The organism is Azospirillum sp. BE72 (genome assembly GCF_031455875.1).
In the GTDB taxonomy this organism is placed as follows: Bacteria; Pseudomonadota; Alphaproteobacteria; order Azospirillales; family Azospirillaceae; genus Azospirillum.
This window is the reverse complement of record NZ_JAVDTO010000017.1, coordinates 1-57,671: the sequence shown is the minus strand read 5'-3', so window position 1 is coordinate 57,671 and position 57,671 is coordinate 1. Positions and strand designations below refer to the sequence as shown.

The following is a 57,671-nucleotide window of genomic DNA, read 5'->3' as shown; positions in this document are numbered from 1 at the left end:
TGCTGGCCCTTTGCAACCAACCCCAAGCTAACGAGTTTCGCCAGCACGCTGTTCGCCGTCGATCGGTTGATCTTGAGCTTGGTTGCGATCGTCGTCTGCGACGGCCAGGACAGTCCGGTGCGGTCCGCATGGATGGACAGGACCGTCAGGACACCAAGCTCAAGAACCCCAACATCAGGATGGTCGAGGTAACGTGCGGGCACAAGCCCCACCCTCTGCTTGGAAGCGTGTTCCATGCAGTTGCTCCAATTTTATAAAAGTGCGGCAATAGACCATCGTTCCCAAAGTCTCTAAACTTGGGTGGATGGCATCGCCGAGCTTCGAGTTCTGTCTGATACGAAAGGCCCCGCATGGGAGCCCGGCATTACACTGTGACGTTCATGGCGACTTCTTCCTTTCGGACTAAACGGCAATGCTACGATTCACACAGATCGACGTGAGACGGATCCGCCATTATGGCCTCCAATCCGTCACCGTGACGTTGAAGGGGGCATAACGGCTGAGTGCGGCTCGCCATGATGCTCCACGGTCCGTCACCGTGACGCCGCGTGGAGCGTGATGGCGGGAATCTGGCCCCACCAGTATGCTCCACACCGCGTCACCCCCAGCGACTCACACGGAATCGCGGCTGCTGTCCGAGTGGGAGCGAGTAATCCCGCCATTATACCCCATGCTACGTCACCCAGGGCCAGGAGCCACCCGCTCGCTTCCGGAGCCCCGATTGTGGGCGGGGAGCGGGCGCTAGCCTCAGATCCGCATCGTGGTGACGCATAAGAGGCTATGATGGCGGCGCGCCGGACAATCCTGCCTCACGCGACGCCGGGGTGACGAAGTGGGGGCCATAATGGCGGCACGTTCGGCCGCCGTGCGGCAGATCGCGATGTGAATGACTGATTGGAGGCCATAGCGGCGCAGCGGACCAATCCTGGACTTCTCGGCTCCTTCTGGGGCCGTTGCCGCCTTCGGGCGGAGCAGTAGCCAGACACTGCGCGCCGGTTCGGCAAGCCCAACTCTTCCTAAAACCTCCATCACGGTGGCTGGAGAACCCAGCCCGCAACATATTAGGCACCGTTTTGCAAGCGCCGCGACACCCGAGAAAGACGTCGATTTTCGGTGTTTTTACCCCGTATCGCTTAGCGTGTGTCGTGTGTATCGTCTCGGCCACGAAATTCAGCTTTAGAAAGCCGAGCGACGTTCCAATGGAACGTGGTCTACACTGAGGAGGTTTGCTGGGGTCAGGCAGATCGAAGCGCCAACCTGAGGGATGGCAGTAAGGACCGGTGATCAGTCACTAAGCCATCATGGCCTCCAACACGTCACCATGACGTCGTCGGGTCTATAATGGCGTGGCGCCATTGCTGGATATACCTTCATAGCCTTCAACACGTCACTGTGACAAAGCGGAGGCTATGTTGGCGCGACTCACGTCCGCCATCATGACCCCCATTACGTCACTGTGACGTGCTGGGGGCTATCGTGGCGCGTCTGTCTGCGTTCAGCATGGCCAGCATAGCCTCTATCTCGTCACCGCTGGACTGGTGATCGTGGCTGCGCGCCATTATGGCCTCCATTGCGTCACCGTGACATGCTTGGGGCTGTGTTGGCGTCGGCCATTCCACCGGGAAAGCCTCCAACGCGTCACCGTGACGCAACGGAGGCCATGATGGCGTTCCGGAGCATGTTTCACTGGAGCCGCAAGGCCCTTGCCGCCCTCGCACCGTGTGGGCGGCCATTATAGCATCCGCTGTGTCACGGTGACGTGTTGGAGGCTATGAAGGCAGCGCTTGTGCCGCCATTATGCCCCCCGCTGCGTCACCTCGACTTTGTTAGCCCCTGTAAGCCCGTTGCCATCATAGCCTCCGTCGCGTCACTATGGTCCAACCGGCACAATCGAGACATGAAGGCCTATGGAGAGGGGAACCAAGCGTGTGACGCCGGCCGCGGATGCCGAGGACACTTCGGCTGAGCTACGCGTCCAGCAGGCGGCACCAGCGGTCAACGGCCCGAGGCGGAGTCCTCTCGCTGTGTCCAACTGGATGCACGGCGATCCCAGCTTCCTGAAGGTCCGCGAGCTGATCGAGGTCCTGGACCCGGATTTGTCGGTTGTGGATCGAAAGCTCCTCGATGCCATGTTGGCCCACGCTTCCGATACGGTGTTGAGCGACGCTGCGACGGGAGAAGCGGCTCCTGGTACCCGCGTCTATTCGGCGTTGGCTACCGACGTTAAGCGGGCGATGGGATGGGAAAGCCACAAGAGCAACAGCCGAATTCTGGCCGCAGCGAAGAACTTGCAAAGCTCGGTCATCACCATCGGGTATTTCGCTCCGGGAGATAACACCCTTCGGCACAGGAACATCAGCTTGATCACGCTCTCGGAGGTTCCGGAGAGCCATGGTGTCATCTACTGGCGCTTCAGCCCTGAGGTCGAAAAGCTCCTGTCGATGAAGGGGGAGCGGTTCCTTGTTCAGCTCAAGGTGCTTGCGAAACTGACGTCGGGTTACAGCCACCGTCTCTATCAGCTTCTGTGCGCCAACACTGACCGCGAGACCCTGTCTTGGACCGTTCCTGCTGGAGATCTAAGGCAGGTATTGAATGCTGCCGCCGAGAGCTACGACAAATGGGCCGCCTTCGAACGTCGGGTGTTGAAGGTTGCCGTGGATGAAATCAACCAACACGCTGCGTTCAACATCCGGTACGAGTTGGTTTTGCAGGAGCGAACCAAGAAGCGCACGCACATCCGCTTCATTTTCGAAGGCCCGGCTTCCGCATTGCCGCCAGCTGAAACCGGTCCGCTCTTGGAGGAGCCTACAGGCCAGCTTGTGTTTGATCTGCCAGGGGCCACTGAAACGAGCATGCCTCCCCCTTCGGCATTTGCTGGGAAGCTAGGGATTCGGGTGCGGAGCCGATATCGGGAGGAGTTCCCTGGAGCACCGATTGATGACCTGATCGACCTGTGGGCCACCTGGTGCGTCAGGCATCGAATAAAGGCGGAACGACCGCCAAGGGTGTTCGAACGATGGCTGAACAGCCTGTTCGGAGATCTCGTATTGGAGGCCCGGGAGGGCGACGCCTCTGTGTGGTCAACAGCGTTCAGTCGGGACCTGGACCAACCGGTGTATCGTGTCATGTTCGCGCTGGGCGGGATGGTTGCTAGGCAACGCCAGCTTTGGCTGGCCCTTGCCAGAAGCAAGTATGCGGACAAGTACCCACGCACGGCGATGCCGGCGGTGTCGCTGGACTGTGTGGACTTCCACCTCTGGGTTCCACTCATCAAGAACGAGTTTATGAAAGCGAATCCGGTTTGAGCTGACACCGTTTCGCAGGCTGAACTCCCCTAACCTGATCGGGCACCAGGGAGGCCGGCCAGCTGGCTCTCCCCAGTAGGCGGCGCGCCTATTTAGCCTTTGCCCTTCGTCGAGGCCGAACGCTCCGCCGCCGGCAGGAAGTCGTTGCGCAGCGCCGCGCATCCATTGTGGCGCTTCTCTTCCAGAGTGTTCATGGGCGGCCCGGCTGTGTTGTGGATCACGGTCCACTCATCCGCGGTCAGGCGTTGACCGGAGCAGAACTTCGCCCATGCGGAGCGATGCGTGTCGATCGACCGGCTGGCCGGCGGCACCATGCCTGAGCGGCCCGCTGAGAGCTTAATCGGCTTGGACGAAGGCGCCGGCAGTTGTTCACGCTGGATTGCGGTCTTGGCGCCACTCGCCTCGGTGTTGACCGCGTTCAACCGAGCCAGGACACTCTTGATGTCCAGGTCGGACCCAGCGGCGCCTGTGCCACTGCTCAAGTTGGCCCCGAGCGGAGCCACCGTGTAGGCCGCGTCCATCGCAATGACGTGCTCGTAACCCTCACCCCTGACCGCCGCGCCCCCCCGGCGTGCGCCGACCCATCCGACGCGAGCCTCGTAACGGGGGGGCGTGGTTTCGGCCACCTGATGCGCGGTCGCCATCACCAACGGGGCCTGGGCGGTCGTTTCCGCACAACCTGCGAGCACAGTTCCTGCAAGCAGGACGGATGCGTAGATGGTTAGGCGCAAAGGAACCTCTCAGTATTGAATCGCCTTGGGAGCGCCCCGGAGAGTAGCGGGGATCGGCATCTGCGCGCGCCGCCGAAAGGCGACGATTTTCAGCGTCTTTCGGTGGCGAGAAACCAAGATCGACTTTGGTACAGAGATCCCCATGAAGAAGTTAATTTCAGACCTCTCTGACAAAGCGCGTCGCTGGGCCTTCCCCGGCTACTACGCCAATGCGCCGCTCGCGTCGAAGCCGGAAATTGACGTCGACGAGGAAGTGCCGCGCTATCCTCCCTACGAGAAGGGGCTCCCAGTCTACAGCACCGAGCGCCTCATGCGCCGGCAGCCGGAAATGCTCATCAAGATCCGGCAGACGTTTTCATTTCCGGATGAGGACTACAACCGGATCATCCTGCCGGTAATCGAGCGCTTCGCCTCGTATATTCACCTTCTGCCATCCTCGGAGCACCATCATCACAAAGGGGCTGGTGGTGCGTTCCGGCATGGGCTTGAGGTGGCGTTCTCCGCAGGCCGCTCCAGCGGCGCACACATTTTCATGCCGGAGGGCACCCCCCTCGAACGCAAGCGCGTAGAAATCCGCTGGCAGGCTGCGATCTTCTTTGCCGGCCTCCTCCATGACGTCGGCAAGCCGGTCACGGATGTCGAGGTGGTCAATGCCGATGGCTCGCTCATGTGGAGCCCTTACTCGGAGACGATCAGCGAGTGGGCCAATAAGCATGGCGTTGAACGCTACTTCCTGCGTTGGAAGCGCAACCGGGGTAATGAACACCGCATCCTGGGGGGCTCCATTGCCCAAAGTCTGATTCCCAAGCATGTGGTTCACTGGCTTAACGAAGGGGGCTCTGACATAAACCAGACTCTGAACCTTTATCTATCGGGGTCGGAAAAGCTCAAGCACCTCCTCGTCGATCTTGTCACCAAGGCGGACTCCGCCAGTGTTGAGCGCGACCTCGTCGCCACCGGCCATGGGAAGATCCGCGATCCGGGGTTCGGCGTTCCCGTCGAGCAATTTGTGCTCGATGCCATGCGGCGCCTTCTAGCCGACGGCACATGGAAGATCAACGAACCGGGGGCGCGGGTCTGGGTGGTTTCCGATGGCGTGACGGACGGCGTGTTCGTGGTCTGGAAGAAGGCGGTCGAAGACATCATCGAGCTGCTGCAAACCGACCGCATCCAGGGAATTCCGAGAAATCCTGATACGCTTGCAGACGTAATGGTCGAGCGTGATCTGGCGGTGTCCAAGAAGCTTGGAAACCAGGTGTACCGGTACTGGCCGGTTTGTCCGGACGCGCTGACCAACAACGGCAACCCGGTGAGGCTGCTGATGCTGCGCCTCCAAGCGCCCTCGCTGCTATTCTCCGAGCCTCCACCCTACGTTGGCGCGCAGATTGACCCGGCGCCAGCACCTCCGCAACCGTCGGGTTCGACAGGATCGTCCACGAGCTCGCCTGCGGCGGCGTTGCCAGCCGCGGCCGTGCAGACGCAAGGTCAGGTTTCGCCGGCTGCACCCAAGGCCCCGCCGGCTGCTGGCGTCCACTGCGGCTCATGCGGTGTTGTGCACCCTAACCCCGTTTCAGCCGGCGCGGCATGGACCTGTGCCGACTGTGGGGCCGTCCACAACGCGCTGGCCGCGCCAGCCGCTTCAGCCGCCCAGGCAGCGGTGCCCGCGGCTTCCGTGATCCAACCGGTCCAAGGACCTGTGGCGTCGAACAGCACGGTGAGCAAACCCATTGTGCAGGCACCAGGCGGGAAGGCTAACGTCCCTGGCGTGACGGTCAGCAAGCCAGTGGTAGGTGCGCCCCCCAAAAGCACGCCCAAAGTGACAACCGGCAAGGCACCACTCCAGCCCGGTACTCGCAGGTCACCTCAGGACGATGGTTTCTGGCACACGACCGGGGATGAAGAAGCCTCACTTAAACCGAGATCCGGTGCAGCGGATGCCGTGAGCAATGCCGAGCCTCCTCCACCTGCTAAGCCCCCCGCGACGAGTTCCAAAACCGCGGCCGTCGCGCCCACAGCGCGAAGCGAACTGTTCGGCAAGGGCAAAGCTGGTCGGCTCCTGGTCGCGATGGCCGAGGATATCGCCGGCGGACGCGCGAATTGGGGCGAAAGCCTCGCGCAGGTCGACGAGCACCTTATGGCGAAGATGCCGGAGGGGTTTGTCCCTTACCTGCGATTTGAGCTAACGGATGGCGAGCCTGATGCCCAACCTGTCGAACTGGCGAGCCTGCTCAGGGACGCGGGATGGATCGTCAAAGACCATCCGGACGCCGTGACATCGATCAGAGTGATCGCCGGCATCAAAGGCGTCGTGATCCGGAAGGACATTGCTGCACTGGTGGAAGCGGTCGCCGGCGATGGGAGCCGTCCTGAGATTGAGCAACAGCCTGCACCGGCGACTCAACCCTCACAGCAAGGCAGCAGCGTGGATAAGAGCGCTCTGCGTCCGATGCAGACGACGGGGGGACCGGCAAACAACAATCGCGGCGGTTTCGTAGGCGCGGGAACCCGAAAAGACACTACTACACTGGTGGAGGCCATTGCCGGCGATGGAAGCCGTTCTGTGATTGAGCCACAGCCTGAATCGGCGGCTCTATCGTCGCTGCACGGCAGCAAGGACGAACAGAACGCTCCGCGTCCAATGCAGACGACGCGCGGATCGCCGGACATAGAAGCCGGCAGCAAACCCGGCGTCGAGCGAAGCCAAGATAAGCCGCCGCTCTTTCACAAGGCAGAACAAAAAAAAGGGTACACGCAGAGTATCGAAGACAAGCGCACGCTAATAGCAAAGGAGTTCCTCGCGTGGTGCCGGTCAAGCCCGTGCCCTGATTTGGTAACAGATCACGGTGATTGGCGAATAGTGCCGGCGCATGTGCTTGAGGCCGCTGCTAAAAAGCGGCAGATCGGAGTTGGCAATTTCCGACCCGCTTTCGAAAGCCTCGCGGGAGTGCAGCGCACCGACAATGACTACATGATTACAACTCAGGAGCCGAGGGGTGGTTGAGACCTATGAAATGCCGTGGCGCCCAAACTTCGAATTGGCCGCAGCTGCGGGATGGGGTGCGAGTGCATCCCTGTGCCTGACCATTGGCGCTGCTTCTGGTCTTCCACTCTCGCCCTTTGCCTGGATGGCGGCACTCGGCGGGGGCATGGGCGTGCACCGTGCTTACCAGGCGTGGCGCCATCACCAAAGGAAGGCCCGTCTTGCTGGAAAGCGTCTCAAGTTCGCGTCGATCAAGGAACTGCAGGCGCACATGAAACCCGGAGCCATCTGGCTGGGAAACGGTTTCGAATGGGATCAGCCGCACACGCAGTTGTGCTACGAGATCCTGAAGCGCGACAAATCGAAGATCTTGCCGAAGGTCGAGCAGATGGGGGCCCCGTGGATCCACGGCGTCTCCATGTCCGAGGAAGACCTGCAGCTTCCGATCAACGATACGAAGGGACACCTGCTGGTCGTTGGAACGACAGGCTCGGGCAAGACCCGGCTGTTCGACTTGCTCGTCACACAAGCCATTTTGCGCGGTGAATCGGTCATCATCATCGACCCAAAGGGCGATCGGGAACTGCGCGAGAACGCGCAGCGGGCCTGCGCGGCGTTGGGAAAGCCGGAGAAATTCGTCTGGTTCCATCCGGGCTTTCCGGAAAAGAGCGCCCGCATCGACCCGATGAAGAACTTCTCGCGCGCTACAGAACTGGCGAGCCGCATCGCCAACCTGCTGCCCGGCGAGGGGCCGGCGGACCCCTTCAAGTCCTACGCTCAAATGGCGCTCAACAATGTCGTCCAGGGGTTGGTGCTTACCGGGCGCCAGCCGAACCTGGTCAATATACGGTCCCATCTGGAAGGTGGGCTGGACGATCTGGTCATCAGATCTGTTTCGATCTGGTGCGAGAAGCAGATCGAGATGTGGGAAGATGAGGCAAAGCCATTTCTGAGCAACGCAAAGGGAAAGGACGGCAAAGCGCTGGCGTTGATCCGGTATTATCGCGAGAAGGTACACCACCGAGCGCCGAATACAGACCTAGAAGGTCTGCTCAGTATGTTCGAACACGACAGGACCCATTTCGGGAAAATGATTGCCTCTCTTTTGCCTCTTCTTGGGCAGCTTACATCCGGGCACATGGGCGGTTTGCTTTCGCCAAACCGCAACAATGACTTTGATGAGCGACCGATTGTGGATATGGCGAGCGTCATCAATCTGGGACAAGTCTGCTACATCGGCTTGGACAGCTTGACCGACGCGATGGTGGGCTCGGCAATCGGGTCGATCTTGCTCGCCGACCTCGCTAGTGTCGCCGGCGACCGCTACAACTATGGTGTCAACAACACGCCGGTGAACATCTTCGTCGATGAAGCGGCCGAGGTGGTCAACGACCCGCTCATCCAGATCTTGAACAAAGGCCGCGGCGCCGAACTCCGGCTGCTTATCGCCACGCAGACCTTCGCTGATTTCGTGACACGGCTGGGCTCCGAACCCAAGGCCCGCCAGGTGCTCGGCAATGTCAACAACTTGATCTCCCTGCGCGTGACCGACAACGAAACGCAGACCTACATCACCGACGGTCTGCCAACCGTCCGGGTGAAATACGTCATGACCACGCAAGGGTCCTCGATCGGCACCGGCGGTCACGAGACCATGCAGTTTGGCGGCAACGCCGGCGAACGCCTTATGGAGGAGGAAGCGGAGTTGTTCACCCCGGCCCTGCTGGGTCAGCTCCCGAACTTGGAGTTCGTCGCCAAAGTCTCAGGCGGACGCCTGCTCAAGGGCCGCCTGCCGATTCTCAAGGAGTAGCTGGCGCGATGATTGCCATGGAAAGCGCCATGACGATCGGGCTGACATGCCCGTCATCCGATGATCCATGCGAGATGCTTCGGACCTTCCGCGCTGACCGCAAGCGCATCATGGCCGTCATTCGGCGGCTCGAGATGGATTGGCCTTGCAGCGCGGAGATACAGCGGCGGATGGCCGAGTACATCACGGACGCCTTTACGGCGCCCCCGCTCAAGCGGGGCGGCGCGCCACTTCCGTTGCTGCACCGTGCTCTGGACAGGGCCTATGATGCCTACGACGCGGCCATGCTTCAGCGCGATGACCTGCGCCTTCTCGCCTTCACCGACGCCGCATTTTCAGAAGTTGGGCGGGTGCTCGCCGGGATTACTGTGACGGACAGCGGCGACCGGACGTGGGCTCCTGGTCGGGGGGCTCCGATGCTGCTCTGGCTAGGCGCAGCCCACCGGGACGTGGCGCGCTACACCCTACGCTCCGGCGACCGCACCCAAACGGCGGCACAGATCACCGCGGCCGTTGCTGACTTCGCCCTGACGGCGACGCACCGCGACATCCTCAAGGAGGCCAGCCATGGCGGCTGAATCACAGAACACCACCTGGGCACGCTGGCTGCTCTGGCTTATCCTGGGCGAGTTCGTGATGATCGCCGTGCTGACACCGATGCTGGGACGGGACGCCCTGGACTGGCTAACGCGTGTGGAGCGTCAGTGGTCCCTCGCCGAACTCGGCCTCAACGCGACGCTGTGGATCGAGAAGAGCGGCTTCGGTGCCTATGCGACTATCTTCCGTGACACCGGGGTCGAGCGAAATGTCTACGAGTTCTTCCTGCCGACGCAGGACAAGATCGTGGAGAGCCGCGGCCTGGAAGCGCTTGGGGCGAACCTCTACTTTCCGATGATCAAGGCCGGGTTGGATGCTGTGTTCGGATCGCTGCAGCGGCTGTTCGTCCGGCTTGCGGCCGTGGTGCTATGGCTCCCCGTGGTGCCGCTGTTCCTAGTTCCGGCGGTCCTAGACGGCATGATGAGCTGGCGGCGCAAACAGTACACGTTCGATTACCCCTCGCCGCTGGTGCACGGCTATGCGGCGGCGACCGCAAAGTGGCTGCTGGTCGGCTTGCCCATGGCGCTCCTCCTACCGGTGCCGATCCCGCCCCTGCTGGCGCCGTTCTTCTTCATCGCCGTAAGTCTATTGCTGATGTTGGTGGCGTCCCACACGATGAAGCGCATCTGACCGCCCCCGACCTTTGCATCTGGCGCGATGGGTTGAGCGGCTGGGCCGGAGCTTGTCTCCGGCCCTTTGTCATTGGCGGAGCCGCCGGTCCTCGTCGGAGATGGACGAGGTAAGAACGCGCCCTTGCGGAGCACGTCCGATTGGTCCGCGCAACCGAGAAAGGCAGCGTTTTCCAGCGTCTTTCAACGGCGCGAAGCCGCGCCGAAAACGGGCATAAATGCGCCAGACGTGCAAGGGGATTGGCACATGGGTCCGGTACAGCTTCCGAGACAAATCGACGAACCACCAACGGTTCTCCTGTGGAACACCGATGAGCTTGCGCCCATCGTGCTCCTCCACGTCATCGGTATTTTCACTGGAAACGTGCTGATCATGACGGCGCTCGGCTTTGCCGCCTCGTCTCTCTACAAGAGATTTCGCGACGGGCACCCGGACGGTTACTTGCAGCACCTGCTCTATTGGATCGGGTTGATGCCCACGAGCGCGCGCACTATCCGCAATCCGTTCGCCGATCACTACAAGCCTTGAGCCGGGACACGCACAGATGCATTTGAAGGATTTTCTGGCGTCCTGGCAGGGGGCCAGAGCTGAGAACAGGTTCCAGAGGGCAGCTAACCTCGGCCTTCTCGGCGTCGCCCTCCTGCTGGCCATCAACGCCATCGCCAAAGACAAGACGGTGGTGATCGCCCCGCCGGAACTGACCAAGGCCGTCGAGGTTTCGCGATCGTCCGCCAATCAGGACTATCTGGAGGCTTGGTCGTGGTCGACGTCCATGCTGCTCGGCAACATCACGCCAGCGAATGCGGATTTCGTGCGCAAGGGTCTGGAGCCCCTACTGGCTCCGGACATCTTCCACGGAGTTATGAAGTCTGTGGAAAGCACCATCGACGAAATCAAACACAACCGGATCACCGCACGCTTCGATCCGCGCAAAATCATCTATGAGCGGGAGACGAGCAAGTATTTCGTCACCGGATATCGCGTCGTAACGGGGCCTTCTGCCGATGAGAAGCGTGAGGAGGCAACCTACGAGTACACGTGGACCGTACGGAACTTCCGGCCACAGATCACCTCGGTTACGAACTACGCGGGAGCCGCGCAGACCTCCGCAGAGAGGGAGCGCCGGCAGCAAATTCAGGAGCGTGCCCAGCGGATCGAAGATCTGAAGGCTCGCAAGAACCAGGAGAACAAGCCGTGAAGCGGGTCCAGCCCATTATCCTGGCCAGCGTGAGCGCCTTCGCCGTTCTCGTCGGACACCAGATCGCACAGGCGCAAACTCCGGAGCTTCCGGTGGCGCCGTTGAGTGAGATTGAGGCCGCCTACGATAGTTCCAAGGCCGCCGCTCCGGCCTCCGAGTTGGACACCCTGCAGAAGGCTATCCAGGAGGAGATTGACGCGCGCGGTGGGAAGCCCAACGTAACGCTGCCTTCTCAAGCTTCCAAGGGTGCTGCACCGGCAACGCCGGTCGCCACGACCCCGCCGCGCTCGGCATCTCCGACCACTCCCGCCACGACGCAGGCAGTGGTTCGGTCCGGCACCGCGGCGGCTCCGAAGGTTGAAAGCGCAGTGGAGCTTCCGGCCGTGCCTTCCAGTGTCGTTGCTCCAAGCGCGGCTCCACCGCCCGAGGATCTGGCTGCGATGACCCAGCCGGCCGTTATCACCATCCGCCCTGGCACCACGGAGCTGTTGGCAGTGGCGGAGGGGCACGCGAACCGCATCGTAACGCCGTTTGCCGAACCGGCGGTCATGACGACAAGCGATGCCAAGTTCAAGGTTTCCGGAAACGTCGTCTACGTGTCCACCACTTCGCCTGCGACGATCTTCATCACGCCGAAGGGAGATGAGTCCGTGGCGATTCCGCTCGCCCTCGTGCCCCGGCGCGTTCCCCCGCGCGAAATCCAGCTGCAGCTGCCTCGCGGTGGTGTCTGGAATGCCTCGTTTGCCGCCGGCGGGGTTGGCGCGGCCGGCGCAGCCGTGGCTGGCAACAAGAAGGCGCAGCATTGGGAGGAGAGTCAGCCGTACGTCGAAACGATCCGGTCGATCATGCGTGAGATTGCACTCGGCACCGTGCCCAGCGGCTATCAAATGCGCGACATGGAGCGTGGCGAACAGACCGTCGGGTGTACCGGGCCGGCCGGTGTCACGTTCCAGTTTGGTGGCGGTCAGGTGATGGAAGGGTCACACCTGCAGGTCGTCATCGGCGTTGTCTCCAACCAGTCAGGATCGTCCGTCGAACTGGCCGAGCCCTGGTGTGCCGGACCGAACGTCGCAGCGGTCGCATATTGGCCGAACAACGTTCTCGCCGCCGGTCAGTCCACTGAGGTTTTCGTGATCCGTCGCCCAGCACTGCCGTCGGACACCGACGCGCGTCGGCCGTCGCTGCTGACACGAGCGGGAGCGGTCCGGTGAGCGTACTGAATATCACTGAGCACTGGCGGAACGCGAATCCGACGCTCCGTCGGGTGGTAACCGTCGGTGCGATCGCGACGTGCTTGATCACGCTTGTCGCGATTTTCCAGCCGGGCGATCGAGTCCGCGCGTCGCGCAAGGACCCGAACGCGATCCAGGAAAATGTGCTGCTCGATAAGAACACGCGGCAGGTGTCTCTCGACAGCATGGCCGCGCGGATCGAGAACCTCGAAACCAACTTGGCGAAGAAGGAACAGAAGATCGAGCGCCTGGAGGAGGACCTGAAACGCAAGCAGCGCGAACCGGCGCAGTCCAGCGATCCGGATCGGTCTGCGTCGGATATGCAGCTTCAGGAATTGCAGAAGCGTGTCGGCGACCTTCAGCAAAAGCTCGCGGATCAGGAGAAAGGCGCGGTGCCGGCGCAGGGCGGCCGCTCGCCTATCGGCCGTGCGCCTACCGAGATGGCGCAGCGTCCGGGGCCGACGCCCGCAGCTCTTCGCCCGCCTACCGCACCGCCGAGCTCGGCAGAGATGTACGAAAAGAGCGGCCAGCCTTCAGGGCAGGGGCAAGCTGACGGTGCCAAGGTCGAGCGTACCAACGCCGCCGCATCCGGGTCACAGGCTGCCGGCGACATCCGGGTGGTGGTTGAGGAGGTGCCAGAGACCCCGGTGGACGAGATCCAGGAGGAAACTGCGCAGAACTATCTCCCGTCCGGCTCCATTTTCTCCGGCACCCTCATCACCGGCATGGATGCCCCCACGGGAAACAGTGCCCGGAAGGAGCCGTTTCCCGCCCTCCTGCGCATTAAGCATGACGCCATCCTGCCGAACCGCTGGAAGGCGGACGTGAAGGAGTGCTTCCTGCTCGCTGCGGGCTTCGGTGATCTGTCCTCTGAGCGCGCGTATTTGCGCGGAGAGACGATCAGCTGCGTCACTAAGCAAGGGAAGGTGCTCGAAGCAAATTTCCCGGCCTATGCCGTTGGCGAAGACGGTAAGGCAGGCATCCGCGGGCGCTTGGTGAGCAAGCAGGGACAGGTGATCGGCCGCGCGCTGATGGCTGGCTTTCTTGATGGTGTGAGCAAAGCGTTCGATGTGAAGCCGGTCCCGGTCCTGGCAACCAGCAACACGGGCAAGTCGCAGTATGCTGACGTGTTTGCGGGTGAGCAATCGCTGCGGTCCGCTGCTTTCGGCGGCGCATCGTCCGCGCTCGACAAGATCGCTCAGTTCTATCTCGACATGGCGTCCAACATCTTTCCCATCATCGAGGTGGATGCAGGCCGCAAGATCGACCTCATCGCAACTCGTGGCATCAGCTTGACCTTCAAGAAGAAGGGGAAGGAGCAGGCGCTCCAGGACATGCGGTTGCCGGGCCAAGGGCAACAAGGCTCCGGCGCCGCGGGAGGAACTTCCGGGCTCCTGGGGTCGATGTTCGGGTTTGGTGGCAACGGTGCCGGCGGTATGGCCGGTAATGGGCCACGTTGATGTTTGAGAAAGACGTTGAAAGTCGTTGTCTTTCGGCGGCGCGAGAAAAATCAGAACGCGGCAAACTGCCCCCGAAACAAGGTTGCGAGAAATGAGCCTAAATTCCTCGAAGGTTATCGCCTGCCTGGCGCCGCTCCTCCTTGGCGCGTGCTCCAACCTCGGGATCGGGGCTGGCGATTACAGCTGCTCGGGAATGCCGCAAGGTGTCTCCTGCAAGAGCGCCCGGGAGGTCTATGAGCTGACAAATACCCGCGATGCGGTGAACGGCTTGACGTTAAGCCAGGAGGCCCAGCGCAACACGGAAAGCGCGGCGGAGACCGGGTTGGTCCAAACCATGCGGAAAGCGGCAGCGTCCGACCCGTCGGCACTCGGCGGCTCTCCGGTTGGCTACGGCGCGACGCCCGTGGCTTACACCGACGATGGCCGTGTGCCGATCCGCACACCCGCTGTCGTCATGCGTGTTTGGATTGCCCCGTATCAGGACAACAAGGGTGATCTGCATATGCCGGGCCTCGTCTTTAGCGAGGTCGAGCCGCGCAAGTGGCAGGTCGGTCTGCCCGACGCGGCGTCCGGTTCCCCGTCGGCCTTCCGGCCCCTTGAAGCGACTGCTCCCAAGGCGAAGCCGCCGGCCCACGATAGCGCCCCGGTCCGGCCGGCAAAAGCTGCGGACAAGTCGGAGCACGTTTCCTCAATCCCCGTAAAGCAAGGGAAGTAGCAAGACCATGAAGCACCGCATTCACCCCAACACGCAGGTCGCGCTGGCGCTCGCGCTGATCGTCGCCTTTACCGCGGGCGATGTGTTCGCTGGCACAGGCGGCACGGCGTTCGACGACATCTGGCTGACGCTGACCGATTGGACCCAAGGAACGCTCGGCCGCATCATCGCCGGCTCCATGGTCGTCGTCGGCTTGGTCGGCGGCGTCGCTCGCCAGAGCCTGATGCCGCTGGGCCTCGGAGTTGGCTCGGGCATGGGTCTTTACAACACCCCCACCGTGATCGATTCGATCATGACCGGTACTTTGCCCGTGCAAGTCTCGGAAGTGGTCGCGACCACTCCGGTGCTGCCCATCTAGGACATCTGCACGGACGGGTGGACAGGCAACAAGGGCGCTTCCACACCGGAGGCGCCCTTTTACTATGTCCGCTCGGAGCCCCACAGTAGCAGGCGGACACTCACGCGACGCGCGGAGGCACCGCCAATAGACGATGGTTTTGAGTGCCTTTCAGCGGCGCGAAGAAAGGCTGCGTTGTGGAACTCTCCAGGCTGCGCGTAACCGCCCTCGGATGGCGGCCTCGCGCCGTGCTGGAGGGGGTTATGAGAAAAGTCACCGCGGCGCTGCTGCTCTCGATCATCGCCATGCCGCTCGCCGCGTGGGCGCAGAGTGGCCCATTGCTCGAGCTGCGGGTGAAGAATGCCGGGGAGGCCACGGGGCTGGAAGGAGCAACGTATCCAAGCGTTGTCAGCCCCGCCGCGCCGCGGCCGGACGCGGTGGTGAGCGGCGCCGCCGTCACCATCACGGACTTTCGTGATTTGGTGCTCTCGGTCAATGGTGCGCCGGCGGCGGTGACCAGTGTCACCCTGCAGAATGGTGGGGGCAGCGCCGGACGGGCCGAGGCGCTCGGTCTCTACATGGACAAGCCGCTCGCCGCCACGATCAGCGCCGGGGCGGAACACTTCACGATCACGGGCGACAATTGCTCCGCCGCCCTGCTGGGGCCACCGGGTGACGCGGGAAGCACCTGCCAGGTGACCGTGCAGCCGCGCGCCAGCTGGTTCGGCCCATTGTCCGGGACACTGCGCCTGAGCACCGGCGGCTACACGATGGACGTGCCGCTGTCGGGCACGGCGCGGCATTTCGATCTGCCCAACCTGACGATCACGTCCATCGCGGGCGCACCCACATCGTTGAACGTCGCCGGGCAGACCGAAGGGGAATGGCGCGTGTCCGCCTCAGCCACCTTTCGGGTCACCAACACGTCGACCGAGGAGGCCACGGACATGCTCGTGGCTTTGTTCGGTGGAGACAATCCAGGCAGCTTCGAGTTCGTCAGCAACGCGTGCTCGGGGCAATCCCTGGGGATAGGCGCGTCCTGCGATATCACGGTCCGAGCACGCGCCGATCGCAATGGCAGCTACGCCGGCATGCTCCTGCTCGCGAACCACAACCAGCCCAGTGTTGCGCTCGCAGGGACAGCTACGGGCTTCTTGCCGGTGGCGTGGAAGACCGCCGTATGGGGGGCGTGTGACAACGCCTGCGGCACATCCAGCCGGTCACGGTCGGTATGGTGTGAGCGCTCTGATGGCGTGACCGTTGCCGACAGCTTCTGCGGGGCCGGGAAGCCGCAAACGGTGGAAGCATGCGCCAGCTACGCCACCTGCACCTACGCTTGGCAGGTGGGCGATTGGGGAGGTTGCTCCGCGTCGTGCGGTGGCGGATGGCGCAGCCGGTCGGTCTGGTGTCGCCGATCAAATGGCGAGCAAGTGGATGGGAGCTATTGTGGGTCTGCACCGGCGTCGAGCGAGCAGTGTAATACGCATGCCTGCCCAAGGATCGCGATGCAATTCCCCTCCTCCGTTCCGGCGCCCGAAGGATGTGGCCAGTTCCGCATCGAGTTTATCAACGTCACTCCATACGCTGGCCGGCAGACGTTTGAGGGGAACTGTGCCATTGCCGGCGATCACGACTGGCCCGGCGGCTACGCATTTGGAAACTATGACCGCTGGGTCTGCGATGATGGCAACAACATGCGCCGTGGTTGTGTCGGTCGCTATTGCTCGTGGGCTCGTGGGCCGAATGGTGAGGACATTCAATCCTGTGCGACCGTTGACTTCCGCTACTAAGGCGAGTTGTGCCCGGCCGTGGCGGCATTGCCTATCGCAAGGCCTGTCTTCCGGGGTTCGTAACCTCCGCTTACGCTAAGAGCGGCGACACCGCCGAAAGACGATGGTTTTAGGTGCCTTTCAGCGGCGCGAAAAATGGCTGCGTTGTGGAACTCTCCAGGCTGCGCGTAGCCGCCGTCGGCAGGCAGGTTCGGGCTGTGCTGGAGAGGGTCTATGAGAAAAGTCACCGCGGCCCTGCTGCTCTCGATCATCGCCATGCCGCTCGCTTCCTGGGCGCAGAGTGGCCCATCGCTTGAGCTGCGGGTGAAGAATGCAGGGGAGGCCACGGGGCCGGAGGGCGCGACGTATCCGAGCGTTGTCAGCCCCGCCGCGCCGCGGCCGGACGCGGTGGTAAGCGGCGGCGCTGTCACCATCACGGACTTTCGTGATCTGGTGCTCTCGGTCGATGGTGCGCCGGCGGCGGCGACAGGCGTGATGCTGCAGAATGGCGGGCGCAGCGCCGGGCGGGCCGAGGCGTTGGGTCTCTACATGGACAAGCCGCTCGCCGCCACGATCAGCGCCGGGGCGGAACACTTCACGATCACAGGCGACAACTGCTCCGGCGCCCTGCTCGGGCCGCCGGGCGATGCGGGAAGCACCTGCCAGGTGACAGTGCAGCCGCGCGCCAGCTGGTTCGGCCCATTGTCCGGGACACTGCGCCTGAGCACCGGCGGCTACACGATGGACGTGCCGCTGTCGGGCACGGCGCGGCATTTCGATCTGCCCAACCTGACGATCACGTCCATCGCGGGCGCACCCACATCGTTGAACGTCGCCGGGCAGACCCAAGGGGAATGGCGCGTGTCGACCCCGGCCACGTTCCGGATCACCAACACGTCCACCGAAGAGTCCACGGACATGCTCGTGGCTTTGTTCGGTGGAGACAATCCAGGCAGCTTCGAGTTCGTCAGCAACGCGTGCTCGGGACAGTCTCTTGGGGCAGGCGCGTCCTGCGATGTCACGGTCCGAGCACGCGCCGATCGCAATGGCAGCTATGCCGGCACGCTCCTGCTCGCGAACCACAACCAGCCCAGTGTTGCGCTCGCAGGGACAGCTACGGGCTTTCTGCCCGTTGCCTGGAAGACCGCTGCATGGGGAGCCTGTGAAAACGCCTGCGGCACGTCCAGCCGCTCACGGTCGGTATGGTGTGAGCGCTCTGATGGCGTAGCCGTTGCCGACAGCTTCTGCGGCTCCGGGAAACCGCAAACGGTGGAAGCATGCACCAGCTACGCCACCTGCACCTACGCTTGGCGGAGCGGCAACTGGGGAGCCTGTGCCAATGCCTGCGGAGGCTCCAGCCAGAGCCGCTCGGTCTGGTGTGAGCGCTCAGACGGAACCTCGGTCGATGGCAGCAACTGCGGCTCGGCCAGCCGGCCAAACGACTCTCAGAGCTGCACCAACTATTCAGGCTGCTCGTACTCCTGGGTGGCGGACGGCTGGGGCGGTTGCTCTGCCTCGTGCGGCGGCGGCAGCCAGTCGCGCTCGGTTTGGTGCCGACGCTCCGACGGTGCGTCGGTCGATGGCGGCAACTGCGGCTGGGGCAGCCGGCCAAACGACTCTCAGAGCTGCAACACGCATGGGTGTTGTGTTGGAAATATGGGCCAGGCCTGCGCCCGGTATTGGTGCCAGTCCACCTATGGAGACTCCTGCGGTAATTGGATCGCCACGCCGTCTACGTGCGAGCAGTACCGCGGCGGATGGATAACGTCCTGCTCTGAAGGGAACAGCATCTGCTGTGGCGTTAATGATGGTCGGATCCAGTGCAATGGCAGCTGCCAATAAGCGCTGCCTAGCGGTGAACTCGCACACCGTCTACTGGGGGGACTGCGCCAACACCTGCGGCGCCCTCGACAGGCTGGCATCAACAACCTGCGCCGCGGCTGTGTCGGCTGCAACTGCTCTTGGGGTCGTGGGCCGAATGGCAAGGAGATTCGAAGCTGTGCAATCGTTGACTTCCGCGAACAGGGGGAACTGGCCTCAGTCCTGGCGACGGTGCATATCGCGGGCACGGTCTTGCGGCGCTCCTCTCCATGAACACGCCAACCGGCTGAGGTCCACAGCCCTCGCCGTTGTGACGACTATCGGCGCTGTTCTGCTGATCACCAGCGGCGTTGCAATGGCTGAGAGTTATGGCGGCACAGCGCCTCACATCGAGCATCGTGCGGGCGATGCCGCGTCGTTCAAAGTAATCGGACCGGGAACCAATGTAACTGGTGATCCTGTGATCTTGACCCTCGCCAACCGCGCCGAGGGCTACAAGATCATCACCGATAATCCTCTCCCGTCTTCCTGGGTGGGTGATTACAAGCTTTCTGCGACGACGAGAGATGGGAATGGGGCGTCGGCCACCCGGGAGTGGACGATCACATACGCGCCAGCCACCGTTCCCGTCGTGACAGCGGCCGCCAACGAAATCTGGATCCCAGGGGTTCAACACAGCTTCCGTAACGGCGCTCGTCTAAATCCGCTGACCACAGACGCCTGGAAACTCCCAAATGGGGTCACGCTTGGCGGCACGCACGAGATGCGCGTTTCAATGCACAAGGACTCAAATGTCTCGCTGGTGATTGCCGGCGTGAGGATAAATCCCGGCGATGTGGGTGTGCCGATCGGCTCCTATGATTTTTCCACCGCGTCGGGAAAGCTCTCGTTGCCTATGATGGCGGCGGACGACGGGCGGGAAGGGCAGGCTCGGCTCTGGATCACCACTGTCGCTCCGAACAGCCCTGGCGTTGATCTCCGGGTGAACACCTGGGTGCCGCATGTTGCCATGAAGGCTGAGTCCTGGTCCGTGCGTCAGGCATTTGACATGGCGAAGCTCAAGGTCGAGCCGGTCGCTGGAAACCGATGCGAACTGACGTCCAGCCGTTCGACCGCGCGATCCAGTGACGCACTGGCCGCGCCGAAGTGTCTCGTTGAGTGGGAACCACTGCCGACGGACCTCAAGCCCGTAACCGCGCTGACGCCCATGGCAGAGGGACGCATGTGGGTCCACGGAGCGTACGACGTCGGCTACAAGATCAGCTTGGTCGATCCCAACGATGTGCAGGTGCGCGTAGCGTCGGGTACGGCGACGCTCACTGTTACGCCCATCGGCAATCTTCTCGCCTACCAGCCGCAGCGTTCGTCAGATCGCGCCTACCGGCTGGTCCAGCCCTTGGACGTGATGTTGAAGCAGTCAGCGGGACCGGCCTGCGACACGTATTGGAGTTATGAGGGGGCAGAGTATCGGTCCTCCGATGCGGTGGTGCGCTGTGCACTGACATGGACGGCGTTGCCCAACACGCTGTCCCAGGATCAGTATTGGGTGCGCCCCTACTTGAAGGGGGCACTGGAGCAGGCCGGCACTCAGGAGGTGCGGCGGAAGGTCGATGTCATCACCCCGCTGGGCTCCAAGATCCCGGCTGGAGAAGGATCGTTTGCGTATAACGTGATTGAGCCCCCGGTGCCGGCAATCACGGAGGACATGCTGACCGTTCTAAAAGACGGTCTCTACGCGGTCTCGCGTGACGGCGGCTACGCCGGCAACTCCGTGATCAAAGGAGCTAACGCAGTCTACCGTGTCTCGGTCGTGCGCGGAGGCGAGGTGATCGAGGATGGTGAGTTCGATGCCTCCCCCTGGGGAGAGACGAGGGAGATACAGCGGCGCCTGAACGCGGTAGAGGCGGAGCTGTGGAGCCGCACACCCTGGACCGTGAAGGCCCGCTACTCCCAGATGCCCGATAACAAGTCCGAGCGTACGTTCGAACTGCTCGCTGTTCCTAATGCCAACATCAAGCCCGTCGTTACGGTGCCGACAACGTTCATGTTGGACACCCAGGACCTGCCGGTCGCGGTGGGCATTCGGGACGTCTACAAACAGGAGGCGGGCTACAATGCCGAGACGATGGGCGTGTGGGAGGTCCGCCTCGTCAAGTACATCGATTATCAGACGACCGAGCCGCTGACCGAATTCGTCTCGGCGGACAACGGCGACGTTTCGTTCACGCTGCCGGAGGGCACCTTCGACACCGGCTACGTCCGCCTCACGGCTGAGGCGCGCGTCAAGTCGCCGGTTCCGGAATACTCGCGCACCGAATTTGCGATCCGGCCGCTGAACCTCACCGTCGTCAAGGGCGGTGCGATCGGCGCCGGCCTGACGGCACGCCGGATCACCGGTGAAGCACCGCTCACTTCCATCTTTAGTCTTGCCCTCGATCACCGCCTGGATGCTACTGCCCTGGGCACCGTGACCTGGCAGGTGAGCGCTGATGGTGGATCGACGTGGAGCGTTGTTCCCCCAATGCGGAACAACAAAATGCGCCTGTCGTACACGTTCCCGAAAGGTGAGTACGATGTGCGTGCGGTCCTCCAGAACAAGTTCTCCGGTGCGGAACACACGACAGACCCGATCCATGTCATCGCTTACGACGTGCCGCAGGGCAAGTTGGACGGCCCCGAGCACGTTTTCCTCGGCGGCAATGGTCATTACAAGCTGCTGCTCACGCACAAGGGCGAGCCGGTAACCGACGAGCAAGTCTCGGTCGAGTGGTCGCTGGATGCCGGGAAATCCTTCACCCCCGGCAAGCTGGAATTCAACGTCACCCGCAACGAGCCGGAGCGCATGGTTCTGGTCGCCCGCGCCCGTATGCTGGACGCGCCTGCCGACGACCCGTTTGCGTGGCGTGAACTGCGGCGGCGCGTCAACTTCGTGCCGGTTCGTCCGCCGATGATCCGCATCGTTGGCCCGGCGCGTGTCGAGTACCCGCAGACCGGCACGTTCCGCGGCGTGATGGGCCTGCCCTACCGGAACATGGATGTGGAACTGCGTGGGTGGTGGACACTTCCCGACGGGACTCGTGTCGATGGGCCGCTGCTGACCTGGGGGCCTACGTCGGAGAACCTGGCAGCTGACACGGTGACGCTCACCTACCACGCTGAGATTGTCGGATTCGACGGTACCTTGGGCAGCGAAGACAAGCGCGTGCGTGTCTGGGAGTACGTCTGGCCGGAGTTCAGCCTGGAGCCGACCAGAAGCTCACAGTATGCGCCGGCGGATGTGACGGTGCGCCTGCGCCAGATCGGACGGCCGATGCAGCTGGACAACCCGACTTACAGCTGGACGCTACCGCCGGCCGCCACATTGCTCGAAGACGCCAACCAGACGATGCGAGTTGTCCGAACCGAGACGCCGGGGGCCTATCCGTTCTCTGCGTCCGTTTCCGACGCTCGCGGCAATTCGTCGACGGTGACCACGACGGTGAACATGCTTGCCGCTCCGAACTACAACATGACGCTCGCAGTGTCTCCGTCCAACCCATACTACAGAGCCCCTCTGGACCTAACGTTGAAGCCATCGATTACGGGGGGCCATCCAAGTGACCGGATCACATCGCTCGCCTACTATCTGAACGGCGCGCCGACCGGGCCTGCCGGGTCCTATTCGAAGATGAGCCTGGGCGAGGGTACGCACACGGTGGAGGCGCGAGCGAAGACGCTGATGGGATGGAGCTTTGGGGCCACGCAGACCGTCACCGTAGTGGCCAACACACCGCCTCGCTGCACCGCCACCATGCGGGAGTGGACGAGTGGCTGGATTTACTATGCCGATTGCCGCGACGACGACGGACGCATCGTAGGGTACCGCTGGACGCTCGATGGCGAGCCGGTTTCCTTCAACTCCAACCGGATCTCGGTATCAAAGCTGTCTCGCAGCGATACCCCGCTTGTGACGCTGAGGGGGGTTGATGACTCCGGAGCGGAATCACCGGAGGTGACTGCTGGGGCCGAGGTCGAACCGCCGGAAGTCCCGCCGACAACTCCTTAGCTCCCCCCAAGCGGTAAGGATGCGAGGCAAAGCTCCGGCTTAGGACGCCAGGCTTTTCCGCCTCTCGCGCAATCATCTGCGCATGTTGTCAAGGATGGTCACGCCGTCGAAAGACGCTGGTTTTAGACGTCTTTCGACGGCGCGAAGAAACAGCCGAAATGAGTAGCCTCCAAGCCAGAAGTTTCCTGCACTTGGAGGACTACCGTGCGCTTCGCACTCGGACTTTCGGTCGCATTTCTGGCCCTGTCCTGCAGCTTGGGACCGGCCTCGGCCGAGACCGAGGCCCAGCTCAATCGCAACGCCCTGACGGCCGGAATCACGGCAATGGAAAAGCTCCCCTCCGGCGGCTTTACCGCCGTTGAGGGCGAGGGCTTTCCTGGGATGGCGTTCATCTCCGACAATGGCCGCTATGTGGTGCGCGGAGAGCTTTACGACACTTGGACTGGAAAGCGGGTGAGCAGCCTGGCCGACCTCCGCGACAACGCGAGCCGCGTCCAGCTCTCCAAGCTGGGTGTGACGCCGGCTGAGTTGGGCGCATTCCGCTACGGCTCCGGTGCGAAGGAAGTGACGATCTTCGTCGACCCCAAGTGCCCCTACTGCCACGGCGTTTTGCAGCAAATGCCCGCGCTGGCAGGCAAGTACACGTTCCAGGTCATCGTCGTCCCCGTTCTCGGCCAGGAAAGCGAGCGGCTGACGCGCATGGTGTCCTGCGCGACCGACCCTGCTGCGGCGCTTGCGGCGCTGATGGCCGGTCCGATACGCGACAGCCTGCCGCAGAACGAAAACTGCAACCTGCTGCCCATCCAGAAGCGACTGGTGACGGCGCAGCTTGTCGGTGTGAAGGGTGTTCCCTTCATGATCGCGCCGGACGGCCGCACCAAGGGTGGGCTTCCCCAGGACCTCGACAGCTGGCTGGAGGGCCGCATCTAATGCCCCTGAACCAACGCTACAAGGCCGATCGGTGCGGCGAGCTGCTGATGCCGCTCGCCTACGAGCCTGATAGCGAGATCTTCTACTGCGCAGACCAGACCATCGGCTTTGGGTTCATGTGCCGACCGCTCACCTCTGGTGATCCTAAGGCGGCCGAACGCCTCAACGTGATGCTAAAGGATGCGTGGCCGACGGACACCATCCTCCAGTTCATTCTGCTCGGTTCGCAGAACATTCAACCGCCCCTGTTCCACATGCGCCAACTCCGGGCCGGGCAGGAAGACCCGCTGCTGCTGGAGACGGTCGAGCAACGCGCGAAGTTCCTGACGGCCGGCGTCAATGACCCTGTGGAGAAGCGCAGCGGGCTGCGTGTTCGTGACATCCAGCTTCTCGTCACGGTCAAACTCCCGCTGTCCGGCCATGAACCCACCCAGGCCGAGCTGGACCGGGCCAGCGAGCAGAAGGTGACGGTGCAGAAGAGCCTTGAGTCGGTGGGCCTCTCGCCGATCCCCCTTACGTCGCAAGCATGGCTGGACGTGATGGTGCCGCTCATCAACCAGGGCAAGGATGCCTCCTGGCGCCTGGATGGGACGAGCGAAATCGAAACCGACAAGCTGCTGCGGGATCAGGTGTTCGACTATCAGACCGACCTGAAGGTGAGCGCGAAAGGGCTGTCGCTGGGCGAAACCCGCGTCCGCACGCTGTCGATCAAGCGCTTTCCGCAGCGCATCTATTTCGGGCAGGCAGCCAACTTCATCGGTGACATGTGGGAGGGGATTCGTGGCATTCGCGTTCCCTTCATGATCAGCGCCAGCCTTCATTATCCGGACCCGCAGAAAGCCAAGGCGGGCCTTTCAACGAAGCGTCAATGGGCGACCAATCAAGCCATTGGCCGCATGCGCATCTTCGTGCCGAAGCTGGCGCACAGGAAGGACGATTTTGACGTCCTGTTCGAGGCGCTGGACGACGGTGACCGGACCTGCCGCCTCAGCCTGTCCATGACCCTGTTTGCTGACGATGACGATGCCGCCACAGGCGCTGTGTCGAGCGCTCAGGCCTATTGGGGCGAGATGGGCTACAACCTGCTGCCCGACAAGTTCTTCTGCCTCCCGATCTTTCTGAACGCTCTGCCGTTCGGTGCGGAGAAGAAGGCAATCAAAGAGCTGTTCCGCTACAAAACCATGGCCACGCGTCAGGCCGTTCCGCTTTTGCCGGTGTTCGGTGATTGGCGAGGCACGGGCACGCCGGTTCTCAATCTCATCAGCCGCAACGGCCAGCTGATGTCACTGTCCTTGTACGACAGCACATCGAACTACAACACGACCATTGCGGCGCAGAGTGGCTCCGGTAAGTCGTTTCTGACTAACGAGCTAATCTCGTCAACGCTATCGATGGGCGGGCGCGTATGGGTGATTGACGTTGGCCGATCCTATGAGAAATTGTGCGAACTGCTTGATGGTGACTTCATACACTTCGGCAAAGGCACCTCAATCTGCTTGAATCCTTTCGAGCTGATTCAAGCGATCGAAGATGGCGAGGACTTCGAGGATCAGGAGGATGTTCTCGTTGGTCTTCTCGCCGCAATGGCTGCTCCGACCGAAGGCCTCAGTGATCTGCAGACCCAGGAAATGAAACGGGCGCTGCACGAAACATGGGAGGCTAAAGGGAACCAGATGGTCGTGGATGACATGATCGAGTGGTTCCTGCGAGAAGGAGAGGCACGCGAAGACAATCGCATCAGCGATCTCGGGCATCAGCTTTACAGCTTCTCTAGAAGCGGACAGTACGGAAAATACTTCAACGGTAAGAACAACGTCGCGTTCAACAACCGGTTTACCGTGCTGGAACTCGAAGAGTTGAAGGGGCGCAAGCACCTCCAGCAGGTCGTCCTTCTGCAGCTGATTTACCAGATCCAGCAGGAAATGTACCTCGGCGAACGCGACCGTCCGAAGCTCGTGATTATCGACGAGGCATGGGACCTGCTTATGCAGGGTGACGTTGCCAAGTTCATTGAGCATGGCTACCGGCGTTTCCGGAAATACGGCGGCGCGGCCGTGACCATCACGCAAGGTGTCGGCGACCTCTACGCAGCGCCGACCGGTCGGGCAATCGTCGAGAACAGCGCGAACATGTACCTGCTGGGTCAGAAGCCCGAAGCGATCGACGCGCTGAAGAAGGAGAGCCGGTTGCCGCTCACCGAGGGCGGTTATGAGCTGCTGAAAACCGTCCACACAGTCCCGGGCGAGTACTCGGAGATCTTTGCCATCACGTCGTACGGCTGCGGCATTGGGCGGCTCATCGTCGATCCGTTCCGCCAGCTGATCTACTCGACAAAGGCCGAGGAGGTGAACGCCATTAAGCGCCTGAGCGCGCAGGGTGTTTCGGTTCGGGATGCAGTTTACATGCTCATCGAGGAGAGAAATGGTGCAAACCGCCGTTCCGCCGCCTGACGCACAGGCTGCCTCCAGCACCGGACCTGACGGTGTGCCCTCTCCGGCTCCAGCGGCGCGCCAGAATGCGGGCCGCAAGCCGGACATTCTCGACGGCATGCTCCGCTTCGTGCTCACCGTGGTGGTGAGTGTCGGTGTCGCCTACCTCGGGATGGGGCATCGGGTGGCACTGCTGGAAGCGGAGATCGCAGCCCGTCCTCCCGTCATCGTCGTCGACTTCACGAAAATGGCAGCGGCGCTGCAGGGGCAACCGAACGACGTCATCGAGACAGCGATGGGTCGCGTCCGCGGTGATATTCGCCGGCTTCAGGAGGGTGGTTACATCGTTCTGGATGGCCAGTCGGTGCTTGCCGCCCCGGACGAGGCCATGATGATGCCAGCCGGCGCCAAGCCGGTGTCGCAGCCGGCACTGCAGCCCGGCAGCCAGGAGAAGAGGGAGTGACAGGCGCCGCCGCACGCCAGCGGGAGCCGTGGGGGCGCTTCGCCCTGAAAGCAGGAGCGCTGCTGGCGGCGCTCTACGCCGCCGGCGCCTATGTTACTGACCGCTATCGCATCGGGATCGACCCGCAAATCTCCCGGTGCCTGCCGGATACGCGGGTGGTGCTCATCGATCGCTGGGATCGGAGTGTGGAGCGTGGGCAGCTCGTCGCTTTCGCGGCGAGTGGGCTCGCGCCCTACTTCAAGAACGGCACCACGATGGTGAAGGTGATCGACGGTGTGTCCGGTGATCGCATCGCCGTCAATGAGGCTGCGGTAACTGTCAACGGAGCCAGGGTGGGCGAGGGGCTGGCCCTTGCCCGCACGCTCGGCCGGCCCGCAGGCGACTTCGTGCGCGACCTGGTGGTGTCGCCTGGATCGATTTGGGTGATGGGGCGGACCATCGACTCCTACGACAGCCGGTACTGGGGTGAATTACCAGCCGCTCAGATCATTGGACGAGCGTACCGCCTCTTCTGACTCGCTGCACAAACAGGTCCCTTATGCTCGCGTTTCTTCGGCGTCTTACCACAACGGCGGAGCCAGTGTTCGAAGGGCCTCTCGCCAGCGCTCCAAACCGGCCAAACACTGCTCTCCCCGCCGATCCGCCGGCGGACGCGCAGTATCGACCACACGGCTGTTCGGTGACGGTGTGTGTCCGTCCGATGACCAGCGCTGCCGTCGCTGACGACATCGCCGCCTGCTTGCCGGCGCCAGATGGCCTTCTGCTGCTCTTGGCCGATGGCGCTGGGCCTCGTGGGTGCCGCGCTCCCCGCGTCCTGTTTAGGGCGGTCCAAAGGGCGCTGGAAGCCATGGAGAGACCTCCGTCCGGAAATGATCTTGCTGCAATCCTTGTTGACGCTGACGCGGTCCTGCGCGGGTCGGATGCTGGCACCACGACAGCCATTCTCGGGTACTTGGGCGGCGGGCGGCTGACCTTTGTGAGGGTAGGGGACTCGGAAACGTGGTCGAGAGATGAGTACGGCCCGGTTGAGATTTCAGGGGGCGAGCGGAACCAGAGGGTAGGCGCCGGGATCACCGTTCCCGCTCCCACCGTGATTGGTGCGATCACCAATCCTATTGTGATCGGCTCGGATGGGCTCTGGCGCTACCTGTGGCCGGAGAACGCTTTGGCGCTCCTGAAGCTGTCACAGGGCCGGAGCCCTGCAGCTGCGCTCGCATCTGCGGTTCAGAGCCGATGGGGCCAGTTTACCGACGATCTGTCGGTGATCGTCATCCTGCCAACATCATGGCGGGAACCTCCGAAAGGCGACGATTTCCAGCGTCTTTCAGCGGCGCGGATAGATCGCGGATAGCGGTAGTCTTGAGGGCCTTGGACGGGAACCCTTTCCCGATGCTCTCGAGAATCCGATGCTCGCAAAAACCATGACCTTGCTTGGCTTTGCCTTCACACTGGTCGGCTCCTTTGTCGTTGCCGCCATGGTCGTGGCTGGCCTGTTTTTTTGGGCCGACCTGATCTGGACGGGAACAGAGAGCACCGAATTTCCAATCGCCTTTGGGGCTGCGGCGCCGCCCGCCATCGTCGCCGTGATCGCCGCGGTTGGAGTTCTGGTTTATCTGGGACTGAGCGGCAGCACGCCTGCCAGCTTGCGCAAGTAGTGACCTGCTGGTGCCGCCGCCCCGCCTGACCGCGGCGGCCGTTTCAACATCCCCTCACATTTAGGACCGTCCATGCGCAGTTTCGCCCTGTTGCTCCTCGGCGCGACCATCCTGGCCACGCCAGCAGTCGCGAGCGACGATGAGATCCGAGCTATTGTGGAGCGGGCGCAGCGTATCAAGCAGCAGGCAGTCACCCAGCCACCACCGGCGTGGCTCTATGGCAAGGAAGCCGCCGAGCGACAGATGTCCATGCCTGACACTGGGCCTGTCGCGGGCCAACCTCCGCGTGACGAGGGGGTGCGGGTGAAAATCCTGGCATCCTGGGCGCTGGGAGACGCAGCGCTCAAGGAACTTTTCCAAAGCGTCGCCGGCCGCGACGACGTGCAGGTGGTCTTCAGGGGCGTTCTGCCAGGTGAGACATTTGGCCAGGGCGTCCGCCGGCTTCACGCAATGCTGCGGGACATGGACCCGCTGCCGAACGTGATCATCGATCCAACGGTCTTTCGTGAACTGTCCGTTACGGCGGCACCGGTGGTCGCGTACACGGAGGGTGCGAATGTGCTCGCCCATGCCACCGGCCTTAGCTCTCCGGAGTTCATCGTCGACAAGGTGAGGGCGGGCGCGACTGGTGATCTTGGCGTTCTCGGCCCCACAGTTGAGGTCGTAGAGCCCGATCTGATCGAGGTGTTGCAGGTGAAAGCCAAGGACTTCGATCTTGAGGGCTACAAGCGCCGAGCCCGAGATGAGTTCTGGAGCAAGGCCCGGTTCGACGAGCTGCCGGAGGCAACGGAACGGCGGGTGCGCTCTATAGATCCGACCGTCGTGGTCACCAAGCCAATCACCGATGCTCAGGGGCGCGTCCTCGTCGAAGCGGGACGCCGGATCAACCCGCTCGATAAGCTGCCCTTCACACAGCGGCTGGTCGTCTTCGACGCCCGCTCTCCTGGCCAAGTGGCAATAGCTGCCAAGCTCGCTGCCGAGGTGCAGGGCAGGCGGCGCGTCACGTTGGTCATGACGGCCATGGACCGGGAAGGTAGCTGGGAGGGCCTCGACAAGCTGGAGCAGCGTGTTGATAGCCCAGTCTATCTGCTGACCCCCGACATCAAATCCCGCTTCAGGTTAGAGCGCGTGCCGGCGCTGATCGAGTCCGATGGGCGCGCCTTCGTCGTCACCGAAATTCCTCCAGAGAAGGACAAGCCCTGATGCGCCGCCTTTTCGCCGCCGCCGCTCTGGCCCTTGGCCTCGTCGCAAGCCCCATGTCGTCTGCTTTAGCTGACCCGGCCTGCCAAAACTCTGAACTGTTCTCGGGAAAGCTCCTCACCGACATTTGCTGGAGCTGCATTTTCCCCATCAAGGTCTCAGGCATCCCCCTGGGCGGGGGAAACAGCCGAGTGCCGGAAGGGGCCACCAAAAAGGCGCTGTGCCTGTGCAACGACCGCGCGGGGCTGCCGAAGCCGGGCATGACCATTTCCATGTGGCAGCCGGCGCGAATTGTGGAGCTGGTGCGCAAGCCTGGATGCTCAATGGCGCTCGGGGGAATTACGCTGCCGATCTCCCGGCGCATGCAGGGCACAAAGGGCAACTCGGAACTCGACTATGGAGACAGTGCCTTCTATCACTATCACACATACGCGTTTCCGTTGCTCATCATGCTCGACCTGTTCGTCGACAACAATTGCGTCAGCGACGGTTTCTTCGACTTTGACCTCATGATGATTTCCGAGCTGGACCCGACCTGGAATAACTCGGAGTTGGCATTCTTCACGCAGCCCGAGGCCGCAGCCGTCGCCGATCCCATCACGCAGTCTGCGTGTGTGGCGGACGCTGCCGCCGCAACGGCTGGGCGGCCGATTACGAAGATGTTCTGGTGCGCTGGCGCCTGGAGCACATCAATCTATCCCTTCTCGGGATGGGACGAGGCACTGGGCTCCTTGGCGGAAAACACCAACCTCTTGGCCGCGCGGTCCATTGCGGCGGCTCATCGCCGCGGGCTCTCCTGGCGGACCATGGGGGATGACGCGCTGTGCGCCGGCCGTATCGATCCTATGTTCCCCAAGTCGCAGTATAGGTGGAGTATGTTCTTCCCGCTGCCAGAAGCAAGAAGTGATCATGTCACTGGGGAGTCCGATTGGCGTTGGGGGATGGGAAAACAGATCCCCGCCGTCGGTGAAGATACTATGTTTATTCTGTGGCGTTGGGTCGATTGTTGCTCATCGTTCATGTAAACTGCTGTTGAATTGCAGAACGGCGCGACACCGCTTTGTTACATGAAACGCGTTAGTTGCGACGCTCTTGCGTCCGCCGGGTGGGTGCAAAGCACCGCTGAGGTGACGCCCTCTAGCAGAATGCCATGAGGGGTTCCTGGACCCGAGAGAATGGCTTGACAGCGAGGGGGCGAAAGACGCGGAAAACACGCGTCTTTCAGCGGCGCGCAGGACGTTTGCGATAGGCGATAACTGGAGGCGGAAAACTCTGTGGCGTTTCGCCGCGTCCGCCTCGTTCTTCGTCCGCGTGAGACCCCCATGAAACTGCTACGCACGTCTTGGCTCGCCCAGCCGATCGCGGCCATTGTCGTCTCGGCGCTGGTGACAGTGCAGACTGGCGCGATCGCCCTGGCCGCAGATCCCATCGCCACCGGCGCCGCCGCCGGCCGGGCAGTAGGTGGTTCCATCCCGAACGTGAATGACCTCTTCTCGGCTCAACAGGATGGTCAGGTCACTCTGTGGCCGAACTCGTCGAAGCCGCTCTCGCTCTCCTCTGGCGATATGTTCCCTGGTTCGAACGGCCAGAACGCCGACACCACCCAGGCGCTCTACGGCAACGACAGCGCCATGATCAACGCTGGCACGGATGCTCACAAGCGCCTGAAGACCGAGGGCAGCCGCACTGGCGACGCGTATCGAACCTTGGTGGGATCGTCCAACGTGACGAGGCCGAACCTCGACAACGATCCGCTCTGGGCTAAGTCCGATTTCACCTGGAACAACCTACCTGCTGATTTCGCCGACTGCTCGACAGATACAACCTTTAGCAAAGGGTCTTATTCAGTCCATGTGCCGGCGTACAAGACCTGCGAGAGGATTCAAGACACAACCAAGAAGTGCTCCATTATCCATGATTACCGTGTAGGTGTCCTTGAGCACACCGGTGGACCGGCCAATTTAGCTAGTTGCGGTCCCGGGTGTGTAGATATGTGGATTGGCACAGTCGGGGATAATTACTTATCCGGCAACTGTACAATCTTCGAAGAGTTTATTGAGGTGGATGTATTCAACCCTGATGCGGTGATTAGCGCTACGCTTGAGCACGCTAAGTGGGATGACTACATGCAAGTTTATCTTAGAAATACTAAGGTATGGCAAGGTCCAGACTGGCGCTTCGCTCCAGAGACGGAAGGGCCGTGTGAACTGCGTACAGAGTGGCAGGCTACGCCAAATCTCGATGTTACCTCGTTCTTCAAAGTGAGCGGGAAGCTAGAGATGCGCACGCGCGTGTCTGTAGGCGTCAAGGGAGAAGGTTACGCTAGAATTCGCATTGTCTATGACCCTGCAAAGATCCTTGCGAAGAGCGAGTATTATCCACCTGAATGCAAGACGGCGCTTCAAGGGGTGTCCGATGGCTTCTGTTCCGGGACTGTGACATGCACTGACATGCCCGTGACTGACGCTTCAGGGTGCGCAACTATAAACGGCATTCGCCTGTGCCCGACCGATTTCGCGAACTCGCCGATGCCTGCCGGAACGTCTCCGCTGTGCCGCCGCGCCTCAGTAGATGCCCAATGCAACTTTTACAAAGGACAGATGGATTGCTGGACCGACGCACAGGGGCAGCAGCAATGCCCGAAGACCAACGGGGAGAACCTCGAATCTTGTGCAGCGTTCGAGTCAAATCCGTCATGCGGTTTCATTAAGTCGAGCTGCCTTGAAGGGGCTTTGGGCGCCTCTGGGGTCTGCTATGTGCGTGAGGAGCAATGGGACTGCGGAAGCTCGGCGACAGTGCCGACCGTTACCCGCAACACGACGACGAGCTGCCCTGGACCTATCCGGTGCATGGGCACAGAGTGCGTGAACCCCCAGGCGGAACTGAGCAACGACTTTGCCCGTGCGGCAGCCACCTTGTCGGCTGCCCGCTTCATGGCAATGGATGCCGAATGCAAAGAAGACTCTAATGAGGAAAACAGAAGCTGCACGATATTTAAAGGAAAGGCCCAGACATGTAAGAAGGCGGTAGGCGGCATTGTCGATTGCTGCAAGGAAACCTCTACAGTATCTCTAGGCGATTATATCTCGTTGATTCTGGCGGTCGGCAAGCTAGACAGTGCTGTGTCCGCTTTGGACAAAAGCAATGCGCTGCGCGGTGCCTACGAGACGCTCACCGGGCCGATTGATAGCGCCTGGACTGAGATCAACAAGCCATTCGTTCAGGGCTGGGAGAACATATGGGGCGGAACGGAGAGCGTCGCATCGGACGCTGCGTCGAAGACGCTCATCGGTTCCATCCAACAGACCCTGTTGAACAAGGTGGGCGACTGGACTGCTCAGGTGTTCGGTGACGCGGCAGCCAACAGCCTCTTTTCGGTCGCAGAAACCGGAGGGTCAGCGTTCATTGGTGGGACTGCGCAGGGTCCTCTGCAGTTGGGCGGCGGCCAAGCGATTATCGGGTCGGTGCTCGGCTGGATCATGATTGCCTATACCGTCTACCAGATCGTGATGATCCTGATTCAGATTATCTGGGCATGCGAGAAGGAAGAGTTCGAGCTTAACGCGCAGAAGCAACTTAAGAACTGCCACCAAGTTGGCAGCTACTGCAACAGCAAGGTGCTGGGCGTCTGTATCGAGAAGAGGGAATCCTACTGCTGCTTCAACTCGCCGCTATCCCGGATCATCCAGGAACAGGCACGACCGCAGCTCGGCCTGTCCTGGGGCACTCCCAAGGAGCCAGACTGCCGCGGGATCACGACCGACGAAATCCAGCGGATCGACTGGTCGCAGATCAATCTTGACGAGTGGCTGGGGCTGCTGGCTCAAACTGGACACCTGCCCTCGGAATCGAGTGTGAACATTGACAACCTCACTGGTGCCGGGAGCAACTTCAATGTCGGAACTCGGGTGAACACCACCCAGCGCGCAACGGAACGAGTCGGTGGCATCGACGTCGACAAGGCACGCAAAGACGCAACAACCGAACTGAAAGCCAAGCCCTTGCCTGGAAACTAACCAGCTAGCGAGACCGCACAAACGTGTGGTCCGCCACACTGTGGGGCGCCGGCTTAGCGACCCCGCCCGAAGGGGGCAGCCAAAGCTAAGGAGCGGTAACGCTGCGCCTTGGTGACGTTGCCTCGGCACAACGCGTAACCATGGTTGCTAAAGATGATAGTGGCCGCTGGGCATGGTGAGCATGTGCCGACTGCGCGGCGGCTGAAGGAGGAGGGCCGGAGGGCCGGCAGGCAAGGGCGCAAGCCTGCGTGCTTTCCTGCGTGGAAAGGCGTCGGCCGGTCCCTCCGCCTGTTCACGGCCGTAGGTGCTGGCCGAGCCAGCCGGCACCGCCTAATGCTGCCTCAATGTGCCTTGTGGTGAACCGCGTCGTCTGAGCAACTACATGGCTCCCTCAACCGTCCAGACAACTAGCCGCCATACCGCAACGGCATTGTCCATGGCCGCACGTCCGAGCGGCCCGCGGTCCCATCAGAGAATTTAGCAACAACCTCGGATCTTCGGTCCCGCTCGTTCGTAACTGCCGAATGCGGGTCGGCAGACCAACATTCTTGCTAAAATAACAGATATCTGTTATCGGTCGTTAAGAGATATCTATTAATGCCTTTTAAGATATCTCATCAACTGGATGAAAGAGATATCGCCTTGACGAAATCAGACATATCCCCGAAAAGGCGGGGCATGGCCCGCCCCAAGAAGTACGTCGAGGACATGGTTGCCCGTTTCGCCGAAGGGACCTTCGAGCGGATCAAAAGCGTCCTCACAACTGGTGAGGATCGCGCTGACTTTGTGCGGGATGCTGTCGAAAAAGAACTGCGGCGCCGAGAGCGAAAGGGCCCCGCGCGAACTCCCGGCGCGGCCGACGCTTAGCCACCCACTGCCGCTTATCCTGCTGGCGGGGTGGACATCAGCTAGTGACTGAGACTGTGCGAGCGGCGGCCGTCCTTGCTCTTTAGAAGACGCCGCTCATCCCGATTTATCAGCCTGTCCGCAGGATGTCGTGCCCAGAAACCAGAAAGGCGTGGCCCGAAGACCACGCCTTCCCAAGGTGCATCATAAGAAGTGTGTTCCCCAACACACTGCCCTGCGAGAGGGCACCGGAACCTTATTGTGGCCCGGCCGTACGCGCAAGATCCAACTGTCTCAGAAGCCACGCCGCTTGGGTTTTGCCTTTCGCCGTCCACGCCGAACGGTGGGCCTGAGCATGAGCTAACGCCATGTCGCCGTAGCGCCATGAAAAGAGGGAGCCAACTGATCGGCTCCCTCTTCTCCGGTCGTCAGGTGGTAAGGGGGCAATCACTCGGCCGGCGCTGCCGCGATCTTCGCGGCAGAGACCACACCGGCGCCGGTCGGTTCTGTCGCCGCCACCGCTGCCATGGCGACGGCCACCGGAGCGGGACCCGATGCCACATCATCTTCGGATTGAGGGGCAGGTGCTTGGCCCTTGGAGGCGCGCTTTGTCTTGTTGCCACCTGCGTCGGTGTCCGACACCGTGGCCGTCTCCGTGTCGCCGACGACCTTGCTGACCTCCTCGCCCTTGTTCTTGCGAACGGCCGCGGCGCGAGCGCGACGCTCCAGAGCGATGACGTTGTTGCCGAGCCTCACCAGGCGACGCTGCCATTCCCACGTTGCCGTTGCTTTTTGCTTGCCATCCATGAGGCCGGCGAACCACAGGCCGTCGACCACCCGGATGAGCTTATCGTAGCCTTCCAGCAGGAGCACGAAGCGCATTGCTTGGGGCGAGCTGACCTCAAGGGGCTTGGAGATCGGCTTCGAGTACTCGGGCTCGAAATCGACCATATTCGACGACCGGACCTGTTCAAGCTGAGCGAGGGTAGCCCGGAGCGCTTCCTCCTCGACCTTCAGATGGTTGTTGATGATCTCGGAAACCGCTTCGGCTTCCTTGGAATCGCCGATGATGCGCAGCACGACCTCGGTGATGTACATCGAGGACATGGTGGTCGCGAGGATCCGGGATTCCACCTGCTGCGCCTGATGGGTCTTCAGCGCGAGTGTCTTGTGCAGGACCGGCGTGGAGTAATCGGCGTGGGTCCGCGGCGCGCGGGTGGACAAGCGGCCCTTCCCTGGCTGCCGGCGGGTACCGGCGGAACGCTGTGAAGCCTTTTCGTTCTGCGCGTCCTTCGAATTCCGGGCCGGACGGGACTGGGGCGACGCAACCGACTGTGCCGGCTGCTGGTCGGCGTTTTCCATGGTGATGAATACTCCGGGGAGTGGTGGACCTGTGCTCCACAGCCTAATCAACCAGAGGGCTATTCCGCGCCTTTGAAAGACGCGCAAAATCGGCGTCTTTCTGGCCTATCGCCGCCAGTGTCGGCACGGTACATTGGCTCCACTTAGCGCCGCTTGCTTGATGCAGCGATGCCAAAGTGCCCGGCTTCAGCTGGGGACCTAGTTGGGGTCCTAAAACAACCAGCATGTAGCTCGCCGGTTTGCCGCCGAGCGTGTTCCCACCAAGAGGGAGGCTTCTCCCTCCCCGCGTGGGGTCGGGACGCGCCTCCTTCATCCTCATGGAATGAGGGCGCATCATGTCCCTAAACCTCTGTGCTTTTGAGGGCGTCCAGTCCTCCGAGCTCAAACTTAGCCTGGCAGCCGACGTTTACGCCGGCTACCGAGCGGGTCGCTATCCATGGCGCACTGCCCACTCCGCTCTTCGGCGGCTGGCCGTGCCTTCGGATGCGATCAACACGGGGCTGCACACCGAAACCGTTCATGCGGTACCGGCGGTGATCCGCCCTTATCTCGAAGCCTGACCTTCCCCAACCAGCACGGACAAGTCTCCACCCTGGGCAAGGGAGGAGTTCCGTGCATCGCAACCTAAATAGGATGAGGTGCATCATGAACATCTGGCATTTCAATGGTCGTTTGGGCCGCGACGCCGAACTGCGCACTACGCAGGGCGGCGAAAAAGTCCTCAGCTTTGCCGTCGCCAATGATATTGGCTACGGAGAGAACAAGACGACACAGTGGGTCGACTGCTCGATCTGGGGGACCCGAGCTGAAAAACTCGCCACCCTCCTCAAGAAGGGCAGGGAAGTGTCCATTGCCGGCGAAGTCACGCTTCGTGAATTCGAGCGTCGCGACGGCAGCAAGGACAAGGCCCTCACAGTTCGCGTGAGCGAACTCGATCTGCACGGCGGTCAGAGTCAGGGTCGGCAATCCGACAACGGCGCTGGCAACGGTCGTAGCAACGGCTCAACCAATGGCGGGCGTCCCGCCGGCGAGCCCGGTCACCAGGGTGGTTCCGATCGCCAGGGTGCCGCCGGTCGTCCAGGTGGATCCGACCGCAAGAGCAGCCAGGATCGTTCTCGATCCCAAAGCTCGGCAAACCGCAGCCAAGGCAGTGCCGCTGGTGATGATGGATGGGATCAAATCCCGTTCTAATTTCGCTCGCGGTTTCAAGTTAAGGGGCGCGGCTTAGCGTCCCCAAGGGGAATGCCGTGTCCTCCGATTTGGAGGTCGTTATGCGGGTTCTCCCGAACATCGTCTTCGGCATCATCGTGGCCGCTATGGCTGGGGTGACTGTCCACCAAAGCCTGTATGCGATCGTCAAGACCGTCGAACAGGCAGAGATGACGATGACCGTGCGGCTCAGCGACAACCGCTGATCTGCTTTACTCCTTCCCACTGGGGCGCACTTTCTCGTCCCAACGTGGGGCGTGGAGTGTGCCTCTGCAGCATTGCGCTAGGAGGCGCAAAACCATGACCGAGATCATCAAACCCGTCCTGAAGGCTTTCGTGCTCGCCATGATCGCGCTCTACGCGATCTACCTTGTCGCAGGCTTCCTGTTTGCGCTGGGGGAGGCGGACACACTCCGGAAGGCACAGGAAAACCTGCTGCTCAGGACCAAATGCGATGCCGAAGCGATGGGCGTCGGCTACGTGGCTCGCAAGCCGGGGGAACCCGATCCGTGCGAGCCGTTCCGGCCAAAGCCGGCCGCCGAGGCTCCGTCTTCGTCCAACTAGGACAACGACGTCTCGCGCTGACCTGAACTGACCGTCACAACCCATAGGGGGCGCCGCTCGCCCTCAGGGGGAAGTGGCGCCTTCTCATTTAATTGAGAGGGACAGAAAGATGGGCGAAGTCATTTCGCTGCAACCGCGGATCGCGTATCCGGTGGAAGCAAAGAGCTACGGGGTCAATGAGCAGACTTGGCGGGTACTGGTGGAATCCACCTTCCCGTCCGCCAAGAGCGCTGAGGGCATCTTGCTCGCGGTGGCCTACTGCCAAGCCCGCAAGCTCGACATCATGAAGCGCCCCGTGTCAATCGTGCCCATGTGGAGCTCCGCACTGGGGAAGTCCGTGGAGACGGTTTGGCCGGGCATCAACGAGGTGCAGACCACGGCCGCCCGAACGGGCGAGTTCGCCGGTGTCGACGCCCCGATCTATGGGCCGGAGATCACGGAGACGTTCACCGGCCAGGTGAACGATGAAGACGGTCCACGTGGCTCGAAGAAGACCGAGACGGTCACCCTCAAGTTCCCCGAATGGTGCCAGGTCACCGTGTACCGCCTCGTCAGCGGTGTCCGGTGCCCGTTCACCGCGAAGATCTTCTGGTTGGAGACCTACTCTCGGAAACGCTCTCGAAGCGCTCTCCCCACAGATATGTGGGTGAAGCGGCCAAAGGGCCAACTCGCCAAATGCGCCAAAGCCGATGCGCTGCGCGCCGCCTTCCCTGAGGAATGCGGCGGCTACAGTGCGGAGGAGATGGATGGCAAGGTGATCGAGGCCGACGAGGCTGACATCCCACGCCGCTCCAAGCGTGGCGTGCCGCAGTCCGCGACCGTCATGGACATCGACCCGAAAACGGGGGAGGTCCTTGGCGGTCAGCCGGTTCCGGAACTGAAGCCCGATCTGTTTCAGGTCGGCGCCGAGGTGAAGGAGCTGATCGGAAAGCTGGTGCGCCGTGCGCTTCCCAATGGTGCCTGGGAAACGGCCGTCGGGTATGCCGCAGAGCGGCTGCAGGACAACGACTTGGCTTACGCCAAATATGTCCTGCGGCATGCCGAGCGCTCCCAGTCCGTGTCAGACAAGGTGCGAGCTTCCACGATGGAGCTGATCCAGCGTGCCGGTGCCGCCGGCGCCTGGACGGGAGCGAAGGACTACCTGTCCAAGCTCCGCAACGACGGAAAGCTGAGCGACCTCGACTTCGAGTACGCTCAGACCGAAGTCGAGCTGGCCCAGGCGGAAGCGGCCGCTACTGCCGCCGCCATGAAGCAGGCCGGGTAGGCCCTGTCCACATCCATTCCTGTTCCGGGGCGCGCGAGCCCCCAGCGCGGGAAGCATGACACCCTGACCGGGGCCTACCCCGGAGGAGAGCAGCATGCTCAGCAACATCAGAAAGTCCGAGGCTATGAAGGACCGGGCGTTGGGGCATAAAGCCACGACGCAAGTCTTCACCTTCGAGGACATCACCGCGATTGCCACCACGGCGTTGCGATCGGCCGGCGTGACCGCGATCCGTTCGCTGCCGGACGAGCATTTCGCTCGCTACTCGCCCATGTCCCGAAACCGGGGCATGGGGACAGACTGGCAAGCGTAATTCACGACGAAAACCCCGCTGGGGCGCACGACGCCCCGACCGGGGAGACGTGCGCCTCCGCCCTTGCAGAGGTGCATCATGAAGATCGTCAACCTTCGCCAGGGCTCGGCCGAATGGCTGGCATGGCGCGATCAAGGCGTGTCGGCTTCCGACATCGCCGTGGTCCTCGGCATTAGCCCCTACAAGACGCCTTGGCGCCTGTGGGCGGAGAAGGCAGGCAAGATTCCTCCGGAGGATTTGAGCGGCAACATGTTCGTCGCTCATGGCAAGCGGTGCGAGCCCGCTGTTCGCGCGTGGTTCGAGGCGAAGCATGACACCATGCTTTTTCCCGCCTGCGCCGAAGCGGACCATCCCTTCATCCGCGCCAGCTTCGACGGCCTGAGCGATGACGGAATCCCCGTCGAACTCAAGGCACCGTCGGACTCGGTGTTCGATGAGGTGGTGGCGCTCCGCGAGGACGCGACTGCGTTTCGCCTCTATTCCTGCCAGGTGCAGGCTCAGATCTTCGTGGCCGGCACGGACCACGGCTATCTGGTGTTTGGTCGCGTGATCGAGAAGGAAAATGGCAGCCTCGTCGTTGACGAAGCTGTCGAATTCCGTGTCGACCGGGACGAGGCATTTATCGCCGACATGCTCCAGAAGGCCGAAACCTTCATGGAAGCGGTGAAAAGCCGCAAGGAGCCGAAGAAGGATCCAGCCCGCGACAGCTACTCTCCAGCGTCCGACGAGGAAAAGCAGGAGTGGGAAGTTGCTGCGACGGAGTACCGCGATGCTAGTGCGAAGATCGATGCCCTCAAGGCCGAGATCGCGGCGCTGACCCTGAAGCAGGACACCGCTAAGGAGCGGCTGATCAAGCAGATGGGGCAGTTCGCCCAAGCTGAAGCATCGGGCATCCTCATCACCCGCTACATCTCCAAGGGACGGGTCGATTACACGGCCCTCCTGGAGCATCACAAGGTTGCCGTCAGCGACGCTGATCTGGACAAGTTCCGTGGCGCCTCCTCGGAGAGCGTCAAGGTAAGTGTCAAGAAGGTGAAGCCGGCGGACACCCAAAGCGTGAGTCCGGTTGTAGCCGTGGCCGCGTAATTCGCAACTCAAGTTCATCCCCACCTGGGGCGCAGACATGCTCCCCTCCGGGGCATGGTGCGCCCCGACTTCCTCAAGATAGGGTGCATCATGTTTAAGAACTTCAGCGTTCGCGACACGTTCGATCAGCCGAAGGCTCCGCCGCAGTTTACGGTCGAGGGCTTCGCCGACGATTCGAACCCTCTCATCCCAAAGCGGGACGATCTCTATGTGTTCGATCGCATCAAGCTGCGGGACATTCTTGCCTTTGCTGCGGATCCGATGGGAGACGCAATGTGGATCGGTGGCCCCTACGGAGCCGGCAAGACGTCCATCGTTACCCAGACGCTCTCGCGTCTGAATTGGCCGACCATGTGCTTTTCCTGGCACAAGCGTCGTGAATTCGCCGATCTCGTTGGCCATCAGGCCATCGTCGGCGGGCAGACGAAATTTGTTCACGGGCCGCTGCCTGTCTGCATGACCCACGGCTACGCTCTCGTCATCAACGAGGCGGACCGTGGCGATGCCGGCGAGTTGGTCGGTCTCAACGACATCTTGGAAGGATCGCCACTGGTGATCCCCGAGACCAACGAGGTGATCCATGCCCACCCGAAGTTCCGGCTGTTCGTCACGGCGAACAGCATGGGGTCGGGTGATGCCTCGGGCCTTTACGCCACCAGCATCCAGGTTCTCGATCCCGCCTTTCTGGATCGCTTCCGCTTCATCAGCGTGGGCTATCTGGAGCCGGACATCGAGGAATCGATCTTGGAGCGCGTGGCGCCGAAGGTGCCGCAGGCTATCCGGGAAAACATGATCAAGGTCGCCAACGAGATCCGTCGCCTGTTCCTGGGCGGCGAGGACGGTGGCTCCGAGCTTTCCCTCACCATGTCCACCCGCTCTCTCGTGCGGTGGGCACGGCTGACGGTCGCCTTCAAGGGGGCTCCCAACGCGGTCGGCTTTGCTCTCGAGCGAGCCTTCAGCAACCGGGCGGAACCTGAGCAGCGGCAGGCGATCCACCAGATCGCAGCCGATGTCTTTGGCGATCTCTGGGAGGCTAATTGATGGCGGGCGAGCGCTGGCTGTTGGCGCGGTTCAACCGCTCCGACGGCACCTCCAAAGACTGGGCTGTAGCCGTGATCGGCGGAGACTTGTTCGTGCGCTTCGGCAAGACCGGACAGGCCATGCAGAAAAAGCCCATCGCCAAGTCGTCCTGGAAATCCAGCGGCGCGGCGGCGGAGGGGCGTCGGCGACTGTGGGAGCAGACTGAACAGGGTTATGAGATCCTGGGCACTTGCACCTTCGGCGCCGACGGTAAGCCCACCGACCTGCAAAGCAACCCGGCTGCGGAAATCCCCGCGGCCGAGGAGGTTACGTCGAGACCGGCAACCATGAAGGACGCCGACATCTTCTTCGAAATCACCGCTGCCTCCTGGCAGCGGCTTTTTGAGGTGATGGAGGTGGCCGTGGGTAGGCTCTCCGATCACTATGAATGCCGGTGGAGCACCCGTGAGGGTATCCCGACCGGGGTTCCGGTGATTGAGGGCTGGACGCCGGCATTCGACGGCCACACCGGCATCGGGAGGGTGCGGCACGCGGGCTCGCTGCGGCGGGCCAACGGCGTCGGCGCCCTCCTGTTTCTCCTGACCATGCGGTTGGTCGCGTCTGCGGACGTGACGGTCAACGTGGTCAAGGCGGACGGTGGCACCATCGACAAGGACCTGCGCAAGGAGACGGCTCTGCTCGCCACCTTCGAATCCTCGGTCGATCTCATCACGCCGGCTGCCGAAGATGCCGGGCTGATCCCGAAACGGATCAAGCTCTCACAAATCGACACCGGCCAAGCCGACTATTGGTTCTGAGCGGGCTTACAGCCCGCTCTGCCACCCAGAACATCCTTCCCCAATGGGGCGCGGTTCACTTCGCCCCCAGGGGAGGAGTGGGTCCGCGCCTCGTTTCACAACGAGGCTGCATCATGAAGACCCTTGATAAAGTTGACATCCTCTCGCTGGGTGTGACGATCTGGACCGGACGCAAGAAGCTCCGGGCCGAAGATTTGAACCTCGGCGTGGGTGGTGAACTGCCTTCTGAAGACGTTGCCAGTCTGGGCTCCAAGAAAGTCATGGACCCTGATCGGCTCAACGTCTTCCACAAGCTGAAGAAGCAGATGGAACGCCTCTTGGAGAGCGTTGGCATCCGCTTCCTAAGCGGCTACGCGATCCCACGCGAGAAGACCGAAGCGGTCACCGAAGCTCTGGACAAGATCGTTCGGGAGTTTCTCGGCGAGAAGAGCACCTTCCTGGCCGAATACGACAAGGAGGTGGAAGAGTGGATCGCCAAGCATCCCAACTTCGAGGACGCGCTGCGCCGGGCCATTGAGCCCGCCTCGGCGGTCAGTCATCGACTTTGGGCCGATTACAGCACCTTCCGGATCTCGCCGGCCGACAAGAGCGGCTCGCTGGACCGCGAGGTTGCGCGCATGGGCAATCAGCTTCTGGCTGAGGTCGCACAGGAGGCCAACGAACTCTATGAGAAGTCGGTGGCTTCCCGGACGGAGAAGAGCCTGTCACGGCGTATCGCAGGGCCGCTCAAGCGGATGCGCGATAAGCTCGACGGACTTTCATTCTTGGATGGCGCTGTGGCTCCAATGGTGGCTGGCATTGACGAGCTGATCGCCAGCTTTCCGGAGAAAGGCAACATCGAGAACGGTGTCTACCACGAGGTCGTCGCGAAGATTCTGATCCTGTCGGACCCCGACAAGATCCGGTCCTATGCGGCGAGCCGCCCGGCGACGGGCGGCATCGGAGACCTCTTTGCATCTGTCGAGGATGGGGACATCGTCGATCCTGATGCTGACTTCCCGGAAGAGGAAGATGTGGACGAGCCAGAGGCTGTCGTCCACGCCACGCCCGTGCGGGTGGAGGCAACGGTGGCTGAAGGGCTGTCAGACCTCTCCATCTTCGATGGCTTGTTCGGGGATGGTGATGACGGCGCCTCTCCTGCCACGGATGGCGTGGTGGTCGAGGAGTCCAACTCCGACACCGCGGCGCCAGCACAGGCAGAGCAGGCGGTTCAGGTTACACCCGCCGCCGCTGAGGCTGTCCCGACCGCACCGGTTGAGGCAGTCACGGCGACGGTTGAACTCGCGCAGGAAGCCGACCAGAAGCCGGTAGAGCAGGATGCCCACCTGGGCGCCGAGCCGGTACCCCTGGGGGCGGAAGCTGCGCCAGCGGCTAGTGAAACTCCGGAGGAACCGGAGACCGAGCCCAAGGCCGCGCCGGCTGCTGTTGAGGCGGCGGTCGAAACCGAGGTGGACGAAACCGACGACCTGGACGAGGCGGAAGATGACGGGAAGCTCCCCGACATGATCCCGCCGACGGCCGCACCGGTCGAGGTTGTCGAATCCTTCTTCTTCTAAGCAACCCAAGGCGGGGGAGTACTTCTCCCCCGCCAAGGGGGGCTCCTTCGCCCCCCAGGCGAAAGGCACGAGAATGACGGTCAATCAGACCACGCAAGGGACAGGCCTGGCTGCCAAGCCGGCCAAGACGTCCCGCAAGGCTCGCACGCTCTATGACTCGCTGCCCATTGTGGCAGCGGCGCTGGGCAAGAAATTCGGGGTACAGGTCATTGTCTCTGGCAACGAGATGATGACCGACGGAAACCGCGTCTACGTGCCGGCGTTCGACCCCGACGAGCCGGACCTGTGCGATCTCGCGTACGGCGTCATCGCGCATGAGGCCGGTGGGCACATCCAATTCACGGATTGGAATGTCGTTCATCGCGCATACTACCAGCCGCTCCGTCGGGAGCTGTTGAACATCATTGAGGATGTCCGGATCGAAGCGGCGCTCGCCGTTGATTATCCGGGAACTCGCAGAACCATTGCCAAGGTGATCGACTATCTGATCCGCCGCGGCGAAATGAGGGCCGTCAACGAGAAGGAGCACCCGGCTGATATCCTGTCCGGCTACTGCCTGCTACGACTGCGAAGCGATATGCTTGGCCAGAAGGCCTTGGAATCGCTCGCGGACGAAAGCGAGGCCGTAGCGGGACAGACCTTCCCGGCCGGTGCCATGGTCAGGCTTCACGCTTTGCTTTCTGAGGTGAAAAACCTGGAGAGCACTGCGGATGCCCTCGATCTCGTAGACCTCATCCTCACCATGCTCAAGCAAGAGGAGGATAAGGCTCGCCAGCCCCCTCCGCAGCCGCCGCAACACCAGCAGCAGGACCAGCAGAACCAGAGCGCTCCGCAACAGCAGGGCGGGTCCGGGTCTGACAACGAGCAGGACGCCCAAGGCGATGACGACGGTAGCGATGCCGACGATGCCACGGACGGTTCCGGCAAGTCCAAGGGCGGCACGTCCGAGGATGGTGGCGCAACTGACGACGCCGGCAGCGATGCCGACGGCGACGGTGGCGGCGATGATGAAGGGCAAGGCGACAGTGCGACGCCTGGAGCCGCTTCTGACAGCGCCGACGACGACCAATCCGGTGACGGGGAGGGTGACGACGGTGACGATAGCACGGGGTCCGGCTCGGACACCGATGACGAAGCCGACGACGGTCGATCCGGTGACGGAGAGGGCGACGATGGTGACGATAGCACGGGGTCCGGCTCGGACACCGACGACGAAACCGACGACGACCAATCCGGTGACGGAGAAGGCGACGATGGCGACGATAGCTCAGGACCCAATTCGGCCGGCAGTGATGCCGGCGATGCGGGCGGCTCTGGCTCAGACCAGGGTGGAGATTACGATCCCAACGGAGCCGACGCGATTGCGAAGGCTCTGTCGGCCTCGGCCGACGACGTGGGGTCGAAAGACCTCTTCCAAAAGGCGGCTAAGGACCTGTCCAACAGCGCTGCCAAGGCACCTGTGCAGAGCCGGGTTCCGGCCATGGCTCAGCCGCAGGAGGTGCAGGCCAACCCGCTCGTCGGACAGGGGATCGTCTCCCGCGTCCGTGGCACGAGCGGTCGGGTACGCGCCCAGCTGTTGGGTCTGGTGCAAGCCAGCCAACGGGAGGACGAAATCACCCGCCGGCGTGGCCGTGCGGTGAACGGCCGAAAGATCACCCGGATCTTGACGGGTGACACGCGGGTCTTCACGCAGCGCACGGACACCCGTGCCCCCAACGCCGCGATCCACATCCTCGTGGACCGCTCCGGTTCCATGGCGACGCAAGCCGCCCATGTCAACGGAGGGGCCAGTCGGAACCGGCTGGACGTGGCGATCGACAGCGCGGTTGCCCTCGCGACGGCTCTCGAAGCCATCCCGGGCGTCAACTCCGCGATCACAGCCTTTCCGGCAAGCCGGAGCGACTACGATCAAGATCACCAGCGCGCCATTGGCGTTCTGCCTCTTCTGAAGCATGGACAGAAGGTGCGTCAGGTGGTCGGCAACTTCGCGGTGGCCCCGGCCGGCGGAACCCCTCTGGGGGAAGCCATGTGGTATGCCGCCGCGCAGCTGGTCAACACGACCAAGGAGGAGCGTAAGTTGCTCCTGATCGTGACCGACGGCGAGCCCAACAACTCAGACCAAGTCATCGACATGGTTAGGCGTTGTCAGGCCTCGGGCATAGAGGTGATCGGCATCGGCATCCAGATCGACCGCGTTCGGCAACTATTCCCGACCGCGGTCGTCATCCAGGACCTTACCGAGTTGAGAAGTGCGCTGTTCGAGATCACGCGCAAGGCTCTCACGGCGGCGGCTGCATAGCAGTCTCGCCCTTGGTCCAGCAACCCCGAGGGGGAGCAACGCTCCCCACCGGGGGCGATCTCCCCCTCTCTTTCCCCAAAGAACGAGAGGTGCAGCATGGAGCTCATCGAGAAGATGTTGATCTCCGCTGTGGCCTTCGTCTGCGTCACGGTTTTGCGGCTCTTCTTCAAGGAGTTTCGCGACCATAAGGACCCGACGAAGGCCCTGGAGGAGGTCTTCCGCCGGCTGTTTCAGCGGCGGAACAAGGATGTGATCCCGCAGCCGCCGACCGAACCCCATTTGGATCGGCGTGCGAAACGGGGCCGACTGGTTACGGTGTTTGGAGAGGCGGCGTTCGACGCCACCCACCAACTCGGTGCCTGGTCGGTCTACGCGCGGGACAATACCAAGACGCTCCAGAAGCGGGGCGTCTGGGACAAGCACATCCACACGCGTGACCACGCTTCGGTCGAGGCCCTGGCCCTGGGCATCCATCTGACGGTGGATGAGTTCGACCTGAAGCGCGGTGACATGATTGTGGCGCAGTCCGCAAGCGAGCACGCGGTCGATGTCCTGTCTGGACACAAGACCCTGCGCGAGAACCGCATAGATGAAGCCGCCACGCTGGCGGGCGTGAAGGCGATGCTGATCGGAAAGGGTGTTTCCCTGACCGCCAAGCATGTCCACGACCCCGGAGGCGACATCACCAAGCGGTTCCGCGCCAGCACGCTGGCAGAGCACCACGCGCAGCGCGCCCTCACCGCCCACCTCGCCGAACGCGAGCGCGGTGAGAGCAACGCCAAGCGGGCCTAAGCACGGGACATACCCGAGCCGCAGCCTGACGACCTGACCCCGAGGGGAGCCGATCCCCTCAGGGGCGGCCTCCCTCTTCGATCCCAGGAGGATGGAAGCCATGAAGATATCGACCCAGGCCGTAGTTCCGGCCGAGCAACTTGCGACGCCCGCCTATGGCCATCTGGCCCCGGTGGACCTGACCGGTCCGGTGGACGAGGTGTGGACACAGCGCGAGACCGACGTTTCGAAGATGGGCTTCCAGGAGTACGTGGAAGCCGTGGATGGGGCGATGCTCAGGCACTGGCGGGTCGACACGTTCGATGCCCAGGTGGACCCGGACGCCTTGTCCGACGCGCTTGACCAAGGAGTATCCCCGACGGAGTTCGCGCTTCGTTGGGGCTCTGCAAACGCGGTCAGCGGCCACTGACCATAGACCGGCGCTTCGGCGCTGGCCTTCAATCAACCCGAACCCCGGCGGGGAGCCCTCTCCCCGCCAGGGGAAGGGCGTCTCCCTGCGCCAACAGGTGCATTATGGAGAGGCGAGCAACACGAGTAACCGTCTTTGCCGACGCCAGTTTCTGTGGGAAGCGGCTGCGGGCAGGCTGGGCGGTGTGGGTACGATCGGGACGGAGGGTCTTCCGCTACAGCGGTCACGGACCCGCCGGCGATTCCTGCGAGGCTGAGCTGACAGCTCTGGGCAATGGCGTCATCGCCGCCGTCCATGACTTGAGGCTCTGTCGCGGCGACATCGTAACGGTGCAGTCGGACAACCAACACGCTCTCGGCGTGCTTGGCGGTTCGCAACGGGTTCGCGAGGACCGCACCGCCGATCAGGAAATTCACGGCGAGGTCATGGAGGTGGTCCGCAACCGCGGCATCACGCTCCGAGCCGAGTTCGTGAAGGGCCACCGAGGGGACGTTGACGTTCGGGCAGCGATCCAGGGGTGGTGCGACGCGACCGCCCGTGCCGCATTATCGGCGGCGGTGGTCGAGGAACTGCTTGTCCAGCAGGGGCAGCCCTGCTTGGCCAAGCCCGTGATTGGTTAAACGGGAAGGGGGGATGCTCTACGGCATCCCCCCTTTTTTGTTTCCACGCCGGGTGATGTCTCGGGGGCACGTGCGGGAGCGTTGAACGATGAATGAGAAGATCGTCTTTTGCCTCTATCGCTCGGCCTTGACCCTGGCTATTATGGGTTCACTTGTCGCTTCCTGCTTGATGCGGTTGCGTGAGTTCCAGCGCCGCTGGCGAGCTAGTTGGGCTCGATAAATAAGCAGCACTCAAGCCGCCCCTTGCTGGGCGGCACTCGCGCCGGGCCTGATGGCCTCGGCAGATTCCCCGCAGGGAGCACAGCCTCCCACCGGGGGACGTCTGCTTCCTCCGCCTTCGGCAGAGAGGTTCTCATGCGCAATTTGATCCTACTGGTCGCCGCCGCGGCGACGCTTGCGGGCTGCACTCCGGCCATCGTCCTCATGACGCCAGCCGTGCCGCCCTCTGTCAAAGGCATGTTCAACGTGCCTTCCAAGCTGTAAGCCGCCAGGGGCCAGTAGTCGCCACGACCACCCTCCCGGGGAACGATCCCCGGACACGGGATTTCTCCCCCTGGCTTTCCTACCGAAACCAGTTTTGGAGACTCCCATGAGCAAGTGGTTCTATGAGATCCTGGATGACCAGGAGAATCGTCTGTCCCTGAGCGAAGTGCTGAGCAGCGATGCTCCGCGCATTTCGTTGATCCGTCGCTTCGATAAGGGAAGCGTCGTCTCCAGCCGGGTTGTCACATGCTTTGACGTGGACGACTACCCGGAAGCTGCACTGCGCAACATAGAGTGCTTCCATCTGTGTGTCCGCGTCATGGGCCACGATGGTGCGATCCAGACGGCCCAGAGCCTGCTGACCATTCTTACAACACTCCGTGAAACGTCCGTGAGGGATCCGGCGAGTGCGCTCGCCACCCTCCGCGAAGGGGACGTCAACACGATCCTGTCAGCGTCGGAAACCCGGCTTCGGTCTTCCCGGATTGCCGTTGCCGCCTGACAGCCATACACCGGTCCCATGGGGAGTACGTCTCCCCGCCGGGAGACGCCTCCCTTTCAACGCGAGGAGGACATACGTGGAACCTGTCACGACGCAAGTCCGCTGGCTGGCGAGCGGAACGCTCGCCCATCTTACCAGCCAAATGCAGTACGAACAGATCGACACGATCCGCTGCGCTTTCATTCGCTTTGTCGATGAGGCCGAACAGCGGGCACCCGGAACCTTCGAAAGGTGGCCGGATGCCTGGGCAGCTTTCCTGAACAGCACGTCCTACCCGCGTCTGCAGTAGGCGTGCCTGACAAGATCCAACCCACCCGGGGAGACTGACCCCGGAGGGGAACAGGTCTCTCCCGATCACAGCAAGGAGAGACCTCATGCTGACCAACGAACGTGCGCCACCTGTGGCGCCGGCCGACTGGCTGCTAGACATCGCCTGGACCGATCAGGACCTCGTCGCGCTTTGCGAGACGATCCTGCTCGAAACGATGGCGGCGGCAGTCGATGGTCGTAGTTGTCAACGCACTCGGGCCGAAGCCTGGGAGTGGATCGACAGCGACGGCGAGAAGCCCTTTGGCTTTCGCATTTGCGCGAAGGCGCTGGGAGCTGACCCGGATGAACTCCGGGCGATGTTCCGTGATCAGGCGACCAAGCTCGGCCTGATCGCTTCCCACAACTGAAAGAAACCCCGGCGGGGACGCTCTGCTCCCCGCCAGGGGGAAGGTGCGTCTTTGCCGAGTGTCGTAGGAGAACAATCGTGAGCACGCTGAAAGCTGATGACGTCCGGAACGCTGCGCAAAAGCACGGTTGGATGGACATTCACGAGCGACTGATCGGCAACAGGCTGGACGGCCGGATCTTTCAGAAGGCGCCGGGAAGAGGGCGGTCCGTCTGCCCGATCCACGGCACGAGCAAGAGCAACGGCAGGGGTGACGGTTTCCGGTTCTTCAAGGACGCGGAAACCTCGGGCGGTGGCGTATGCAATACCTGCGGCAAATTTGCGGACGGTTTCCGGTTGCTGATGGCGATCGAAGGCTGGACATTTCCGCAGACGCTGGAGGAGGTCGCGAAAGTCGTCGGTTTTGATGTGGGCAGCGGTCGTGTCCGCAAGGACGCTCCGCCGCCTCGTGCCCGGCCGAAGGTCGAGGCCAAGCCCCCGAACGACACCTTCATCCGCAACCTGTTGCGGCGGGCGTGGGGGGAGGCTGTTCCGGTGACCGATCCATTGGCGGCGCCATTGATGCGTTACCTAATGCGGCGCAAGCTCTCCATCGAACCCATCGCAGGTCTGAAGAACTTCCGCTTCCATCCGTCGCTCGATTACGTCGACGATGACGGCGTGGTGGTCGGTCAGTTCCCAGCTCTGCTGATGGGCGTGTCGGACGCCCTTGGGCGGCCCGCCACCATCCACCGGACCTATCTCACCGAGAACGGCGAGAAGGCTCCGGTGGAGGAACCGAAGAAGGTCTTTCCGCTGCCGAACGACCGCTCTCTGGTCATGCCCGTCGAGCATCCGCGCTTTGACGGCATGATGGTGGACGGTGGTGGCTTCATCCGCATGGGTGAACCGCAAGCCGGCGTGCTCGGTGTTGCCGAGGGCTTTGAAACGGCCCTTGCAGTGCATCTGGCGACCGGCATGACGGTGTGGCCGTGCGTCTGTGCCGACCTTATGGAGCGGTTCATTCCGCCTGAAGGTGTGGAGCAGATCGTGGTCTGGGGCGACCTGGATCGCAGCGGCCGTGGCCGTGAGGCCGCACAACGGCTCAAGGCGAGCGCATGGGACATGGGCCGGAAGGCCCTGGTTTTCATGCCGTCGTTGTCGATCCCTGACGATGCGAAGGGGGTGGACTGGCACGATGTCTGGGTCATGCACGGTCAGGCTGGCTTCCCTCGGTTCCGCACGGAACAGCGGGCGGTCATGCCGATGGCTGTCGGGGACGCGGGTCCGCGGTACGTGGATCGGGATGAGGGAAACCTCGAACCGACCTACGTCCAGGGTCCATGTCCGACACCGCAGAGCGATGGCGTTCGCGGCCTCGTCGCGGAACCGTCGATGCGATCGGCGGCACCATGGACCGGTCTCCTGGGGCGGCTGCGCAGCTTCGTCAAGTTTTGACGAAGCTGCAGCATGATCCTTGACGTTAGTCTGGTCCGCATCAGGCCGGCGGCGGGGGGATGCAGATCCCTTCACCCAGCTGGCCGGCTTCGAAGGCTCATCGGAGGATCACCTGGCGCTGGTGCGCCAGTGGTTCAAAGGTGCGTCTTCCCTGCACTGGTAGCGCATGGTGTTGGTGGCGCGGTTTGCCGTGTCCCCAACACCGGCGTTCTCCGGCTTACTCTTCAGCCGTGATGCCAAAACCCGAGAGCCCGTCAGTCGTCCGGTCCGGACGTCGGACGGGCTTTTTTCGTTTTCGCCTTATGACCTCGCACCTAACTCCCGCCGTTAGCGAAACCGCCCGCTGATGAGAGCGTCCACGCGATCTTGGATGGGGGGATGGGTGGCGAACAACCTCCCGGCCAGACCCGCGAACAAGATCGTGTCCTTGATCCCGAACCCAGCCAAGGCGGGGGAGTGTAGAGGGTTGGTCACGACGCGCTTGCCCGACCCGTCTTCGGCTATCTTTGCGAGGGCCGCCGCCATACTGTGCGGTGATGTGAGGGCCGCGCCAGCAGCGTCCGCGTGGAACTCGCGCCAGCGGTCGAGATGGGCAATCAGCGCGCGGCACGCAAGCAGGACGATCCACGCCAACTGCGGAAGGAAGAGGGCGGCCGCGCACGCCATGGCAAGATCTCGTTGTCCATGCCAGATGCCGTACAGCAACCCGGCGCTCAACAGCAGCAGCAGGGCAGGCGAGGCGCGGAGCAGGCTGTGGGCGAAGGCCAAAGGCGAAATCAGGAACGTCGCGATGCTGTCCTGGACCGCCAGGGCGAGCGTCTTCACAAACGAGTCTCCGTGGGCGACGTGCCCGACCTCATGCCCCAGGACTGCCGCCAGCTCGTCAACTGATAGCCGGTTAACCGTGCCGACGTTAACGGCAATGAGATAGCTGCCGCGCCGGCCGATAGCAAACGCGTTAATGTCGTCGCTGGGCACGACCCCTACCATGGGCGCGGCCCGGAGGCCCGCTCGTTCGGCCATGCTCCTGACCAGTTGGTAAAGCGCCACTTCGGCCGGAGAAACGTTCTTGTTCCGCTCGACCATACGCAAGGTGATGACCTTGGCTCGCAGCGTTTTCGCGGCGCGCTGGCGCGCGAAGAGGAGGCAGCGCAGAAAGCGCTGGCACCAGCCAGCGAAGGGCAGGCCAATGAGCACCAACGCGATCCATGCAAAGGGTGTAGCGGCGCCCTCTTCCACGATGATGCAGGCGCTGTTGACCGTCACCCAGCCGAAGGGAGCCGCGGCGACGGTTGTGAGCGCAAGCAGGGCCAGAGCTGTTGTGGTCGATCGGGTCCGACCAGGGATCCGGGGGGGCATGATTACTCCGTGGGAAGGGTCGCAGAGCTGCGGCAACTGCGCCGATCCTAGAGCGTCGGCTGGTTCTATCGCGCCGCTGAAAGACGTGGAAATCCGTCGCCTTTCCCCGGCGCGAAGCGGCTGCGCGTCCCGGTAGGATGCCGGCAACAAGCACTGGAGTTTACCCCGATGGTCAACATGATCCTGCGAACCTTCTTGTTCGCCTTCTTCCTGCAGGTCGTGCGTTCACCGTTGGTTATGATGGTGATCGGTGTCGGTGTCGGCATGTACTTCGAACACACGCGGCCGGGCACGACTGCCGTTGCAGTTCACTGGGCCACCGGCGAGTTGGGCGGGGCTCTTGATGCCGTGAACCCGTTGGCCGGGTGGCTGGGCACCGATCCTCGGCCCGTGCAAGCGTCGGGATGGGACACCGGAGCTTACAAGCTGCGCTGAAATGCGAACGGCCGGGGATGTGCCCCCCGGCCGTTCGTCATGTCTCAGCTCTGCCCGCGTCACGGGGGCAGCATCGCCTTGTCGTAGCGGGCTTGGTCCCGTTGGGACGCCGGATAGAACCGCTTGCGGCAGAGGTCGATCACTTCTTTAACCGGCATCGGCTCGCAGACACAGGCAGGCGGGTCGTTGGTGGCCGCCATGTACGCTAGATATGACGCGAGTTTGCCCACGACCTTGTTGTTGAGGTACTTGGCCGGCAAGGCATCTTGAACGATCTGACCGGCGATAGGCGCGAAGTAGGGATTATCGGCAAATGGCGAGTTGGTCACCTCTTCGTAGAAGAGGCACTCTTGGCCGCTGTAGCGAGACCGCACCTCCGCTGTCAGCGGCGACATCGCGACAGAAAACTCGGCGGTGCTGACGCTACTGGCAAGCACCCGGAGGATGATGGTTAGGTCGCCCTTTTCAACGGCCACCGCCTGCGTCGCCGCCTCCGTGCTCTTCCATGGGTTCTGCTGGGGCGCCGCGCTGGCGGAGCCCGCAGCCGCCATCAGCAACAAGCCGATGGCGAGCGTGCGGAGGTGAGGCATTTGGCTCAGCTCTTCTTGCGGGCCTGATCGATCATTGCCTGCATCTGGGATGTCGGAGCGTACCCCGGCATGGTCGCGCCGCCGTCCAGATAGAAGAACGGAGTGCCCTGGATCCCCAGGCTCTGGCCGAGATTGAAGTCGTTGGTGACCAGTGAGGCCACCTTCTCCGACGTCATGTCCTTCCGCAGCTGTTCGACGTCCAATCCGATGTCCGAGCGGGCGGCCAGTTGCAGGATGCTCGCTTCGCTGATCTCCGTCAGCTTGTACAGTTCGCGATGAAAGTCATTGTGCTTGCCCTGCAGCGCGGCTGCACGTGCCGCCTGGGCGGCGAGCCGGGAGGTCGGAGACAGGATGGGCAGTTCGCGATAGACCACCTGAAGGTCCGGGTTGTTGGCAAGAAGCTCGTCGATGACCGGCTGGGCCTTCTTGCAGTAGGTGCAGTTGTAGTCTGCGAACATCACCAGCCGCACCTTGGCGCCGGTCACAGCACCGGCCTTGATTGCGTCCTTTTCGAATAGCTCGGACGCACGGGCCGCGAAGTTCTCCGACTTCGGAGCACGCGCCTGCTGCTGCTCAGCCAAGTGCTTGTTGACGCTCTCGAACACATAGCCCGCATTGTCTTTCACCCACTGGCGCAGCACCTCGTCGAGCTGCTTCGCGTCGAGGGCTGTGTTCGTTGAGACCGCTGCCGACGGGGTGACCGCGGCAGCTTCTGCGGCTTTACGAAGGACCTGCCCCGTATTCGCGGGCATGGCGTCGCTGCGGTCTCGGATCTGAGTGGTTTGCCGCAGCTGCTCATTCTCAATGGTGAGCTTCGCATTCTGCTGGGTAAGCCGCTCGACGCGATTCATCAGAGCGTCGACGATGCCGTCGACGTCCGCTGCAGACGCAGGAGCGGCGACGGAGAGTGCGAGAAGGACGGGCAGGGTCAGTAGGGGGCGCTTCACTCTTCATCTCCGGGTAGTCACGTTGCCGGAAGACTAGCGCCATTGACCAATTTGGCGCGCCGCCGAAAGACACCGAAAACCGTTGCCTTTCTCTGTAGAGAAACGGCGTTTGAAGCTGCTAGGCGGTTCAATTGGAATTGCCTCGGGAGCTTACGAGATGACACGCGCGCTTGCGGTCGCGGCCATCGCCCTTCTCGCCACCCTTCATGTCGCGGAGGCGGCAGGCACTGCTCCTCTGGATGGTTCTCTGGCAAGCCGATGCGGCCAAGAGAGCGGAGCGGGCATTCAGGACTATGCGTCCAATCCGGCAGCCTCACTTGTCGTCGAGGTGACGCTGTTTGACAGCGCGAACCGCGTCATCGAACAGGTGCCATTCATCACACAGCCGAACGCGGAGGTGTCTGCGCACTCCATCGAGAAGCGGACCTTTGCGCTGGCCGGGAAGGATGGCGCACCGCCGGCGATCGTCTGTACCGGCCATATCACTGCGGTGCGAGTGACGCCGCATACTTCCCGCGACGCCTCTGTCGAGTTGGTGGTAGAAGCGGCGGCGCTCCGCCGACCGGACGTGATGGTAGAACAGCGAAAGCTGAGCAAGGCGCCGGAGCCGGATCAGGTCCGGGTCGAAGAAACGGTGCGCATGCAAGAGGGGCAGCGTGTGGTGCTGAAGGTCGGCGGCAACGGGCCGGTGCGACGGATTGCCGTTGCTTTCGGCCGCACGCGTTGATGCCGCCGGACAGTCCAGCGCACGGTCGGGCACGACATTAGATCGTCTGATTTCCCGCTATACCAACTGGGCCGGTCCCCACTAGCTCCGACCGTACGTGGGGCCTTAGGCCTGTCACGTTGTGGAACTGTGGGCGAGAAAGAACGTCCGACGGTAGGTCGGACCCGGTGCCCTTCGCTCGGAGGTGCGCTCACTCGGCCGCAAAGGCCACATTGGCAAATGGTGGGGTGGCATCTTGGGGGCGTCCCCGTCGAAGCAGCTTCCGCGCACGGTTCGCGATTGCCCCTTCCGTCCGGTGCGGCAGCAAGCGCCTGATCTCTTTGAGCGTGGCGCTCTTCCACATCCGGAGCACGAGTGCGTCCTCGTCGCCCTTCCAGACGTTTTTGGCATGGCGACCTGATACCGCCGTGGCCTGGGCACTCCTGGGTCGGCGAAGATGGGCCTCGCGGGCGGCTCGACGAATTCGGGACAGCGACTTTTCTGGCAGCCGGCGCACGATGTCATCCATCATCACGTCCGGCGACGGATAGCTGTCCAGCAACACCAGAAACTCGCCGGTGGTCCACCCGGTAGGCGGGGCGGGCGAGTTGATCCTAACGTCGGACTCTCCTGTCTCCGTTGCAGTCAAACCGAGTTCCAGTGAGCGATCGATGTTGCCAATGCGGTGGGGCCCAGGCAGTGCGGCGACGATCTCAATCAGGCAAGCATCGGCGGGTTCCATCTCCTGCAGTACGCGGTCCTCGTCCGGTTTCCACTTGCGATCCGGATTGGTCTTGCGCCGAAGCTTCATGCGTCGCGCCTCGGATCGAATGCCATTCCAACTCCGCTTAGGCAGCAGGACCTGAAGCTGGGATCGCTCCATGGTCGGGTAGTGCTTGCGGATGATCTCTCGTTCTTCGTCAGTTATGTGGCCCATAGCATGCAAGCGCGTGGTTCGTCGTCCAGCGTCACTATAGCGGCAATGGATTGCCCTTGCGCCGGAGAAAGGCATTGGAAACAACCACATTTTGGGCTTTCAGCAGCGAGCCGAGAAGCGATGAAAATCATCGTCATTTGGTACTAGCGGAACGAAACTCGTTACCGTAAAATCAAGCCACTTTGATTCGTATGCTTGTCGCGACGAATCTAGTCGGTTTCCATGCATGTTGCTGGAAGCTAGTTGATCTAAAAAGTGCTAGTTGGGCACTATAAATAACCAGCATCTATGTTCTGGTACTCGCCAGAACACATGCATGAAGCGCTCCGCCTTAGGGCGTCGCTTCAGCAGATGTCGAGGCGCTCTTCTTGTGCGCTTGTCGATGAACATCCCCATCCGGGACCACGCTTCCCGGAAGGGGCGTGGTTTATCTTCCATCATCGTAGTGGAGAAAACCATGACTGTTCTTTTGTCCAACGTCACCAGCAACCTTGAGAACGCTGAGCTGAACGCCCGGTTTGCGGCGGACTGGCAGCGTTACAAGTCTGGCGATGCGAATGTCTGCTTCGTCACCACGAGCGACGAGGACGGCGACATCGCCTACTGGCTGGTGCTGCGAGAAGCCTCCGAGATCCTCGTCTACTCGATGGATCTGGACGAGACGATCGAAGCGATTGCCTGGTCGCTCAGCTGCTTCGGCAGCGAGGCGGCAATGCTTGAGCAGTATCCGATGCTCAAGCGGTAAGGACCATCTGCGCGCCCCTGAACCCGGCGCAGTTGGTTGAGCGGCGTAGCCGCTCAACGCCAAAAATGGTGCTGCCTAGCGCGTCGTTTCCGCACGACCGCTCGGCCGGCGCTTGTTCGCCGAAGCCTCAGCTTCGGTCCTCTTGGGGGCGCATCGTCCCCGTCGGGAACCGAGCGTCCTCTCCCACCACCGTCGGAGAGAGACGATGAGCATCTTCCATTGGATCATGAACGAGCTCCGTGCTTGGGAAATGTTGGGCCGCGTCTACTTTCATGCCCAACGTGACTTCGAGAAGCTGCTCGACATAATCGGTGATCTGCGCGACCCGACTCTCCACCTCTGCCCCTTTGATGAGGAGGACCTGGTCCGCAAGTTCCGCTCCGGCGCGAACTTTATGATCGCCAGCTACGAGTGGATGCTGCAAGGGTACCTTGGACAGAAGCCGCGCATTGCCGCGGATATGACCAATCGTCGCAACATCCTTCTCTCGTTTATGGCGATTGAGCCGGAGGAGTTCCGAGAGGTTCGCGGCCAATCGCAGCAACTTGAATCCGCAGCAGAGAATTCAATGCTGTGATGATTCAGCAAAGTTGACTTGGCCTACTGTCTCATTTGAGCGGTTTCGATGGTCGACACCTTCTTCACCTACGGTGACGCGCATCGCGATTTAGCGGGCGCGTAGCAACGAAAGACCCAACCCCAACCGGGGGCGCGCCTGTGCCCCGTGTTGGGCCGTGGCGCGCCTCACTTCTGAAAAGGTGCATCATGGACAATCAAATCACCCTTTCCCCGATTCCCGGCACGCCGGAGTATTTCGCGGCTCGCAAGGTGGCCTTCGCCCTCATTCGTGAGGTCGAGATCGCCAAGCAATCCGCCGACAGAGCTCCGACCTACATCGCTGGGCGCTGGGACGAGGATAACGAGGACTATGAACCGGTTGAGAACACCAAGCCTTGGGATCACCTGGACAAGGTGCAGACGATGGCCAAGGCAGACCGGCTTGTGGTCGAGACCCTCAAGGCACAGAACCGCCTTGATCTCCTGAGCATGTCCCGTTGGGAAGCCGAGGCGATCATTCACGGCGCGCCCGCTGATATCCTGGCCGAGACAACGGTGCTCGTTGCTTGGCAGGGGCTTACCTACCATCAGCCCTGCGCATACGCTCAGCGGTTCGATATCGAACTCGCCCGGCCGCCGCGCAGCGACTGCTATGTCCTGACGAAGACGATCCACTATTCGGGGGTCCGTCCCGGTTTGCTGGGACGCTGGAGGGAAACCACTAGAGCATTTTCAGAATGAGTCTCCATACCCTGCGGCGCGGAAGTAGTTGGCGCACTCGTCCGGCTTGAAGTGGTCAAGGAGTTGGCCGATAC

General features: G+C 62.3%; 52 protein-coding genes and 1 pseudogene (1 of these 53 running past the window's edge). 46 read left to right on the top strand and 7 right to left on the bottom strand.

Annotation, left to right across the window (positions count from 1 at the left end; translation table 11 throughout):
* A protein-coding gene (locus J2Y49_RS27305; RefSeq protein WP_149226206.1) for a helix-turn-helix domain-containing protein crosses the window boundary here: on the bottom strand, positions 1–236 show its 5' portion. It extends 601 nt beyond the left edge of the window; the window shows 236 of its 837 coding nt (coding positions 1–236); its start codon is at positions 234–236; its stop codon lies beyond the left edge, outside the window.
* 1,788 nt (positions 237–2,024) lie between these two features.
* Here J2Y49_RS27305 and J2Y49_RS27300 point away from each other — a divergent pair.
* Positions 2,025–3,305 carry a replication initiation protein gene (locus tag J2Y49_RS27300; RefSeq protein WP_188092489.1) on the top strand — a complete coding sequence of 427 codons (1,281 nt, stop codon included), beginning with the start codon at positions 2,025–2,027 and terminating at the stop codon, positions 3,303–3,305.
* 92 nt (positions 3,306–3,397) lie between these two features.
* Here J2Y49_RS27300 and J2Y49_RS27295 read toward each other — a convergent pair whose 3' ends face one another.
* Positions 3,398–3,949, bottom strand: a complete 552-nt coding sequence (locus tag J2Y49_RS27295; RefSeq protein ID WP_149226210.1) for a hypothetical protein — start codon at positions 3,947–3,949, stop codon at positions 3,398–3,400.
* Positions 3,950–4,178: 229 nt separating this feature from the next.
* On the opposite strand from J2Y49_RS27295, the gene mobH reads away from it, so the two are divergent.
* From mobH to traN, 21 genes and pseudogenes are all read left to right on the top strand, one after another.
* Positions 4,179–7,037, top strand: a complete 2,859-nt coding sequence (mobH, locus tag J2Y49_RS27290) for a MobH family relaxase (protein WP_149226212.1) — start codon at positions 4,179–4,181, stop codon at positions 7,035–7,037.
* Positions 7,038–7,047: 10 nt separating this feature from the next.
* Positions 7,048–8,826, top strand: coding sequence for a conjugative transfer system coupling protein TraD (gene traD / locus J2Y49_RS27285; protein ID WP_149226327.1), 1,779 nt, complete (start codon positions 7,048–7,050; stop codon positions 8,824–8,826).
* Between the two features lie 8 nt (positions 8,827–8,834).
* The gene (locus tag J2Y49_RS27280) at positions 8,835–9,404 is read left to right on the top strand and encodes a hypothetical protein (protein ID WP_149226214.1); all 570 of its coding nucleotides are present in this window, start codon (positions 8,835–8,837) and stop codon (positions 9,402–9,404) included.
* Positions 9,394–10,053 carry a DUF4400 domain-containing protein gene (locus tag J2Y49_RS27275; RefSeq protein ID WP_149226216.1) on the top strand — a complete coding sequence of 220 codons (660 nt, stop codon included), beginning with the start codon at positions 9,394–9,396 and terminating at the stop codon, positions 10,051–10,053. The genes J2Y49_RS27280 and J2Y49_RS27275 overlap by 11 nt, the downstream gene beginning before the upstream one ends.
* 246 nt (positions 10,054–10,299) lie before the next feature.
* On the top strand, positions 10,300–10,581 hold the full coding sequence (gene traL / locus J2Y49_RS27270; protein ID WP_149226218.1) for a type IV conjugative transfer system protein TraL: 282 nt from the start codon (positions 10,300–10,302) through the stop codon (positions 10,579–10,581).
* Between the two features lie 16 nt (positions 10,582–10,597).
* Positions 10,598–11,251 (top strand): TraE/TraK family type IV conjugative transfer system protein, encoded by a 654-nt coding sequence (locus J2Y49_RS27265; protein ID WP_149226220.1) that lies wholly within the window; start codon positions 10,598–10,600, stop codon positions 11,249–11,251.
* The gene (locus tag J2Y49_RS27260) at positions 11,248–12,462 is read left to right on the top strand and encodes a type-F conjugative transfer system secretin TraK (RefSeq protein WP_149226222.1); all 1,215 of its coding nucleotides are present in this window, start codon (positions 11,248–11,250) and stop codon (positions 12,460–12,462) included. Before J2Y49_RS27265 ends, J2Y49_RS27260 begins: the two co-directional genes overlap by 4 nt.
* Positions 12,459–13,781: pseudogene (locus J2Y49_RS27255) on the top strand (TrbI/VirB10 family protein); the annotation flags it as partial. The gene J2Y49_RS27260 and the pseudogene J2Y49_RS27255, both read left to right, overlap by 4 nt.
* 253 nt (positions 13,782–14,034) lie before the next feature.
* Positions 14,035–14,658 carry a type IV conjugative transfer system lipoprotein TraV gene (gene traV / locus J2Y49_RS27250; protein ID WP_149226224.1) on the top strand — a complete coding sequence of 208 codons (624 nt, stop codon included), beginning with the start codon at positions 14,035–14,037 and terminating at the stop codon, positions 14,656–14,658.
* A 7-nt stretch (positions 14,659–14,665) separates the two neighbouring features.
* Entirely contained in the window at positions 14,666–15,016 is a 351-nt protein-coding gene (gene traA, locus J2Y49_RS27245) for a TraA family conjugative transfer protein (protein ID WP_247883952.1), read from the top strand.
* A 242-nt stretch (positions 15,017–15,258) separates the two neighbouring features.
* Positions 15,259–16,785, top strand: a complete 1,527-nt coding sequence (locus J2Y49_RS27240; RefSeq protein ID WP_149226227.1) for a thrombospondin type-1 domain-containing protein — start codon at positions 15,259–15,261, stop codon at positions 16,783–16,785.
* Positions 16,786–16,998: 213 nt separating this feature from the next.
* Positions 16,999–18,606, top strand: a complete 1,608-nt coding sequence (locus J2Y49_RS27235; RefSeq protein ID WP_149226229.1) for a thrombospondin type-1 domain-containing protein — start codon at positions 16,999–17,001, stop codon at positions 18,604–18,606.
* Positions 18,607–19,051: 445 nt separating this feature from the next.
* Positions 19,052–22,630 carry a hypothetical protein gene (locus J2Y49_RS27230; protein WP_310118532.1) on the top strand — a complete coding sequence of 1,193 codons (3,579 nt, stop codon included), beginning with the start codon at positions 19,052–19,054 and terminating at the stop codon, positions 22,628–22,630.
* A gap of 204 nt (positions 22,631–22,834) precedes the next feature.
* Entirely contained in the window at positions 22,835–23,560 is a 726-nt protein-coding gene (locus J2Y49_RS27225; protein ID WP_149226233.1) for a DsbC family protein, read from the top strand.
* Entirely contained in the window at positions 23,560–26,010 is a 2,451-nt protein-coding gene (traC, locus tag J2Y49_RS27220; protein ID WP_149226235.1) for a type IV secretion system protein TraC, read from the top strand. Before J2Y49_RS27225 ends, traC begins: the two co-directional genes overlap by 1 nt.
* Positions 25,982–26,452 carry a hypothetical protein gene (locus J2Y49_RS27215; RefSeq protein WP_149226237.1) on the top strand — a complete coding sequence of 157 codons (471 nt, stop codon included), beginning with the start codon at positions 25,982–25,984 and terminating at the stop codon, positions 26,450–26,452. Before traC ends, J2Y49_RS27215 begins: the two co-directional genes overlap by 29 nt.
* Entirely contained in the window at positions 26,449–26,967 is a 519-nt protein-coding gene (locus J2Y49_RS27210; protein ID WP_149226239.1) for a S26 family signal peptidase, read from the top strand. The genes J2Y49_RS27215 and J2Y49_RS27210 overlap by 4 nt, the downstream gene beginning before the upstream one ends.
* A gap of 891 nt (positions 26,968–27,858) precedes the next feature.
* Positions 27,859–28,107: a hypothetical protein gene (locus tag J2Y49_RS27205; RefSeq protein ID WP_149226241.1), complete on the top strand. Its 249-nt coding sequence runs from the start codon at positions 27,859–27,861 to the stop codon at positions 28,105–28,107.
* 72 nt (positions 28,108–28,179) lie between these two features.
* Positions 28,180–29,310, top strand: a complete 1,131-nt coding sequence (locus J2Y49_RS27200) for a TrbC family F-type conjugative pilus assembly protein (protein WP_149226243.1) — start codon at positions 28,180–28,182, stop codon at positions 29,308–29,310.
* Positions 29,310–30,332, top strand: coding sequence for a TraU family protein (locus tag J2Y49_RS27195; protein ID WP_149226245.1), 1,023 nt, complete (start codon positions 29,310–29,312; stop codon positions 30,330–30,332). Before J2Y49_RS27200 ends, J2Y49_RS27195 begins: the two co-directional genes overlap by 1 nt.
* A 297-nt stretch (positions 30,333–30,629) precedes the next feature.
* Positions 30,630–33,323, top strand: a complete 2,694-nt coding sequence (traN, locus tag J2Y49_RS27190; RefSeq protein WP_149226247.1) for a conjugal transfer mating pair stabilization protein TraN — start codon at positions 30,630–30,632, stop codon at positions 33,321–33,323.
* Positions 33,324–34,616: 1,293 nt separating this feature from the next.
* Here the strand turns inward: traN and J2Y49_RS27185 are convergent.
* Positions 34,617–35,531 (bottom strand): AcaB family transcriptional regulator, encoded by a 915-nt coding sequence (locus J2Y49_RS27185; protein ID WP_149226249.1) that lies wholly within the window; start codon positions 35,529–35,531, stop codon positions 34,617–34,619.
* 335 nt (positions 35,532–35,866) lie between these two features.
* On the opposite strand from J2Y49_RS27185, the gene J2Y49_RS27180 reads away from it, so the two are divergent.
* The 19 genes from J2Y49_RS27180 (at position 35,867) to J2Y49_RS27090 (ending at position 50,579) form a co-directional block, all read left to right on the top strand.
* Positions 35,867–36,091, top strand: a complete 225-nt coding sequence (locus J2Y49_RS27180; RefSeq protein ID WP_149226251.1) for a hypothetical protein — start codon at positions 35,867–35,869, stop codon at positions 36,089–36,091.
* A gap of 85 nt (positions 36,092–36,176) precedes the next feature.
* Positions 36,177–36,722: a single-stranded DNA-binding protein gene (locus J2Y49_RS27175; protein ID WP_310118521.1), complete on the top strand. Its 546-nt coding sequence runs from the start codon at positions 36,177–36,179 to the stop codon at positions 36,720–36,722.
* 56 nt (positions 36,723–36,778) lie between these two features.
* Positions 36,779–36,946: a hypothetical protein gene (locus tag J2Y49_RS27170; protein ID WP_188092491.1), complete on the top strand. Its 168-nt coding sequence runs from the start codon at positions 36,779–36,781 to the stop codon at positions 36,944–36,946.
* Positions 36,947–37,040: 94 nt separating this feature from the next.
* Positions 37,041–37,304: a hypothetical protein gene (locus tag J2Y49_RS27165; protein WP_149226255.1), complete on the top strand. Its 264-nt coding sequence runs from the start codon at positions 37,041–37,043 to the stop codon at positions 37,302–37,304.
* A 109-nt stretch (positions 37,305–37,413) separates the two neighbouring features.
* Positions 37,414–38,568 carry a phage recombination protein Bet gene (bet, locus tag J2Y49_RS27160; RefSeq protein ID WP_149226257.1) on the top strand — a complete coding sequence of 385 codons (1,155 nt, stop codon included), beginning with the start codon at positions 37,414–37,416 and terminating at the stop codon, positions 38,566–38,568.
* Positions 38,569–38,662: 94 nt separating this feature from the next.
* Positions 38,663–38,881, top strand: a complete 219-nt coding sequence (locus J2Y49_RS27155) for a hypothetical protein (protein WP_149226259.1) — start codon at positions 38,663–38,665, stop codon at positions 38,879–38,881.
* 78 nt (positions 38,882–38,959) lie between these two features.
* The gene (locus tag J2Y49_RS27150; RefSeq protein ID WP_310118516.1) at positions 38,960–39,967 is read left to right on the top strand and encodes a lambda-exonuclease family protein; all 1,008 of its coding nucleotides are present in this window, start codon (positions 38,960–38,962) and stop codon (positions 39,965–39,967) included.
* 90 nt (positions 39,968–40,057) lie between these two features.
* Positions 40,058–41,008 carry a CbbQ/NirQ/NorQ C-terminal domain-containing protein gene (locus J2Y49_RS27145; protein WP_149226263.1) on the top strand — a complete coding sequence of 317 codons (951 nt, stop codon included), beginning with the start codon at positions 40,058–40,060 and terminating at the stop codon, positions 41,006–41,008.
* On the top strand, positions 41,008–41,805 hold the full coding sequence (locus J2Y49_RS27140) for a hypothetical protein (RefSeq protein WP_149226265.1): 798 nt from the start codon (positions 41,008–41,010) through the stop codon (positions 41,803–41,805). Before J2Y49_RS27145 ends, J2Y49_RS27140 begins: the two co-directional genes overlap by 1 nt.
* 113 nt (positions 41,806–41,918) lie before the next feature.
* Positions 41,919–43,361 carry a DUF3150 domain-containing protein gene (locus J2Y49_RS27135; protein ID WP_149226267.1) on the top strand — a complete coding sequence of 481 codons (1,443 nt, stop codon included), beginning with the start codon at positions 41,919–41,921 and terminating at the stop codon, positions 43,359–43,361.
* Positions 43,362–43,434: 73 nt separating this feature from the next.
* Positions 43,435–45,660, top strand: coding sequence for a VWA domain-containing protein (locus tag J2Y49_RS27130; protein WP_310118512.1), 2,226 nt, complete (start codon positions 43,435–43,437; stop codon positions 45,658–45,660).
* A gap of 96 nt (positions 45,661–45,756) precedes the next feature.
* Positions 45,757–46,452, top strand: coding sequence for a hypothetical protein (locus J2Y49_RS27125; protein WP_149226271.1), 696 nt, complete (start codon positions 45,757–45,759; stop codon positions 46,450–46,452).
* 100 nt (positions 46,453–46,552) lie between these two features.
* Positions 46,553–46,861, top strand: a complete 309-nt coding sequence (locus tag J2Y49_RS27120) for a hypothetical protein (protein WP_149226273.1) — start codon at positions 46,553–46,555, stop codon at positions 46,859–46,861.
* Between the two features lie 104 nt (positions 46,862–46,965).
* A complete protein-coding gene (locus J2Y49_RS32485; protein WP_149226275.1) occupies positions 46,966–47,481 on the top strand; it encodes a ribonuclease HI in 516 nt (171 codons plus the stop codon).
* A 354-nt stretch (positions 47,482–47,835) separates the two neighbouring features.
* A complete protein-coding gene (locus J2Y49_RS27110; RefSeq protein ID WP_282187032.1) occupies positions 47,836–47,964 on the top strand; it encodes a hypothetical protein in 129 nt (42 codons plus the stop codon).
* A gap of 106 nt (positions 47,965–48,070) precedes the next feature.
* Entirely contained in the window at positions 48,071–48,466 is a 396-nt protein-coding gene (locus J2Y49_RS27105) for a hypothetical protein (RefSeq protein ID WP_149226277.1), read from the top strand.
* A gap of 76 nt (positions 48,467–48,542) precedes the next feature.
* The gene (locus tag J2Y49_RS27100) at positions 48,543–48,755 is read left to right on the top strand and encodes a hypothetical protein (RefSeq protein WP_149226279.1); all 213 of its coding nucleotides are present in this window, start codon (positions 48,543–48,545) and stop codon (positions 48,753–48,755) included.
* An 85-nt stretch (positions 48,756–48,840) separates the two neighbouring features.
* Positions 48,841–49,143, top strand: coding sequence for a hypothetical protein (locus J2Y49_RS27095; protein WP_149226281.1), 303 nt, complete (start codon positions 48,841–48,843; stop codon positions 49,141–49,143).
* Between the two features lie 77 nt (positions 49,144–49,220).
* Positions 49,221–50,579, top strand: a complete 1,359-nt coding sequence (locus J2Y49_RS27090; protein ID WP_149226283.1) for a toprim domain-containing protein — start codon at positions 49,221–49,223, stop codon at positions 50,577–50,579.
* 327 nt (positions 50,580–50,906) lie between these two features.
* On the opposite strand, the gene J2Y49_RS27085 is transcribed toward J2Y49_RS27090, so the two are convergent.
* A complete protein-coding gene (locus tag J2Y49_RS27085) occupies positions 50,907–51,938 on the bottom strand; it encodes a M48 family metalloprotease (RefSeq protein ID WP_149226285.1) in 1,032 nt (343 codons plus the stop codon).
* A gap of 168 nt (positions 51,939–52,106) precedes the next feature.
* On the opposite strand from J2Y49_RS27085, the gene J2Y49_RS27080 reads away from it, so the two are divergent.
* Positions 52,107–52,373: a hypothetical protein gene (locus J2Y49_RS27080; protein WP_149226287.1), complete on the top strand. Its 267-nt coding sequence runs from the start codon at positions 52,107–52,109 to the stop codon at positions 52,371–52,373.
* 59 nt (positions 52,374–52,432) lie between these two features.
* Here J2Y49_RS27080 and J2Y49_RS27075 read toward each other — a convergent pair whose 3' ends face one another.
* Both J2Y49_RS27075 and J2Y49_RS27070 read right to left on the bottom strand, forming a co-directional pair.
* Positions 52,433–52,963, bottom strand: coding sequence for a hypothetical protein (locus tag J2Y49_RS27075; protein ID WP_149226289.1), 531 nt, complete (start codon positions 52,961–52,963; stop codon positions 52,433–52,435).
* Positions 52,964–52,968: 5 nt separating this feature from the next.
* Entirely contained in the window at positions 52,969–53,910 is a 942-nt protein-coding gene (locus tag J2Y49_RS27070) for a DsbA family protein (protein WP_149226291.1), read from the bottom strand.
* Between the two features lie 157 nt (positions 53,911–54,067).
* Here J2Y49_RS27070 and J2Y49_RS27065 point away from each other — a divergent pair, with 157 nt between their 5' ends.
* Complete coding sequence (locus J2Y49_RS27065; protein ID WP_149226293.1) at positions 54,068–54,637, top strand: hypothetical protein; 570 nt, start codon at positions 54,068–54,070, stop codon at positions 54,635–54,637.
* Between the two features lie 190 nt (positions 54,638–54,827).
* Here the strand turns inward: J2Y49_RS27065 and J2Y49_RS27060 are convergent, their stop codons facing one another.
* Positions 54,828–55,427: a hypothetical protein gene (locus J2Y49_RS27060; RefSeq protein WP_149226295.1), complete on the bottom strand. Its 600-nt coding sequence runs from the start codon at positions 55,425–55,427 to the stop codon at positions 54,828–54,830.
* A 442-nt stretch (positions 55,428–55,869) separates the two neighbouring features.
* On the opposite strand from J2Y49_RS27060, the gene J2Y49_RS27055 reads away from it, so the two are divergent.
* From J2Y49_RS27055 to J2Y49_RS27045, 3 genes are all read left to right on the top strand, one after another.
* Entirely contained in the window at positions 55,870–56,298 is a 429-nt protein-coding gene (locus J2Y49_RS27055) for a hypothetical protein (protein ID WP_149226297.1), read from the top strand.
* Between the two features lie 205 nt (positions 56,299–56,503).
* Positions 56,504–56,875: a hypothetical protein gene (locus tag J2Y49_RS27050; RefSeq protein ID WP_149226299.1), complete on the top strand. Its 372-nt coding sequence runs from the start codon at positions 56,504–56,506 to the stop codon at positions 56,873–56,875.
* A 188-nt stretch (positions 56,876–57,063) separates the two neighbouring features.
* Positions 57,064–57,597, top strand: coding sequence for a hypothetical protein (locus J2Y49_RS27045; protein ID WP_310118501.1), 534 nt, complete (start codon positions 57,064–57,066; stop codon positions 57,595–57,597).
* The last annotated feature ends 74 nt before the right edge of the window (positions 57,598–57,671 follow it).

Excerpts from the sequence above, each read along its gene's own strand:
- J2Y49_RS27120 (WP_149226273.1), top strand. The coding sequence starts at position 46,553 with ATGAAGATATCGACCCAGGCCGTAGTTCCGGCCGAGCAACTTGCGACG.
- bet (WP_149226257.1), top strand. The coding sequence starts at position 37,414 with ATGGGCGAAGTCATTTCGCTGCAACCGCGGATCGCGTATCCGGTGGAA.
- J2Y49_RS27065 (WP_149226293.1), top strand. The coding sequence starts at position 54,068 with ATGACACGCGCGCTTGCGGTCGCGGCCATCGCCCTTCTCGCCACCCTT.
- J2Y49_RS27185 (WP_149226249.1), bottom strand. The coding sequence starts at position 35,531 with ATGGAAAACGCCGACCAGCAGCCGGCACAGTCGGTTGCGTCGCCCCAG.
- J2Y49_RS27085 (WP_149226285.1), bottom strand. The coding sequence starts at position 51,938 with ATGCCCCCCCGGATCCCTGGTCGGACCCGATCGACCACAACAGCTCTG.
- J2Y49_RS27050 (WP_149226299.1), top strand. The coding sequence starts at position 56,504 with ATGAGCATCTTCCATTGGATCATGAACGAGCTCCGTGCTTGGGAAATG.
- J2Y49_RS27080 (WP_149226287.1), top strand. The coding sequence starts at position 52,107 with ATGGTCAACATGATCCTGCGAACCTTCTTGTTCGCCTTCTTCCTGCAG.
- mobH (WP_149226212.1), top strand. The coding sequence starts at position 4,179 with ATGAAGAAGTTAATTTCAGACCTCTCTGACAAAGCGCGTCGCTGGGCC.
- J2Y49_RS27180 (WP_149226251.1), top strand. The coding sequence starts at position 35,867 with ATGTCCCTAAACCTCTGTGCTTTTGAGGGCGTCCAGTCCTCCGAGCTC.
- J2Y49_RS27060 (WP_149226295.1), bottom strand. The coding sequence starts at position 55,427 with ATGAAGCTTCGGCGCAAGACCAATCCGGATCGCAAGTGGAAACCGGAC.
- J2Y49_RS27075 (WP_149226289.1), bottom strand. The coding sequence starts at position 52,963 with ATGCCTCACCTCCGCACGCTCGCCATCGGCTTGTTGCTGATGGCGGCT.
- J2Y49_RS27200 (WP_149226243.1), top strand. The coding sequence starts at position 28,180 with ATGCGCAGTTTCGCCCTGTTGCTCCTCGGCGCGACCATCCTGGCCACG.
- traC (WP_149226235.1), top strand. The coding sequence starts at position 23,560 with ATGCCCCTGAACCAACGCTACAAGGCCGATCGGTGCGGCGAGCTGCTG.
- J2Y49_RS27215 (WP_149226237.1), top strand. The coding sequence starts at position 25,982 with ATGGTGCAAACCGCCGTTCCGCCGCCTGACGCACAGGCTGCCTCCAGC.
- J2Y49_RS27275 (WP_149226216.1), top strand. The coding sequence starts at position 9,394 with ATGGCGGCTGAATCACAGAACACCACCTGGGCACGCTGGCTGCTCTGG.
- J2Y49_RS32485 (WP_149226275.1), top strand. The coding sequence starts at position 46,966 with ATGGAGAGGCGAGCAACACGAGTAACCGTCTTTGCCGACGCCAGTTTC.
- J2Y49_RS27265 (WP_149226220.1), top strand. The coding sequence starts at position 10,598 with ATGCATTTGAAGGATTTTCTGGCGTCCTGGCAGGGGGCCAGAGCTGAG.
- J2Y49_RS27205 (WP_149226241.1), top strand. The coding sequence starts at position 27,859 with ATGCTCGCAAAAACCATGACCTTGCTTGGCTTTGCCTTCACACTGGTC.
- J2Y49_RS27150 (WP_310118516.1), top strand. The coding sequence starts at position 38,960 with ATGAAGATCGTCAACCTTCGCCAGGGCTCGGCCGAATGGCTGGCATGG.
- J2Y49_RS27105 (WP_149226277.1), top strand. The coding sequence starts at position 48,071 with ATGAGCAAGTGGTTCTATGAGATCCTGGATGACCAGGAGAATCGTCTG.
- J2Y49_RS27110 (WP_282187032.1), top strand. The coding sequence starts at position 47,836 with ATGCGCAATTTGATCCTACTGGTCGCCGCCGCGGCGACGCTTGCGGGC.
- J2Y49_RS27055 (WP_149226297.1), top strand. The coding sequence starts at position 55,870 with ATGAAGCGCTCCGCCTTAGGGCGTCGCTTCAGCAGATGTCGAGGCGCT.
- J2Y49_RS27135 (WP_149226267.1), top strand. The coding sequence starts at position 41,919 with ATGAAGACCCTTGATAAAGTTGACATCCTCTCGCTGGGTGTGACGATC.
- J2Y49_RS27125 (WP_149226271.1), top strand. The coding sequence starts at position 45,757 with ATGGAGCTCATCGAGAAGATGTTGATCTCCGCTGTGGCCTTCGTCTGC.
- J2Y49_RS27175 (WP_310118521.1), top strand. The coding sequence starts at position 36,177 with ATGAACATCTGGCATTTCAATGGTCGTTTGGGCCGCGACGCCGAACTG.
- traA (WP_247883952.1), top strand. The coding sequence starts at position 14,666 with ATGAAGCACCGCATTCACCCCAACACGCAGGTCGCGCTGGCGCTCGCG.
- traV (WP_149226224.1), top strand. The coding sequence starts at position 14,035 with ATGAGCCTAAATTCCTCGAAGGTTATCGCCTGCCTGGCGCCGCTCCTC.
- J2Y49_RS27155 (WP_149226259.1), top strand. The coding sequence starts at position 38,663 with ATGCTCAGCAACATCAGAAAGTCCGAGGCTATGAAGGACCGGGCGTTG.
- J2Y49_RS27235 (WP_149226229.1), top strand. The coding sequence starts at position 16,999 with ATGAGAAAAGTCACCGCGGCCCTGCTGCTCTCGATCATCGCCATGCCG.
- traD (WP_149226327.1), top strand. The coding sequence starts at position 7,048 with ATGCCGTGGCGCCCAAACTTCGAATTGGCCGCAGCTGCGGGATGGGGT.
- traL (WP_149226218.1), top strand. The coding sequence starts at position 10,300 with ATGGGTCCGGTACAGCTTCCGAGACAAATCGACGAACCACCAACGGTT.
- J2Y49_RS27195 (WP_149226245.1), top strand. The coding sequence starts at position 29,310 with ATGCGCCGCCTTTTCGCCGCCGCCGCTCTGGCCCTTGGCCTCGTCGCA.
- J2Y49_RS27240 (WP_149226227.1), top strand. The coding sequence starts at position 15,259 with ATGAGAAAAGTCACCGCGGCGCTGCTGCTCTCGATCATCGCCATGCCG.
- J2Y49_RS27140 (WP_149226265.1), top strand. The coding sequence starts at position 41,008 with ATGGCGGGCGAGCGCTGGCTGTTGGCGCGGTTCAACCGCTCCGACGGC.
- J2Y49_RS27145 (WP_149226263.1), top strand. The coding sequence starts at position 40,058 with ATGTTTAAGAACTTCAGCGTTCGCGACACGTTCGATCAGCCGAAGGCT.
- J2Y49_RS27280 (WP_149226214.1), top strand. The coding sequence starts at position 8,835 with ATGATTGCCATGGAAAGCGCCATGACGATCGGGCTGACATGCCCGTCA.
- J2Y49_RS27130 (WP_310118512.1), top strand. The coding sequence starts at position 43,435 with ATGACGGTCAATCAGACCACGCAAGGGACAGGCCTGGCTGCCAAGCCG.
- J2Y49_RS27045 (WP_310118501.1), top strand. The coding sequence starts at position 57,064 with ATGGACAATCAAATCACCCTTTCCCCGATTCCCGGCACGCCGGAGTAT.
- J2Y49_RS27165 (WP_149226255.1), top strand. The coding sequence starts at position 37,041 with ATGACCGAGATCATCAAACCCGTCCTGAAGGCTTTCGTGCTCGCCATG.
- traN (WP_149226247.1), top strand. The coding sequence starts at position 30,630 with ATGAAACTGCTACGCACGTCTTGGCTCGCCCAGCCGATCGCGGCCATT.
- J2Y49_RS27095 (WP_149226281.1), top strand. The coding sequence starts at position 48,841 with ATGCTGACCAACGAACGTGCGCCACCTGTGGCGCCGGCCGACTGGCTG.
- J2Y49_RS27295 (WP_149226210.1), bottom strand. The coding sequence starts at position 3,949 with ATGGCGACCGCGCATCAGGTGGCCGAAACCACGCCCCCCCGTTACGAG.